This is a genomic window from Litorisediminicola beolgyonensis (genome assembly GCF_042679605.1).
Classification (GTDB): domain Bacteria; phylum Pseudomonadota; class Alphaproteobacteria; order Rhodobacterales; family Rhodobacteraceae; genus Litorisediminicola; species Litorisediminicola beolgyonensis.
On sequence record NZ_JBHTMU010000026.1, the window covers coordinates 1 to 55,440 of the forward strand.

54 protein-coding genes (1 of these 54 only partly in view) are annotated in these 55,440 nt (G+C 68.5%); 23 read left to right on the top strand and 31 right to left on the bottom strand.

Annotated elements, in window-relative coordinates:
- Positions 1–64 precede the first annotated feature (64 nt).
- The gene (locus ACFQ4E_RS13735) at positions 65–1,963 is read left to right on the top strand and encodes a lytic transglycosylase domain-containing protein (protein ID WP_386804603.1); all 1,899 of its coding nucleotides are present in this window, start codon (positions 65–67) and stop codon (positions 1,961–1,963) included.
- A 4-nt stretch (positions 1,964–1,967) separates the two neighbouring features.
- On the opposite strand, the gene ACFQ4E_RS13740 is transcribed toward ACFQ4E_RS13735, so the two are convergent.
- The gene (locus ACFQ4E_RS13740) at positions 1,968–2,849 is read right to left on the bottom strand and encodes a DMT family transporter (protein WP_386804498.1); all 882 of its coding nucleotides are present in this window, start codon (positions 2,847–2,849) and stop codon (positions 1,968–1,970) included.
- On the bottom strand, positions 2,846–3,517 hold the full coding sequence (mnmD, locus tag ACFQ4E_RS13745) for a tRNA (5-methylaminomethyl-2-thiouridine)(34)-methyltransferase MnmD (RefSeq protein ID WP_386804499.1): 672 nt from the start codon (positions 3,515–3,517) through the stop codon (positions 2,846–2,848). Before mnmD ends, ACFQ4E_RS13740 begins: the two co-directional genes overlap by 4 nt.
- Positions 3,518–3,571: 54 nt before the next feature.
- Between mnmD and ACFQ4E_RS13750 the strand changes: the two genes are divergently transcribed.
- The gene (locus ACFQ4E_RS13750; protein ID WP_386804501.1) at positions 3,572–4,606 is read left to right on the top strand and encodes an NAD(P)/FAD-dependent oxidoreductase; all 1,035 of its coding nucleotides are present in this window, start codon (positions 3,572–3,574) and stop codon (positions 4,604–4,606) included.
- A gap of 21 nt (positions 4,607–4,627) precedes the next feature.
- Here ACFQ4E_RS13750 and ACFQ4E_RS13755 read toward each other — a convergent pair whose 3' ends face one another.
- Positions 4,628–6,322 (bottom strand): capsule biosynthesis protein, encoded by a 1,695-nt coding sequence (locus tag ACFQ4E_RS13755; protein WP_386804503.1) that lies wholly within the window; start codon positions 6,320–6,322, stop codon positions 4,628–4,630.
- Complete coding sequence (locus ACFQ4E_RS13760) at positions 6,300–6,959, bottom strand: ABC transporter ATP-binding protein (protein ID WP_386804504.1); 660 nt, start codon at positions 6,957–6,959, stop codon at positions 6,300–6,302. Before ACFQ4E_RS13760 ends, ACFQ4E_RS13755 begins: the two co-directional genes overlap by 23 nt.
- Before the next feature lie 243 nt (positions 6,960–7,202).
- On the opposite strand from ACFQ4E_RS13760, the gene ACFQ4E_RS13765 reads away from it, so the two are divergent.
- Positions 7,203–7,988: an MBL fold metallo-hydrolase gene (locus tag ACFQ4E_RS13765; RefSeq protein WP_386804506.1), complete on the top strand. Its 786-nt coding sequence runs from the start codon at positions 7,203–7,205 to the stop codon at positions 7,986–7,988.
- Between the two features lie 39 nt (positions 7,989–8,027).
- On the opposite strand, the gene ACFQ4E_RS13770 is transcribed toward ACFQ4E_RS13765, so the two are convergent.
- Complete coding sequence (locus tag ACFQ4E_RS13770) at positions 8,028–8,903, bottom strand: FAD:protein FMN transferase (protein WP_386804507.1); 876 nt, start codon at positions 8,901–8,903, stop codon at positions 8,028–8,030.
- 154 nt (positions 8,904–9,057) lie between these two features.
- Here ACFQ4E_RS13770 and gpmI point away from each other — a divergent pair, with 154 nt between their 5' ends.
- The 4 genes from gpmI (at position 9,058) to ACFQ4E_RS13790 (ending at position 13,702) form a co-directional block, all read left to right on the top strand.
- Positions 9,058–10,575 carry a 2,3-bisphosphoglycerate-independent phosphoglycerate mutase gene (gpmI, locus tag ACFQ4E_RS13775; protein WP_386804509.1) on the top strand — a complete coding sequence of 506 codons (1,518 nt, stop codon included), beginning with the start codon at positions 9,058–9,060 and terminating at the stop codon, positions 10,573–10,575.
- A complete protein-coding gene (locus ACFQ4E_RS13780) occupies positions 10,572–11,684 on the top strand; it encodes a murein hydrolase activator EnvC family protein (RefSeq protein ID WP_386804511.1) in 1,113 nt (370 codons plus the stop codon). Before gpmI ends, ACFQ4E_RS13780 begins: the two co-directional genes overlap by 4 nt.
- A gap of 8 nt (positions 11,685–11,692) precedes the next feature.
- Complete coding sequence (locus tag ACFQ4E_RS13785) at positions 11,693–13,096, top strand: S41 family peptidase (RefSeq protein WP_386804513.1); 1,404 nt, start codon at positions 11,693–11,695, stop codon at positions 13,094–13,096.
- 123 nt (positions 13,097–13,219) lie between these two features.
- Positions 13,220–13,702, top strand: a complete 483-nt coding sequence (locus ACFQ4E_RS13790) for an RNA pyrophosphohydrolase (RefSeq protein WP_386804515.1) — start codon at positions 13,220–13,222, stop codon at positions 13,700–13,702.
- Between the two features lie 4 nt (positions 13,703–13,706).
- On the opposite strand, the gene ACFQ4E_RS13795 is transcribed toward ACFQ4E_RS13790, so the two are convergent.
- The 4 genes from ACFQ4E_RS13795 to ACFQ4E_RS13810 all read right to left on the bottom strand — a co-directional run bounded on the left by ACFQ4E_RS13795 (position 13,707) and on the right by ACFQ4E_RS13810 (position 16,558).
- The gene (locus ACFQ4E_RS13795) at positions 13,707–14,165 is read right to left on the bottom strand and encodes a hypothetical protein (RefSeq protein WP_386804517.1); all 459 of its coding nucleotides are present in this window, start codon (positions 14,163–14,165) and stop codon (positions 13,707–13,709) included.
- Between the two features lie 132 nt (positions 14,166–14,297).
- Complete coding sequence (locus ACFQ4E_RS13800; protein ID WP_386804519.1) at positions 14,298–14,744, bottom strand: MarR family winged helix-turn-helix transcriptional regulator; 447 nt, start codon at positions 14,742–14,744, stop codon at positions 14,298–14,300.
- A gap of 121 nt (positions 14,745–14,865) precedes the next feature.
- The gene (locus ACFQ4E_RS13805) at positions 14,866–16,068 is read right to left on the bottom strand and encodes an aminopeptidase P family protein (RefSeq protein WP_386804521.1); all 1,203 of its coding nucleotides are present in this window, start codon (positions 16,066–16,068) and stop codon (positions 14,866–14,868) included.
- Positions 16,069–16,264: 196 nt separating this feature from the next.
- Entirely contained in the window at positions 16,265–16,558 is a 294-nt protein-coding gene (locus tag ACFQ4E_RS13810) for a YggT family protein (RefSeq protein WP_386804522.1), read from the bottom strand.
- Between the two features lie 196 nt (positions 16,559–16,754).
- On the opposite strand from ACFQ4E_RS13810, the gene ACFQ4E_RS13815 reads away from it, so the two are divergent.
- The 6 genes from ACFQ4E_RS13815 (at position 16,755) to arfB (ending at position 21,944) form a co-directional block, all read left to right on the top strand.
- A complete protein-coding gene (locus ACFQ4E_RS13815) occupies positions 16,755–17,288 on the top strand; it encodes an acyl-CoA thioesterase (RefSeq protein ID WP_386804524.1) in 534 nt (177 codons plus the stop codon).
- A 127-nt stretch (positions 17,289–17,415) separates the two neighbouring features.
- Entirely contained in the window at positions 17,416–18,753 is a 1,338-nt protein-coding gene (locus ACFQ4E_RS13820; protein ID WP_386804526.1) for an MFS transporter, read from the top strand.
- On the top strand, positions 18,750–19,670 hold the full coding sequence (gene mepA / locus ACFQ4E_RS13825; RefSeq protein ID WP_386804528.1) for a penicillin-insensitive murein endopeptidase: 921 nt from the start codon (positions 18,750–18,752) through the stop codon (positions 19,668–19,670). Before ACFQ4E_RS13820 ends, mepA begins: the two co-directional genes overlap by 4 nt.
- Positions 19,643–20,518 (top strand): esterase-like activity of phytase family protein, encoded by an 876-nt coding sequence (locus tag ACFQ4E_RS13830; RefSeq protein ID WP_386804530.1) that lies wholly within the window; start codon positions 19,643–19,645, stop codon positions 20,516–20,518. Before mepA ends, ACFQ4E_RS13830 begins: the two co-directional genes overlap by 28 nt.
- A 95-nt stretch (positions 20,519–20,613) precedes the next feature.
- Positions 20,614–21,243, top strand: coding sequence for a queuosine precursor transporter (locus ACFQ4E_RS13835; protein WP_386804532.1), 630 nt, complete (start codon positions 20,614–20,616; stop codon positions 21,241–21,243).
- Between the two features lie 284 nt (positions 21,244–21,527).
- The gene (arfB, locus tag ACFQ4E_RS13840) at positions 21,528–21,944 is read left to right on the top strand and encodes an alternative ribosome rescue aminoacyl-tRNA hydrolase ArfB (protein WP_386804534.1); all 417 of its coding nucleotides are present in this window, start codon (positions 21,528–21,530) and stop codon (positions 21,942–21,944) included.
- A 6-nt stretch (positions 21,945–21,950) separates the two neighbouring features.
- On the opposite strand, the gene ACFQ4E_RS13845 is transcribed toward arfB, so the two are convergent.
- The 12 genes from ACFQ4E_RS13845 to argH all read right to left on the bottom strand — a co-directional run bounded on the left by ACFQ4E_RS13845 (position 21,951) and on the right by argH (position 34,039).
- Positions 21,951–22,823 carry an amidohydrolase family protein gene (locus ACFQ4E_RS13845; protein ID WP_386804536.1) on the bottom strand — a complete coding sequence of 291 codons (873 nt, stop codon included), beginning with the start codon at positions 22,821–22,823 and terminating at the stop codon, positions 21,951–21,953.
- 16 nt (positions 22,824–22,839) lie between these two features.
- Positions 22,840–23,310 carry a MarR family winged helix-turn-helix transcriptional regulator gene (locus ACFQ4E_RS13850; RefSeq protein WP_386804538.1) on the bottom strand — a complete coding sequence of 157 codons (471 nt, stop codon included), beginning with the start codon at positions 23,308–23,310 and terminating at the stop codon, positions 22,840–22,842.
- A complete protein-coding gene (locus ACFQ4E_RS13855) occupies positions 23,307–24,074 on the bottom strand; it encodes a crotonase/enoyl-CoA hydratase family protein (protein WP_386804540.1) in 768 nt (255 codons plus the stop codon). The genes ACFQ4E_RS13850 and ACFQ4E_RS13855 overlap by 4 nt, the downstream gene beginning before the upstream one ends.
- Positions 24,075–24,084: 10 nt before the next feature.
- Positions 24,085–24,849: an SDR family NAD(P)-dependent oxidoreductase gene (locus tag ACFQ4E_RS13860; RefSeq protein ID WP_386804542.1), complete on the bottom strand. Its 765-nt coding sequence runs from the start codon at positions 24,847–24,849 to the stop codon at positions 24,085–24,087.
- 73 nt (positions 24,850–24,922) lie between these two features.
- Positions 24,923–26,236 (bottom strand): TRAP transporter large permease, encoded by a 1,314-nt coding sequence (locus ACFQ4E_RS13865; RefSeq protein WP_386804544.1) that lies wholly within the window; start codon positions 26,234–26,236, stop codon positions 24,923–24,925.
- Positions 26,233–26,817 carry a TRAP transporter small permease gene (locus tag ACFQ4E_RS13870; RefSeq protein ID WP_386804546.1) on the bottom strand — a complete coding sequence of 195 codons (585 nt, stop codon included), beginning with the start codon at positions 26,815–26,817 and terminating at the stop codon, positions 26,233–26,235. The genes ACFQ4E_RS13865 and ACFQ4E_RS13870 overlap by 4 nt, the downstream gene beginning before the upstream one ends.
- Positions 26,818–26,879: 62 nt before the next feature.
- A complete protein-coding gene (locus ACFQ4E_RS13875) occupies positions 26,880–27,914 on the bottom strand; it encodes a TRAP transporter substrate-binding protein (RefSeq protein ID WP_386804548.1) in 1,035 nt (344 codons plus the stop codon).
- A gap of 183 nt (positions 27,915–28,097) precedes the next feature.
- Positions 28,098–30,659, bottom strand: coding sequence for a TIGR02302 family protein (locus tag ACFQ4E_RS13880; RefSeq protein ID WP_386804549.1), 2,562 nt, complete (start codon positions 30,657–30,659; stop codon positions 28,098–28,100).
- Between the two features lie 51 nt (positions 30,660–30,710).
- Entirely contained in the window at positions 30,711–31,976 is a 1,266-nt protein-coding gene (lysA, locus tag ACFQ4E_RS13885) for a diaminopimelate decarboxylase (protein WP_386804551.1), read from the bottom strand.
- Positions 31,977–32,163: 187 nt separating this feature from the next.
- Entirely contained in the window at positions 32,164–32,487 is a 324-nt protein-coding gene (locus ACFQ4E_RS13890; RefSeq protein WP_386804553.1) for a DUF2834 domain-containing protein, read from the bottom strand.
- Complete coding sequence (locus ACFQ4E_RS13895; RefSeq protein ID WP_386804555.1) at positions 32,484–32,669, bottom strand: hypothetical protein; 186 nt, start codon at positions 32,667–32,669, stop codon at positions 32,484–32,486. The genes ACFQ4E_RS13890 and ACFQ4E_RS13895 overlap by 4 nt, the downstream gene beginning before the upstream one ends.
- Positions 32,648–34,039 (bottom strand): argininosuccinate lyase, encoded by a 1,392-nt coding sequence (gene argH / locus ACFQ4E_RS13900; protein WP_386804557.1) that lies wholly within the window; start codon positions 34,037–34,039, stop codon positions 32,648–32,650. Before argH ends, ACFQ4E_RS13895 begins: the two co-directional genes overlap by 22 nt.
- 21 nt (positions 34,040–34,060) lie before the next feature.
- On the opposite strand from argH, the gene ACFQ4E_RS13905 reads away from it, so the two are divergent.
- Complete coding sequence (locus ACFQ4E_RS13905; protein ID WP_386804559.1) at positions 34,061–34,633, top strand: TlpA disulfide reductase family protein; 573 nt, start codon at positions 34,061–34,063, stop codon at positions 34,631–34,633.
- A gap of 62 nt (positions 34,634–34,695) precedes the next feature.
- Positions 34,696–35,496 (top strand): pyrroline-5-carboxylate reductase family protein, encoded by an 801-nt coding sequence (locus ACFQ4E_RS13910; protein WP_386804561.1) that lies wholly within the window; start codon positions 34,696–34,698, stop codon positions 35,494–35,496.
- An 8-nt stretch (positions 35,497–35,504) separates the two neighbouring features.
- Here the strand turns inward: ACFQ4E_RS13910 and ACFQ4E_RS13915 are convergent, their stop codons facing one another.
- The 3 genes from ACFQ4E_RS13915 to hisC are packed head-to-tail and all read right to left on the bottom strand — an operon-like array spanning position 35,505 to position 38,406.
- Positions 35,505–36,401 carry an extensin family protein gene (locus ACFQ4E_RS13915; protein WP_386804562.1) on the bottom strand — a complete coding sequence of 299 codons (897 nt, stop codon included), beginning with the start codon at positions 36,399–36,401 and terminating at the stop codon, positions 35,505–35,507.
- Positions 36,398–37,324 (bottom strand): prephenate/arogenate dehydrogenase family protein, encoded by a 927-nt coding sequence (locus tag ACFQ4E_RS13920; protein ID WP_386804564.1) that lies wholly within the window; start codon positions 37,322–37,324, stop codon positions 36,398–36,400. Before ACFQ4E_RS13920 ends, ACFQ4E_RS13915 begins: the two co-directional genes overlap by 4 nt.
- Complete coding sequence (gene hisC, locus ACFQ4E_RS13925; RefSeq protein ID WP_386804566.1) at positions 37,321–38,406, bottom strand: histidinol-phosphate transaminase; 1,086 nt, start codon at positions 38,404–38,406, stop codon at positions 37,321–37,323. The genes ACFQ4E_RS13920 and hisC overlap by 4 nt, the downstream gene beginning before the upstream one ends.
- Positions 38,407–38,546: 140 nt before the next feature.
- On the opposite strand from hisC, the gene ACFQ4E_RS13930 reads away from it, so the two are divergent.
- The gene (locus tag ACFQ4E_RS13930; RefSeq protein WP_386804568.1) at positions 38,547–39,548 is read left to right on the top strand and encodes an NAD-dependent epimerase/dehydratase family protein; all 1,002 of its coding nucleotides are present in this window, start codon (positions 38,547–38,549) and stop codon (positions 39,546–39,548) included.
- Positions 39,549–39,621: 73 nt separating this feature from the next.
- Here ACFQ4E_RS13930 and pncB read toward each other — a convergent pair whose 3' ends face one another.
- From pncB to pncA, 3 genes are all read right to left on the bottom strand, one after another.
- Positions 39,622–40,911, bottom strand: coding sequence for a nicotinate phosphoribosyltransferase (gene pncB / locus ACFQ4E_RS13935; RefSeq protein ID WP_386804569.1), 1,290 nt, complete (start codon positions 40,909–40,911; stop codon positions 39,622–39,624).
- 59 nt (positions 40,912–40,970) lie between these two features.
- Positions 40,971–43,211, bottom strand: coding sequence for a hybrid sensor histidine kinase/response regulator (locus ACFQ4E_RS13940; protein WP_386804571.1), 2,241 nt, complete (start codon positions 43,209–43,211; stop codon positions 40,971–40,973).
- A 69-nt stretch (positions 43,212–43,280) separates the two neighbouring features.
- Positions 43,281–43,877 carry a bifunctional nicotinamidase/pyrazinamidase gene (gene pncA / locus ACFQ4E_RS13945; protein WP_386804573.1) on the bottom strand — a complete coding sequence of 199 codons (597 nt, stop codon included), beginning with the start codon at positions 43,875–43,877 and terminating at the stop codon, positions 43,281–43,283.
- Between the two features lie 108 nt (positions 43,878–43,985).
- On the opposite strand from pncA, the gene trhO reads away from it, so the two are divergent.
- A complete protein-coding gene (gene trhO / locus ACFQ4E_RS13950; RefSeq protein WP_386804575.1) occupies positions 43,986–44,891 on the top strand; it encodes an oxygen-dependent tRNA uridine(34) hydroxylase TrhO in 906 nt (301 codons plus the stop codon).
- Here trhO and ACFQ4E_RS13955 read toward each other — a convergent pair.
- Entirely contained in the window at positions 44,888–46,066 is a 1,179-nt protein-coding gene (locus ACFQ4E_RS13955) for an MFS transporter (RefSeq protein ID WP_386804577.1), read from the bottom strand. The two genes, trhO and ACFQ4E_RS13955, sit on opposite strands and share 4 nt — an antisense overlap.
- A 158-nt stretch (positions 46,067–46,224) precedes the next feature.
- Between ACFQ4E_RS13955 and ACFQ4E_RS13960 the strand changes: the two genes are divergently transcribed.
- From ACFQ4E_RS13960 to ACFQ4E_RS13985, 6 genes are all read left to right on the top strand, one after another.
- Positions 46,225–47,166 carry an aldose epimerase family protein gene (locus ACFQ4E_RS13960; protein WP_386804579.1) on the top strand — a complete coding sequence of 314 codons (942 nt, stop codon included), beginning with the start codon at positions 46,225–46,227 and terminating at the stop codon, positions 47,164–47,166.
- Positions 47,167–47,209: 43 nt separating this feature from the next.
- Positions 47,210–48,214, top strand: coding sequence for a hydroxyectoine utilization dehydratase EutB (gene eutB / locus ACFQ4E_RS13965; protein WP_386804581.1), 1,005 nt, complete (start codon positions 47,210–47,212; stop codon positions 48,212–48,214).
- Positions 48,204–49,184, top strand: a complete 981-nt coding sequence (locus ACFQ4E_RS13970; RefSeq protein WP_386804583.1) for a cyclodeaminase — start codon at positions 48,204–48,206, stop codon at positions 49,182–49,184. The genes eutB and ACFQ4E_RS13970 overlap by 11 nt, the downstream gene beginning before the upstream one ends.
- The gene (locus ACFQ4E_RS13975) at positions 49,181–49,657 is read left to right on the top strand and encodes an Lrp/AsnC family transcriptional regulator (RefSeq protein ID WP_386804585.1); all 477 of its coding nucleotides are present in this window, start codon (positions 49,181–49,183) and stop codon (positions 49,655–49,657) included. Before ACFQ4E_RS13970 ends, ACFQ4E_RS13975 begins: the two co-directional genes overlap by 4 nt.
- Positions 49,658–49,797: 140 nt before the next feature.
- Complete coding sequence (locus tag ACFQ4E_RS13980) at positions 49,798–51,282, top strand: NAD-dependent succinate-semialdehyde dehydrogenase (protein WP_386804587.1); 1,485 nt, start codon at positions 49,798–49,800, stop codon at positions 51,280–51,282.
- Positions 51,283–51,354: 72 nt separating this feature from the next.
- Positions 51,355–52,725 (top strand): aspartate aminotransferase family protein, encoded by a 1,371-nt coding sequence (locus tag ACFQ4E_RS13985; RefSeq protein ID WP_386804589.1) that lies wholly within the window; start codon positions 51,355–51,357, stop codon positions 52,723–52,725.
- Between the two features lie 87 nt (positions 52,726–52,812).
- On the opposite strand, the gene ACFQ4E_RS13990 is transcribed toward ACFQ4E_RS13985, so the two are convergent.
- The 3 genes in view from ACFQ4E_RS13990 to glpD are tightly spaced (at most 42 nt apart) and all read right to left on the bottom strand, a layout consistent with a single transcriptional unit that may run on beyond the window.
- Positions 52,813–53,781, bottom strand: coding sequence for a class 1 fructose-bisphosphatase (locus ACFQ4E_RS13990; protein WP_386804591.1), 969 nt, complete (start codon positions 53,779–53,781; stop codon positions 52,813–52,815).
- Positions 53,781–55,265: a glycerol kinase GlpK gene (gene glpK, locus ACFQ4E_RS13995; RefSeq protein ID WP_386804593.1), complete on the bottom strand. Its 1,485-nt coding sequence runs from the start codon at positions 55,263–55,265 to the stop codon at positions 53,781–53,783. The genes ACFQ4E_RS13990 and glpK overlap by 1 nt, the downstream gene beginning before the upstream one ends.
- A gap of 42 nt (positions 55,266–55,307) precedes the next feature.
- A protein-coding gene (glpD, locus tag ACFQ4E_RS14000; protein ID WP_386804595.1) for a glycerol-3-phosphate dehydrogenase crosses the window boundary here: on the bottom strand, positions 55,308–55,440 show its 3' portion. Its footprint extends 1,472 nt past the window's final position; 133 of the gene's 1,605 nt are visible here — the last part of the coding sequence; the start codon falls outside the window, past its right edge; its stop codon occupies positions 55,308–55,310.

Genomic DNA, 55,440 nt, shown 5'->3' on the forward strand with positions numbered 1-55,440 from the left:
CGAACCCACCGGCTCGCGGCTTTCGACGATCAGCCAGCCGCAGCGCCGGACGGCGGCGGTCCGCCTGCCCAGCACGACCGACGACCCCGCGCCGCTGCGCCGCGCGATGGCCGACATGCGCGACGCCAACTGGGCCTCCGCGATGATCGAGGCGCGCGGCTCCGGTCAGGCCGGTCTCGACGTGATTCTCTGGCACTGGCTCCGGGCGGGCAATGGCGACGCGCGGCAGGTGCAGGATTTCCTCGCCCGCAATCCCGACTGGCCCGGTCTCGATTACCTGCGCGAGAAAAGCGAGCAGGCGATCTCGGAGGCGACGCATGACGAGGTGCGCGCCTTCTTCGGCAACGAGGCCCCGCAGACCGGCACCGGCGCGCTGTCTCTGGCCCGCGCCGAACGCGCCGCGGGCGAAGAGGACGCTGCCAAGGCCACGATCATCCTCGCCTGGAAGACGCTGGCGCTCTCCTCCGAAGAACACGCGGCATTTCTCGCCGATCACGGCGCGCTCCTGAAGCCCTACCATGACGACCGGCTCGCCATGGCGCTCTGGAAGGGCTGGCGGGCGAACGCCTCGGCGATGCTGCCCCTGGTCTCCGACGGCCAGCGCGCGCTGGCCGAGGCGCGGATCGCGCTCCAGGACCAGGCCGCGGGCGTCGATGGCGCGATCGAGCGGGTGCCCGCCGCGCTCGCCGATGACGCGGGGCTGGCGCATGACCGCTTCGCTTGGCGCGTCAAGAAGCGCCGCACCGACGATGCCATCGAGCTTCTGCTTGAGCGATCCGCCAAGACGGGCGGTCTGGGCGAACCCTGGGCCTGGGCGGATCGCCGCCTCGACCTCGCGCGCGCCACGATGCTCGAGGGCAAGGGCGCGCTCGCCTACGACATCGCCTCGTCGCACCAGCTGACCTCCGGCTCGGATTTCGCGTCTCTCGAATGGCTCTCGGGCTATATTGCGCTCACCTATCTCAAGAAGCCCGAGATCGCCGCCGACCATTTCGACCGCTTCGCCACCGCGGTCGACACGCCGATCTCGCTCGGCCGCGCCGGCTACTGGCAGGGCCGCGCCCGCGAGGCGATGGGCGATGCCGAGGGCGCCGCCCGCGGCTACGCCTTCGGTGCGAAATACCAGACCTCGTTCTACGGCCTTCTCGCCGCCGAACGCGGCAAGCTCGCGCCCGACACCACCCTCGCAGGCACCGAAACCTTCCCAGACTGGAAAGAGGCTGCCTTCACCAAGAAGAGCGTCTTCCAGGCCGCCATGCTTCTGATGGCCGGGGGCGAGGATCAGCTGGCGGAACGCTTCCTCACCCACCTGGCCGAAAGCCTCGATCGCAACGAGATCGGCAGCCTCGGCAACATGCTCGCCGATCTTGGCAAGCCGCATATCCAGATCATGCTGGGCAAGCGCGCTGCGCAGGCCGGGATCGAAGTGCCCGGCCCCTATTACGCGCTCCACCCGCTGCTCGACCGCGAGTTTCCGATCCCGACCGAGATGGTGCTCTCCATCGCCCGGCGCGAATCCGAGTTTGACCCCGTCGTGGTCTCCCATGCCGGGGCGCGCGGCCTGATGCAGCTCATGCCGCGCACCGCGAGCGAGGTCTCGGGCTGGATCGGCGAGACCTTCCTTTTGGCCAAGCTCACCTCCGACCCGGCCTATAACGCGCGTCTCGGTTCGGCCTATCTCGCCGATCTTTCCGAGCGCTTCGACGGCAATGTCGTGATGATGGCAGCGGGCTACAATGCCGGTCCCGGCCGTCCGATCCGCTGGATGAAGGAGCGCGGCGATCCCCGTCGCGGCGGTGCCGATATCGTCGACTGGATCGAGCACATCCCCTTCGACGAGACCCGCAACTATGTGATGCGCGTCGCCGAAAGCGTGCCGATCTACCGCGCGCGGCTCGGCAAGACGATGCACCCGGTGCCGTTTTCCAAGGAACTGACCGGCTCGACCCTCCCCCGGCAATAAGCGCCTAGCGCGCCAGTGCGCGCGCGCGCATCCGCTCGCGCCAGAAGGTGAAGAGCCCCGCGGCGACGATGATCGCCGCGCCGATGGCGACGTTCACGCGCAGGGTCTCGCCGAAGACCGTGAGCCCGATCGCCGAGGCGAAGACGAGCTGGAAATAGGCGAAGGGCTGGATCGCGCTGGCCTCGGCCTGCTCATAGGCCTTGATCAGCGTGTAATGGCCCGCCGCGCCGGTCACGCACAAAAGCGCCATCCACGCCCAGTCGGGGCCGCGCATCGGCTCCCAGAACCAGATGCCGATGGCGGTGGTGACCACCGCGCCGACGGTTCCGGTCCAGAAAAAGCTCGTGGCCGCCGTGTCCTGCCGCGCGACATAGCGATTCAGAAGCCCGTAAAGCGCGAACATGAACGCCGCGAGCAGCGGGATCGCCGCGTAGGGCGAAAAGACCCCGCCCGAGGGCTGGAGGATGATGATCACCCCCACGAAACCCGCCGCGATGGCCAACCAGCGCCGCCAGCCGACATGCTCGCCCAGCACGGGCCCCGACAGCGCTCCGATCAGCAGCGGGTAGCAGGCGAAGACCGCGTGGCTCTCGACCAGGCCGAGGAACACGAAGCCCTGGATCATCACGATGATCTCGAGCGCCAGGATCGCACCGCGCGCCGCCTGCACCCAGGGCTGGCGTGTCGCCGCCGCCCTGCGGATCGAGCCCGCCTGCCGCCCCGCGATGGCGCAGACGAAGGCCGCGAAGAACCAGTAGCGGATCATCACGATCATGTAGGTGTTGTATTCGCCCGCAAGGTGGCGCGAGATCGCGTCCTGGCTCGCGAAGATCAGCGTGGTGACGAGCATGAGGATCACGCCGCGGCGCGTGTCGTTCGATGTCATCTGGGGTCCTTCCGGGCGACGGTCATGTGCCGTTTTCGCCCGTATCCCGGGACGCGCGCGACGTCGAGACCTGCCGATGCAAGACCGCGTCTGACGTGGCCTGCCGCGGAATAGCTCGCCGCCGTGCCGCCCTCGGCCAGCCGATCCGCGACGGCCTGAAGAAGCGCGGGCTCCCAGAGCTCGGGGTTCTTGGCCGGGGCGAACCCGTCGAGATACCAGGCATCGACCGGGGTCGTCGCGGCGGGAACGGTCTGCCGCGCATCGCCCTCGACCAGCCGGAACTGCAGGTCGCCGAGCACGATCTCCCGCGCACCGGAGCGCCAATAGGGCATCAGCTCGGCGGCGATCTCCGCGACCTCCGGGAAGGCCGCCTGCGCCTGGATCATGTCCTCCGCGGCCAAGGGGAACAGCTCGTAGCTGGTATAGTGGAGCCGCCCGACCACGCCCGCGCCTCGCCACGCCTGCACCGTTGCCAGAAGGTTCAGCCCCGTGCCGAAGCCCAGCTCTGCGACGTGAAACCCGTCGCGAAACCGCTCCGGCAGGCCGTTGCCCCGCAGGAACACATGCCGCGTTTCCGCCAGCCCGTCCTCGAGCGAGTAATAGGGGTCGTCGAACCGGGTCGAGACCGGCACGCCGTCCCGCCAGTCGAGCCGCGTCTGGTCGTCCATCGCCCGATGCCTTAGGTGATCCGAGACGCGAGACACTGCACCGGGGGCCGGGCGATGGCAAGGATCGACGTGACCGTGCGTGGCGCCGGGATTTTCGGCCTCGCCTGCGCGTGGGAGATGACCCGCCGCGGCGCGAGGGTCCGGGTGATCGATCCGGGCGGGCCGGGCGCGGGCACCTCGGGCGGCATCGTCGGCGCGCTGGCGCCGCATGTGCCGGAAAACTGGAACGCCAAGAAGGCCTTCCAGCTGGACAGCCTGCTGATGGCCGAGGCGTTCTGGTCGGAGGTCTCCGAGACGGGCGGCGGCGCGCCGGGCTATGCCCGGACCGGGCGACTCCAGCCCTTGGCCGATGCCGACGCGGTGGCGCTGGCGCGCGGGCGGGCGGACAGCGCGGCCACGCTCTGGCAGGGTCATGCGCGGTGGGAGGTGACGGAGGCCCCGGGCCCCCTCGCGCCCCCGTCTCCGACGGGCCTTTGGGTCTTCGATACCCTCAGCGCGCGGGTGCATCCGCGCAAAGCCTGCGACGCGCTGGCCGCCGCGCTCGCCGCGCGGGGCGCCGAGATCGTGACGGAGGGCGCAGAAGAGGGCGCGGTTCTCCACGCGACGGGCTGGGCGGGGCTCGACGCGCTGTCCTCAGCCGTCGGACGCACCGTGGGCACCGGCATCAAGGGTCAGGCCCTGCTACTGGGCTTTGCCGCCCCGGACGCACCGCAGCTTTTCGTGGACGGGCTGCATATCGTGCTCCATGCCGATGGCACCTGCGCCGTGGGCTCAACAACCGAGCGCGACTTCGCAAGCCCGACAGAAACGGACGCTCAGGCCGACGCGCTTCTCGACCGCGCAGTGGCAGCGCTGCCGGAGCTCGCCTCGGCCCCCGTCCTGTCACGCTGGGCCGGGGTGCGCCCCCGCGCCCGCAGCCGCGCGCCGATGCTGGGGCCCTGGCCGGACCGGCCCGGTCACTTCATCGCCAATGGAGGCTTCAAGATCGGCTTCGGCATGGCCCCGAACGTGGCGCAGGTAATGGCCGATCTGATGCTCGAGGGCCGCGACGCGGTGCCCGAAGGCTTTCGCGTCGCGGACAATCTCTGACGCGCCCGCGCGGGCGCCGGGTCAGCTCGAGACTTGCTCGCGCAGGATCGACGCGGTCAGCGAGATCATCAGGTAGACGCCCGAGAAGATCAGGAACGCCAGGAGCGTGTTCTCGAACCCGCGCGGATAGCTCGGGTCCTGCGAGGCGACCGGCACGACCGAGGTCGTCAGGTAGCGCGCCTGGCTGTCGGCATCGCGCCGCGCGGTCTCGAGCCGTTCGAGCGCCGATTGCAGCATCATGTCCCGCGTCGCGAGGTCGGCCTCGGCGAGCTGCACCTGAACCGCGATCTCGGCCAGCGAATCCTCTCCGGTTGTCGCGGTCAGCATGTCGGAATTGAGCTGGTTCAGCAGCGCGTCGAGACGGCGGATATCGCCCTCGACGCCCTCAACCCGGCTCTGGTTCGGCCGCGGGTTGTCGAGCAGCGCCTGGAGCTGCAGCCGCTTTTCCTGAAGCTGCATCTCGTAGGTGTTGATCTGGTTCTGCATCGCCGCGATCCGCCCCTGCGGGTCGATCACCGCGCTCTCCTGCTTCAGACGCACCAGCCGTTCCTGCGCGTCGAGACGATCCTGCTCGGCCTCGGCCAGCGCCTCGTCGGCATCGAGCACCGCGTTCGACCGCTTGCGCTGCGACAGCTGGTCGACGCGTTCCTCGGCATAGCCGATCAGCGCGCGGCTGAACTCGGCCGCGACCTCGGGATCGGCGGCCATGACCTCCATCCGGATCACGCCCTCGGTCGGGTCGTAGCCGATCTCGACATAGCGCTGGTAGAGCGAATACGCCTTCTCGTTCGAGGCATCGGTATCCAGCCGCTGCAGCGGGTCGATCCAGGCCTGTTCGAAATGCGCCTTGAAGCCCTCGTCCTCGTCGAGGCGCAGCATCGCATCCTTTGACGCGAGATAGGATTGCACCGCGATGGCGTCCTGGTTGGTCGCAAACTGCGTGCCGGACAGGAGCCCGCCCATGCCGCCGCTGCCGCCGGCGGAATCGTTCTTGAGGATCAGGAACTCGGATTTGGTGGCGTAGATCGGCGTCGCGACGGCGAAGAAGTAGTAGCCCGCAAGCACCGTCGGCAGGATCACGAAGAACGACAGGCGCGTCATCAAGAGCACGAAGCGGCGACGACGGCGCTGGCCCAGTTCCTTCTGGATCTTGGCCAGTTCGATCGCCCGACGTTCTGCCGGGCTCATGGTTTCGACCGAGGGCAACTGCGTGCGCCCGGCGGTGCCGCCGGCACGGATGGTCTGCGGCAGCTTGTCCGGCTCGCCCGGACGCGGCGCGTCGTCGCCCGAGGGCACAAGCTCGAGCATGTTCGAGCGCTGGAACGGGTCGATGCCCCGCTTGCGGAGCATCCGGACCGCGTCGAAATCCGAGGTCGGCTCGAGCCCGTGGCGCTGCGCGACGCGGCGCGCCATGCGCAGCTGTCGTCCGGTCAGCCCCTCGGCGCGGATCGCCTCGATATCGGTTTCGGCCGCGACCTGCCGGGCCGAGGAGACCTCGCCCGAGCGCGGAACGGGTCCGCCCATCGTGCCCGTCGCCCGCGGCGCGGGCCGTTCGGAGAACGGCTCGGCCTCGGGTCTTTCGGCGGGCGCGGCGCTGGTTCTCGCGGAGGTCAAGGACGGCGTGACGGCGCCCGTGACCTGCTGCGTCGGTTCGGCCCCGTCGGGCGGCGTCGCCCGGCGGATGCGGAATTTCTTAGCCTTGGGTTTCGTAGTCATACAGACGCTTCGCCTCTTCCAAGGTGTCGAACATGTGCAGCGTGCCGTCCATCAGGACCGCCGCCTTCTTCGCAAACTTCTCGAGAATTTCCGGCTGGTGCGAGACGATGATGATCGTCGTCGTCCGGAGGCGTTCTGCCAGGATGTCGCCTGCCTTCTTGTTGAACTCCACATCGGTGGAGTTCGGCATGCCTTCGTCGATCAGGTAGATGTCGAAATCGAGCGCCAGCATCAGCGAGAAGGTGAAGCGGGATTTCATGCCCGACGAATAGGTGCCGAGCGGTTGTTCGAAATATTCGCCGAGATTGCAGACGTAACGGCAGAAGCTTTCGACGTAATCGGGGTCGAGCCCGTAGAGCCGGGCGATGAAACGGGCGTTTTCGCGCGCCGAGATGCGGCTGACGACGCCGCCCATGAAGCCCAGCGGGAAGGACACGCGGCAGCCACGGCGAATTTCGCCCTCGTCGGGCTTCTCGAGCCCGGCCATCATCTTGATCAGCGTGGTCTTCCCGGTGCCGTTCGGAGCGAGGATGCCGAGGCTTTCGCCCAGTTCGACGCGGAACGACGCCTGGTTCAGGATCACCTTGTAATGGGATCCGGTCCAGAAGGACTTGCTGACATTGTCGAATTCCAGCATCGGCGCGGCCTGCTCTGCCTTTGTGGCGTCTGCTCGTTCTATCGGAGCATGGTTGACGGAGTGTTATCCCTGCAATTTGGTCAGAGTATGTCCGCTTTGGGATAGGTTTGCCAGTTCCCCGACATATCGCCGCCCAAGGACCGCGCCGCTCACGCGGTTGCGAACGGGCCTTGGTGGAAAGCCCGACGCGCGCCGCTAGCTCGTGCAAGGACCACGTGTCCTGATAACCGGAGCCCTTACGCCATGTCCCAGACCCGACGCACGTTTCTCGTCAGCGCCGCCGCCGCGGCTGGCGGCACCATGATCCTGCCCTATGCCGCGCTCGCCGAGGCCCATGCCGGCAACATGTTCTCCACCGATGCGGGCGACATCACAGTGCATCCGCTCGATCACGCGAGCTTTGTCATGGAGACCCCCAAGGGCACGATCTATGTCGATCCGGTCGGCGACCCCGCCCGCTACGCCGAGTTCCCGCCCGCCGACCTGATCCTCATCACCCATGAGCATGGCGATCACTACAACGCCGAGACGCTCACCGCGCTGATGGGCGAGAACACGAGCCTGATCACCAACCCCGCCGTGCACGACATGCTGCCCGCGGATCTCGCCTCCGGCGCCATGACGCTCGCCAATGGCGAAAGCCATGACTGGGACGGGCTCGGCATCGACGCGATCGCCGCTCACAACACCACCGAGGACCGGATGAACTTCCATCCCGAGGGCCGCGACAACGGCTATGTCCTGAGCTTCGAGGGCTTCCGCGTCTACATCTCCGGCGACACCGAGCCGACCGAGGACATGCTGGCGCTCGAGAATATCGACGTGGCCTTCCTCTGCATGAACCTGCCCTTCACCCAGACCGCCGAGCAGGCGGCCGAGGCGGTCAAGACGTTCAAGCCGGCCTATGTCTATCCCTACCACTACCGCGGCCGCGACGGCGGCACCCAGGACCCCGAGGAGTTCGCCTCGCTCGTGGGCGATGCCGCCGAGGTCAAGCTGGTGGACTGGTATCCGAACGAAGAGGTCTGATCCTCGCATCCCGCGCGTCCGGCCACAGCCGGGCGCGCGTCACAGGCCGTGGACCTGCCCATCGGGTCCGACCAGCGTGATCCGGCCCAGCCGCGCCACGGCCATCAGCTCTTGCAGCTCCGAAAATCCCAAGAAGACCGCCACGGTCGAGATCGCATCCGCCATGGTCGCGCTCTCGGCCTCGATGCTGACGCTCGACCAGATCGGCGGGCTCCCGTCCGGCGCAAGGATATGGCCCTGCCCCTCGTCGAGAAGCAGCGCGGCAGGCGCCGAGGTCGCGACCGCGCTGTCGCGCAGGCTGCGCCAACCGACCGTCCCGGCTGCCGGGTCCTCGATCGGCAGGCGGTAGGGCCCGCCCAGCGCGGCCTGCTCGCCCAGGGAAATCAGCGCCCGCTCCGCGCCAAGCTCGCGCAGCGCGCCCCAGACCAGATCGGTGGCATAGCCCAGCACGATCCCGTTGAGCGTCAGCGCCTGACCCGCATCAAGCACGATCCCCGCGCCGGTCTCCACCCGGTCCCAGCCGATCAGCGGACGCGCGGCATCGGGATCGCCCGAGAAGGCCAGCGCCCGCCAGAGCGGCTGCACCGTCGGATCGAAGAGCCCGCCGGTGATCTCGTGCACCCGGTCGACCTGCGCGATCACGTCCCACATCATCGCCGAAGGCGCGTCGAGCCTGCCGCTGGCGTTCAGCCGCGACAGCTCGCTCTCGGGCAGGTAAAGGCTGAAGGTCCGCTCGACCTCCGCCAGAAGCTGCGGCACCCGCGCGAGCCCCTCGCGCACCGTGGCCTCCGGTCCGTCGAGACTGACCGACACATCCGCCCCGAGCGCGGTGCCGGTCCAGCGCTCCGCCGCGCGCGACACGCGCGGCGCGCAGGCAAAGCCCGCCGCCAGCGTCAGTGCCCGTCTGCGCGTCATCGCCGCCACTGCCGACCTCCCCGAACGTCCTCGCAAGAGCCTAGCCCCTCGCCGCCCCCCGCAACAGTCCCGTCAGCGCGCCTTGCCTCTCCACATTCGCGCCAGCCTCTGCTAGGCCCTGCCTGTCCGCATCACCGCCTCCGGGAGCGCTGCCATGACCACCCCGAAACCCGTTGTTCTCGCCATTCTCGACGGCTGGGGCCTCTCGCCCTCGCCCGAGGCCAACGCGCCCCACCAGGCCGCGACGCCGGTCATGGACCGGCTGATGCAGGACTGCCCGAACGCCACGCTCGTCACCCACGGCCCCGATGTCGGCCTGCCCACCGGACAGATGGGCAATTCCGAGGTCGGCCACACCAATATCGGCGCGGGCCGCGTCGTCGCGATGGATCTCGGCCAGATCGACCTCGCCATCGAGGACGGGTCGTTCCAGGAAAACGAACGCCTGCAGGACTTCATCGCCACGCTCAAGGAGAGCGGCGGAACTGCGCATCTGATGGGCGTCGTGTCGGACGGCGGCGTGCACGGCCACCTGACCCATATTCTCGCCGCGGCGCGCACGATCGCGCATGCGGATGTCACGGTGAAGGTCCATGCCATCACCGATGGCCGCGACGTCGCCCCGAAAAGCGCCGAAGGGTTTCTGAAGACCCTCCACCAGGGTCTGCCGCGCGGCGCAGAGATCGCCACCGTCACCGGGCGCTACTGGGCGATGGACCGCGACAACCGCTGGGAGCGGGTCAAGAAGGCCTATGACGTCTTCGTCTACGGCACCGGCGGCGCCTGCGACAGCGCCGAAGAGGCGGTCCGCCAGAGCTACGACGACGGCAAGACTGACGAGTTCATCGAACCGGTCGCGATCAACGGCTATGACGGGATCGGCGAAGATGACGGCTTCTTCTGCCTGAACTTCCGCGCCGACCGCGCCCGCGAGATCCTCGCCGCCCTCGGCAAGCCCGAGTTTGACGGCTTCGAGCGCGGCGATCCGCCGTTCCGCACGCTGCTCGGCATGGTCGAGTATTCCGAGGGCCACAACGCCTATATGTCGACGGTCTTCCCGCCGCGCGATCTGCCGAACACGCTGGGCGCCTGGGTCGCGCGCCACGGCCTGCGCCAGTTCCGCCTGGCCGAGACCGAGAAATACCCGCATGTCACCTTCTTCCTCAATGGCGGGCGGGAAGAGCCTGAAGAGGGTGAAGACCGGTTCATGCCGAAAAGCCCGGACGTGGCGACCTATGACCTGAAGCCCGAGATGAGCGCGCCCGAAGTCACCGCCAAGCTGGTCGAGGCGATCGGCGACGGTTACGACCTGATCGTGGTGAACTACGCCAATCCCGACATGGTCGGCCATACCGGCGATCTCCAGGCCGCGATGAAGGCCTGCGAGGCGGTCGATGACGGGCTCGGGCAGGCGCTCGAGGCACTGGAGGCCGCGGGCGGCGCGATGCTTGTGATCGCCGATCACGGCAATTGCGACGTCATGGTCGATCCCGACACCGGCAACCCGCACACCGCCCACACGCTGAACCCGGTGCCGGTGATCCTCTGCGGCGGCCCCGAGGGCGCGACCGTCGCCGCCGGGCGTCTGGCCGATGTGGCGCCGACGCTCCTCGAGCTCATGGGCCTCGACCAACCCGCCGAGATGACCGGGCAGAGCCTCATCCGGAGATGATCCGGGCGCTTCTTCTCTCCTGCGCGCTTGCGCTCCCGGCTGCCGCGCAGGCCCCGGGCGACAGCGCGCGCCAGGCCGCCACCGCGCTCGAAGCCGCGCAGATCGCGCTCGATCAGGCCGAGGGCGCGCGCGACCGCGTCGCCGCCCTGACCGCCACCGTCCGCGCCTTCGAGGACGGTCTCGCAGCGCTCCGCGAAGGCCTGCGCGAAGCCTCGATCCGCGAAACCCGCCTCCGCCGCGATCTTGCCGCGCGCGAAGGCGAGGTGGCGGCCCTTCTGGGCGCGCTGCAGTCGATCTCGTCCCAGGGCACCGCCGAACAGATGCTCCACCCCGCGGGCCCCGTGGGTGCGGCGCGCGCGGGCATGCTCGTCGCCTCGGTCACGCCGGGACTGGCGGGCGAGGCGCTGGCGCTGCGCGACCAGCTCGAAGAGGTCGAGGCGCTCCGGGCGCTGCAAGAGGACGCCGCCGACACGCTCCGGCGCGGGCTCTCCGGGGTCCAGACCGCGCGCACCGCGCTGAGCCAGGCCATCGCCGAGCGCACCGAACTGCCCCGCCGCTTTACCGAGGATCCGATCAAGACCGCCATCCTGATCGCCGCGACCGAGACGCTCTCGGGCTTCGCAAGCGGTCTGTCCGAGATAGGTCAGGGCGAGATCCCCGACGCGCCCGAAGACATCAGCGCCCGCACGGGCGCGCTGCCGCTGCCGGTCGCCGGACAGGTCCTGCGCCGCTCGGGCGAGGCCGATGCCGCGGGCGTCGCGCGCCCGGGTCTCGTGCTCGCCACACGGCCAGGCGCGCTGGTGACGACGCCGGTTCCGGCGACGATCCGCTACCGCGGGCCGCTTCTCGATTACGGGCTGGTCACGATCCTCGAGCCCCAGGCCGATCTTCTCTTCGTGCTCGCGGGCCTCGACACCGCCTTCGGAGAGATCGGCGAGGTTCTGGACAGCGGCGCGCCCGTGGGTCTCATGGGCGGCGCGGCGGACACGGACGCGTTACAAACCACCTCCGGGTCTGGCAACCCGCGCCCGGAAACGCTTTACATTGAGGTCAGGCAGAACAACGCACCGGTCGACCCGTTGACGTGGTTCGCAACCGACAAGGGATGAATACGAGCATGAAGAAATTCGTCATGGCCGCCGCAGGCGGCACGCTGGCGGGCATCGTCGCGACCACGCAATTCGTGGGTCCGCTGCTCGCCCAGGAAAGCGAAGGCTCGGTGAACGTCTACGAGCAGCTCGACCTGTTCGGCGACATCTTCGAACGGATCCGCGCGCAATATGTGGAGGAGGTCAACGAGAAGGACCTGATCGAGGCCGCGATCAACGGCATGCTGACCTCGCTCGACCCACATTCGAGCTACCTCTCGCCCGACGACGCCGCGAACATGCGGGTCCAGACTCGCGGCGAGTTCGGCGGTCTCGGCATCGAGGTCACGCAGGAGGACGGCTTCGTCAAGGTGGTCTCGCCCATCGACGACACGCCCGCCGCCGAGGCCGGCATCCAGGCCGGCGATTTCATCACCCATGTCGACGGCGACTCGGTTCTGGGCCTCGGCCTCGACGAGGCGGTGGACCTGATGCGCGGCCCGGTGGGCTCGGAGATCGTGATCACCGTGGTGCGCGACGGCGAGCCCGAACCCTTCGACGTCAGCCTGATCCGCGACACGATCACCCTGACCGCCGTGCGCGCCCGCACCGAGGGTCAGAGCGTGGTCCTGCGCGTCACCACCTTCAACGACCAGACCTATCCCAACCTCGAAGAGGGGCTCGCCGAGCAGATCGAAGCGGCGGGCGGGATCGACAGCGTCAACGGCGTGATCCTCGACCTGCGCAACAACCCCGGCGGTCTCCTGACCCAGGCGATCAAGGTCGCCGACGCGTTCCTCGAGAAGGGCGAGATCGTTTCGACCCGGGGCCGCGATCCGCAGGATGGCGAGCGTTACTATGCCGAGCCGGGCGATCTGTCCGACGGCAAGCCGCTCGTGGTGCTGATCAATGGCGGCTCGGCCTCGGCCTCCGAGATCGTCGCCGGGGCGCTCAAGGATCACCGCCGCGCGGTGGTCGTCGGCACCAAGAGCTTCGGCAAGGGCTCGGTGCAGACGGTGATGCCGCTCAGGGGCGAAGGCGCGATGCGCCTGACCACGGCGCGCTACTACACGCCCTCGGGCCGCTCGATCCAGGCGCTCGGCGTGTCGCCCGACATCGTCGTCGCCCAGCCGCAGCGCCCGCCCAATGCCGAGGAGATGGAGGAAGAAGCCACCGGCCGTCCGACCCGCTCCGAGGCGGACCTGCGCGGCGCACTCGACAATGACAGCCTGAGCGAAGACGAGATCCGCCAGATCGAGGAAGACCGCGCCCGGGCAGAAGCCTCGGCCGCGCTCCGCGAAGAGGATTACCAGCTGGCCTACGCGATCGACATCCTCAAGGGTCTCTCGGCGCTCGGTCCGAACGTCGTCTCTCCCTTGGCGCCCGGCGTGACGGACGAGGACTCCGCCGAGGCGGACGGCACCGACAACTGAGCTTCGGCTCCTCCGCGCGTCATCCGGTCCGGGCCGAAATCCGGTCCGGATTTCGCGCGGATTTCGTCTCGAAATCCGGGTCGCCGAAGGCTAGGTCTGGCTGAGACCCAGCCGGAGTGCGCCATGACCCCCGAAGAGATCGCCGCCCTGCCCTATCGCCCCTGCGTCGGCGTGATGCTGGTCAATCGCGACGGCCATATCTTCACCGGGCAGCGCATCGATACCGACCACCCGGCCTGGCAGATGCCCCAGGGCGGCATCGACACGGGCGAAAGCCCGCGCGACGCGGCACTTCGGGAGCTTCAGGAAGAGATCGGTGTCACCCCGGACCTCGTCACCGTCGAGGCCGAGACCGAGGATTGGGTCACCTACGACCTGCCCCATGACATCGTTCCGCGGATCTGGAAGGGCCGCTACCGCGGCCAGCAGCAGAAGTGGTTCCTGCTGCGCTTCGAAGGCACCGACGACCAGATCGACATCGACCAGCCGCACCGGGAGTTCTCGTCCTGGCGCTGGCTGCCGCTCGACGACATGCTGGCCGCCATCGTGCCGTTCAAGCGCGCCGTCTATGACGAGGTCGCCGCCACCTTCCGCGCGCGGCTCTGAGACCTCAGATCATGCCCTGGGCGTCCGAGGCGGGCAGGAAGCTGACCGCGTTGGGGCCGATATCCTCGGGGCAGACGCCCGGCAGGTAGCAGACCAGCCGCGTCCCGCTTTCCGAGGTGACCCGCACCTCGGTCTCGTCATACTCGCTGTCATAGGTCAGCGTCAGGTCGTCGAAATCCGGTTCCGGCTCGTCATCGGGATAGAGCACGACCAGCTGATCGGTGCCGGGCTGAAATTCGGGAAAATAGGGCTCCGGCCCATCGAGCGTCGGCATCACCAGCTCGCTTGCGGCCCCGGCGGGCAGCGCATCCGCCCCCGCATCCAACTGGGACAGCTCCGGCTCGGAAAAGATGCTCTCCTCTTCCGCGCCATGCGCGTGGGAGCCGTCCTCCAGCTCTCCGAAGATCCCGTTCAGGATCGTTCCCGCCAGCGCCATGCACAGCGCCATCAACAAACCCAGCATGCCCGGTTTCTCCACAACACGACCGTATCGGGGCCCTCTCTTCGGAGGTGCTCCCGGTCGGGACGCTAGGCGGGGATTCCGGTGAGAATGCGGCGGCAATGGCCAAATGCCGTGGCCGGACCCTGGTCGGGATCAGTCCTGGCTGGCCGCGATGTTGCGGCAGATCCGCCGCAGCGTGTCCTGCAGCTCGGCGATGTCCTCGACGGTCAGCCCGGCCGCGTCGGCGACGCAGCGCGGCACGTCATGCGCGCGTTCGGCAAGCTTGCTGCCCTCCCGCGTCAACCGGACGATCACGCGGCGCTCGTCGACCCCATCGCGGGACCGGGTCAGAAGACCCGAGGCCTCCAGCCGCTTCAGGAGCGGCGTCAGCGTGTTCGATTCGAGACCCAGCTTGCGCCCGATCTCGCCGACGCTCAGCCCGTCCTCGGTCCAGAGCGACACCATCACCAGATACTGGGGATAGGTCAGCCCAAGCGGATCGAGCAACGGCTTGTAGAGCCGGCCGAACGCGTGGTTCGCTGAATAGAGGTCGAAGCAGAGCATCTGCTCGAGCGCGATGGGGGAATGAGCAGCAGTCATCTCACGCGAGATAAGCACGCCTCCGGAAACCCACAACCCCGGATTTGCCATTCTGCCGATTGCAGGCCGCGCCCGGCAAGGAGCCGCCACCGATGCAGGCACCGCATCGGTGGCGGCGCGTTCAGATCACGTTATGCGCCGGGCCGTAGGGGAAACCGGTGATGTTCTCGTTCCCGTCCTCGGTGATGATGAGGATATCGTGCTCCCGGTATCCGCCCGCGCCCGGCTGGCCCTCGGCCAGGGTCAGCATCGGCTCCATCGAGATCACCATGCCGGGCTCCAGCACCGTGTCGATATCCTCGCGCAGCTCCAGCCCGGCCTCGCGCCCGTAGTAATGCGAGAGCACGCCGAAACTGTGCCCGTAGCCAAAGGTCCGGTATTGCAGGAGATCGCGCTCCTCGAGGAAGGCATTGACCCCGGCGGTGACCTCGGCACAGGAGACGCCCGGCTTCAGGAGCGACATCCCGTATTCATGCGTCGCCACATTGGCCTCCCAGATCGCGAGGCTCGCGGGATCCACCTCGCCCACGAAGAGCGTCCGTTCCAAAGCGGTGTAATAGCCCGAGATCATCGGAAAGGTGTTCAGGCTCAGGATATCGCCGCGCTCCAGCTTGCGCGCCGTCACCGGGTTGTGGGCGCCGTCGGTGTTGATCCCCGACTGGAACCAGACCCAGGTGTCGCGATACTCGGCCTCGGGGAAGGCGCGGGCGATCTCGGCCTCCATCGCGTCGCGCCCGGCCATGGCCACGTCGATCTCGCGCGTGCCCTCGCAGATGGCGTCGCGAATGGCGTAGCCGCCGACATCGGCGATCCGCGCGCCCTCGCGGATGAGCGCGATCTCCGCGGCGCTCTTGTGCATGCGCTGGCGCATGGTGCGGACGTGGATCGCGACCGAGCGCGACGGCGCGAGGAACGCGTCGAGCTTGGCCTTGCCGTCGAGCGTCAGGTGATCGCCCTCGTAGCCGATGGCCCGCCCCTCGCCCGCCACGCTCGCCGCCGCGCGCCAGAAATTGTCGCGCTCCCAGTCGGTATAGGTGAGATTGTCGCCGTGGCAGCGCCGCCACGGCTGACCGGCATCGATCCCGGCCGAGAGCGTCACGCTGTCGGTCGCGGTCACCACCAGCCCATAGGGACGGCCGAAGCTGCAATAGAGAAAGCCCGAATAATAGGCGATCGAATGCATCGAGGTCAGGAGACAGGCGTCGAGCCCCTCCTCGTCGAGGATGCGGCGCAGCCCGGCGAGGCGGGCCTCGTATTCCGCGGCCTCGAACGGCAGCGCGGCCTTTTCGCCATTGTGGAAACGGTAGGTCTGGGGACGGCTCATGGAGCACCTCCTGAAAACGCCACGGGCGGGGCCTCCCCTCGCACGATGGCAAAGACAGGTCCCGGCGTTCAGGACGGGGATCGGATTGCGGCGGTCGTCACTCGCCCGGGGCGACGCCATCGCCCCTCTCCGCGCATGAAATACTGCCGCTCCGGCCGGTCAGGCAAGAGCTTTCATCGCGTCCCCGAGCGACGGCTCAGTAGCTGTAGAAGAAGCCCGCATTGTTCGCGAGGATGATGCGGATCGCATAGAGCGCGATCAGCGCCACCAGCGGCGCGAGGTCGAGCCCGCCCATCGGCGGCAGGATGCGGCGAATGCGCGAATAGACCGGCTCGAGGATGCGGTTCAGGCCGTCCCAGATCTGCGCGACCAGCGGCTGGCGCAGGTTCAGCACCTGGAACTGGATCAGCCAGGACATGATCACATGGGCGAGGATGAAGAACCACGCCACGTCCAGAAGCAGCATGAGGATCTGGTAGAGCGATTGCATCGGGCGCGGGTCCTTCCTGTTGTTCGGGCCTGTTGATCGGGCCCGCTCTTTGAGCGTGTCCTGCGGGCCTCCACGGGGCGCTCAAGACCTAAGCGCCTGTGCGCGCAAGAACAAGAGTGCCGCGAGGTCCCGCCTTGACCTTGGGTCGCCCCGGGCGGAGGGAAGGGCCAACGCCCCCAGCCCCGAGGTCCGCCCGATGTATCCCCTGATCCGCTTCGCCAAGGAACTGGTGAAATTCCGCAACGCGCCGCTTCAGCCCTTCGACACGCATGTCTCCCAGCATCTCTGCTGGCCGGTCGACATCGACCCTTGGCGCGAGCTGAACAACGGGCGCACGCTGACGATCTATGACCTGGGGCGCATTCCGCTGGCGCAACGCACCGGTCTCGTGGACATCCTGCGCCGTCGTCGCTGGGGCCTGACCGTGGCCGGGTCGTCGCTGCGCTACCGCCGCCGGGTGCGGATGTTCGACCGGATCGAGATGCGCTCGCGCCTGGTCGGCTGGGACAACCGCTTCGTCTATATCGAGCAGAGCATGTGGAAGCGCGACGGCGAATGCGCCAGCCACGCACTGTTCCGGACCGCCGTCACCGACGCCTCCGGCATCGTGGACCCCTCCGAGGTCGCCCGCGAGCTGGGTCTCGACCCGGTCTCGCCGCCCCTGCCCGACTGGATCACCGCCTGGATCGACGCCGAGACCGCCCGCAGCTGGCCCCCCTCGCGGGACTGACCGCCTCCGCCCGCCCGAGACATTCGCGCCAGCCCGACGCCTCTCCGCCCCTGCCCCACGGCTTGCCGCTTGCGCCCGTCGCGCCCGCGCGGTTTGATCGCGCTCGGACAGGCAAGGGGCATCCGGCATGAGTGTGAGCGCGCGCAAGCGAATCTGGGGCTGGTTCTTCTTCGACTGGGCCAGCCAGCCCTACAACACGCTCCTTCTGACCTTCATCTTCGCGCCCTACGTCAAGGAGCTCCTGGGCGACGGCACCGCCGCGCAGACCGCCTGGGCCACCGGCATCGCCATCGCCGGGGTGATCATCGCGATCCTCGCGCCGGTCCTCGGCGCCATCGCCGATACCGGCGGCAGCCGGATCCGCTGGATCTGGGTGTTCTCGGCGCTCTACGTGATCGGCGCCGCGATGCTCTGGGGCGCCGCGCCGGGCGATTTCGACCTCGTGCGGACGCTCTTCTTCTTCGCCATCGGCCTCATCGGCATGGAGTTCGCGACGATTTTCACCAATGCCATGCTCCCAGATCTCGGCCCGCGCGACGAGATCGGACGCATCTCCGGCAACGGCTGGGCCTTCGGCTATGTCGGCGGCCTGATCGCGCTGGTGATCATGCTGGTCTTCTTCGCCGAAAGCGCCGCGACGGGCCGGACCTTCGTCGGGCTCTCGCCGCTCTTCGGGCTCGACCCCGAGATGCGCGAAGGCACCCGCATGGTCGGACCGCTGACCGCGATCTGGTACGCGGTCTTCATGGTGCCGTTCTTCCTCTGGGTCCGCGATCCCCGCGCCACCAAGGCGCCGAAAGGCGCGGTCAAGCGCGCGCTCGGCGATCTGGCCCTGACGCTCAAAGGCCTGCCCGGTCGCAAGTCGCTCTTCGCCTATCTCGCCTCGTCGATGTTCTACCGCGACGCGCTGAACGGCATGTATTCCTTCGGAGGCATCTACGCGGCGGGCGTGCTCGGCTGGACCGTGGTCGATGTCGGCACCTTCGGCATCCTCGCCATCGTTGCGGGCGCGCTCTTCGCCTGGCTCGGCGGCAAGGCCGACAGCCGGTTCGGCCCGAAACCGGTCATCGCCGCGGCGATCCTGGTGCTGACCGGCGTCGCGATCGGCATCGTGCTCGTCAGCCGCGACAGCGTTTTCGGCATCCCCGTCGCCGAAGGCTCCAGCCTGCCCGACATCGCCTTCTATCTCCTCGGGGCCCTGATCGGCGCGGCCGGAGGCATCCTGCAATCGGCCAGCCGGACGATGATGGTCCGCCAGGCAGATGCCGCGCGCATGACCGAGGCCTTCGGGCTTTACGCGCTGGCCGGAAAAGCCACCTCGTTCCTTGCGCCTGCGCTCATCGCGCTGGCAACCTGGGCCAGCGGGAGCCAACAAGTCGGCGTGTCCCCCCTCATTCTCCTTTTCGTTCTCGGGCTGTGTCTGCTAGTCTGGGTTAAACCCGACGGAGATCGAGCAGAGCCATGACACGACCATTTTTCGCGCTTCTTCTGGCGCTGGGTCTCGCCGCCTGCGGCGACGACGCGCCTGCCCCGAAAGCCACGCCCACACCGGCGGCCCAGACCCTGTCGCCGGTGATCTCGTCGAAGAGCGCCAAGCAGGCCTTCGGCGCCGAACGCACCGGATCGAACCAGGCGCCCGCGCCCTACGGATCCTATTCGCGCGGCTGCGCCGCCGGGAACGTGCAACTGGCCGAAACCGGGCCGACCTGGCAGGCGATGCGGCTTTCCCGCAACCGCAACTGGGGCCAGCCCGAGACCATCGACTTCATCGAGGACCTGTCGCGCTTCGCCGCCACCCAGCCCGGCTGGAACGGCCTCTATATCGGCGATATCAGCCAGCCGCGCGGCGGGCCGATGCTGACCGGCCATGCGAGCCACCAGGTCGGGCTCGACGCCGATGTCTGGCTGCGCCCCACCGACCGCATGAACCTCTCGGTCACCGAGCGCGAGAACATCTCGTCGACCTCCATGCAGCGCGCCAAGGGCGCCTATACCAACTCCGGCTGGACCCGCGCGCATCACGAGATCCTCAAGCGCGCGGCCTCGGACCCGCGGGTGGCGCGGATCTTCATCTTCCCCGGCGCCAAGGTGCAGATGTGCAAGGACGCGACCGGCGACCGGTCTTGGCTGCGCAAGATCCGTCCGTGGTACGGGCATCACTACCATTTCCACGTCCGTCTCTCCTGCCCGAAAGGCGCCAGCGGCTGCGTCAACCAGGATCCGCCGCCCGCGGGCGACGGCTGCGCCGATGCGCAGGCCTGGGTGAACAACATCCTGAACCCGCCGCCGCCCAACCCGAACGCGCCGAAACCCAAGCCCAAGCGTGAACTGACGCTCGGAGATCTGCCGGCCCAATGCGCCTCGGTCCTCTCCGCGCTCTGAGGGCGGCCCTCCTTCTCGGCCTCGCCGCGTGCATCGCCGGTCCAACGCAGGGGCCGGCGGTCTTTCTGTCGGCGGTCACGCTTGAAACCGACGACACCCGGGTCGGCGGTCTCTCGGGGCTTGTCCTGTCGCCCGACGGCACCGGCTTCACGGCGCTCTCGGATCGCGGGCTCCTGGTGCGCGGCACGCTCGAGCGTCGCAGGGGACGGCTCACCGGCGTGAGCCTCACCGAGGTCGCGCCGCTCGCTCTCACCCGCCGCGACCGCCCCATCAAGCAGCCCGACGCCGAGGGGCTGGCCGCCGCGCCCGACGGCACGCTCTACCTGACGCTCGAAGGCGCGGTGCCGATGCTCTGGGTGCTGCCGCCGGACGGCCCACCCCATCCCGAGCGGCTCTTCGAGGGCGCGCGGGCGCTCCAGACCAATTCCGGCCTCGAGGCGCTGGCCCGTGGACCCGACGGCGCGCTCTACACGCTGCCGGAACGCTCCGGCGAGCTGACCCGCCCCTTCCCCGTCTGGCGGCTGACGCCCGGCCGGTGGGAGCAGGTCTTCGAGATCCCCCGCTCCGAAGGCTTCCTGCCCGTCGGCGCCGATATCGGGCCGGACGGGCGCTTCTATCTCCTGGAGCGCGCCTTCGACGGGATCGGCTTCCGCAGCCGCGTCCGCCGCTTCGCCACCGACGGCTCCGGCGAGGAGACGCTGCTGACGACCCGCCTGCGCCGTCACGACAACCTCGAAGGCATCGCGGTCTGGCGCGATGCCGACGGCGCGATGCGGCTGACCATGGTGTCGGACGACAATTTCAAAGCCTTTCAGCGCACCGAGTTCGTCGAGTACCGGCTCGACTGAGCTCTTGCGCAACCGCGCGGGCTGGGCTATCCGCCGCCCGTTCCGGCGCCTGGCCGGGACCAAGTCCCCGCAACCTTGCAAAAACGGGAGCATCCATGACCCGCGCCCATCTTCCCGGCATCCTTGCCATGGCGGCCATCGTCGTCGCCTCGAACATTCTCGTGCAGTTCCTCTTCGGCCAATGGCTGACCTGGGGCGCCTTCACCTATCCGCTGGCCTTCCTGGTCACCGACGTGATGAACCGCGTCTACGGCGCGCCCGCCGCCCGCAAGGTGGTGATCGCAGGCTTCGTGACCGGCGTGATCTGCTCGCTCATCGGCACCCAGATCGTGGGCGAGTTCGGCCCGCTCGTCACGCTCCGGATCGCCCTCGGCTCCGGCCTCGCCTTCCTGACCGCGCAGCTTCTCGACGTGGCGATCTTCGACCGCCTGCGTCAGGGCCGCTGGTGGCGCGCGCCGCTCGTCTCGACGCTGGTCGGCAGCTCGGTCGATACCGCGATCTTCTTCACCGTCGCCTTCTCCGGCGCGCTCTCGTTCATCGAGCCCGCCAATGACGTCAGCTGGGCCGGCGAGGCGCTTCCGCTCCTCGGTGTCGGCCCCGTCGTGCCGCTCTGGGTGTCGCTCGCCGTGGCCGACTGGCTGGTGAAACTGAGCCTCGCGTTGATCGCTCTTGTCCCGTTCCGGATGATCGTTTCCTGGGCAGGAACACAACGATCCCTCGCCTGAGCGAAAAAAACATTTTGCGGATCGACCGGGTCGTGCCACCATCATGTTGTGTTCAACAACTGAAAGGAGGTGATCCAGTGTCGAGAGAAGCATTGGAGAGAGGTGTCGGAACAGTCCGGAGGACCCGCCCCTAGGGCAGCCCCTATTGGGCGGATGATCGTCCGGATTGGTGTGCGCCTAACCGGCCCCACCTCCTGAATTCTCGAAAGGGCCGCGCGGTGATCCGGGCGGCCCTTTTTGATGCGCCCTCGCCGCGCGCCGCGCGCTGCGCTATGTGAGACGCCATGCTGAGGATCACCGACCGCATCCAGATCGAGGACTGGGAGATCACCGAACAGTTCATCCGGTCCTCGGGACCGGGCGGGCAGAACGTGAACAAGGTCTCGACCGCCGTCGAGCTGCGCTTCGAGGCCGAGCGCTCGCCGAACCTGCCGCCGCCGGTGAAGTCGCGTCTCAAGCGGCTTGCCGGACGGCGCTGGACCAAGGAGGGCGCGGTCGTCATCCAGGTCGACGAGACCCGCTCGCAGGCCCGCAACCGCGAGATCGCCCGCGACCGGCTGGCCGAGCTGGTTCAGAAGGCGACCGAGAAGCCCAAGCGCCGGATTCCCACGAAACCGACGCTCGGCTCCAAGCGCAGGCGGCTCGAGGCCAAGAAGCAGCGCGGCGAGATCAAGGCGCTGCGCGGCAAGGTCGATCCCTGAGCCCGCTCAGATCAGCCCCAGAAGCCGCGCCGCGTTGTTCTTGAGGATGTCCTCGCGCAGCTCGTCGCGGATCGCGATCTTCTCGAAATCGTTGAGCCAGCGCTCCGGCGTGATCATCGGCCAGTCCGACCCGAAGAGCACTTTCTTCTTCAGGATCGAGTTGCAGTAGCGCACGAGGATCTCCGGGAAGTACTTGGGCGACCAGCCCGAGAGATCGATATAGACGTTGGGCTTGTGCTGCGCGACGGCCAGCGCCTCTTCCTGCCAGGGGAAAGAGGGGTGCGCGGCGATGATCTTGAGATCGGGGAAATCCACCGCGACATCGTCGAGATACATCGGGTTCGAGAACTTGAGCCGCATCCCGTTGCCGCCCGGCATGCCCGATCCGACACCGGTCTGCCCGGTGTGGAAGAGCGCCACGCACCCGGCCTCTTCCAGCACCTCGTAAAGCGGGTAGCAGAACCGTTCGTTCGGGTAGAAACCCTGGAACGTCGGATGGAACTTGAACCCCTTGATCCCGTATTCGGCGATCAGCCGCTTGGCCTCGCGCACGCCCATCTTGCCCTTGTGCGGATCGATCGAGGCGAAGGGGATCAGGATGTCCGAGTTCTGCGCGACCTGCTCGGCCACCTCGTCGTTCGAGTAGCGCCGATAGCCGGTCTCGCGCTCGGCATCGACGGGAAAGATCACCGCCGCGATGTTCTGCTCGCGGAAATGCGCCGCGGTCTCGGGGATCGTCGGCGGATGGTCCCAGGGCGCGCCGAAATACTTGGCCATGGTCGATTGCAGATCGTCGTAGCCATCGTCCGCATGGCACCCGCACGGCTCTTCCGCATGGGTGTGGATGTCGATGGCGCGCACCTTGCTCACGTCGATCATGGACTGTCTCTCCCGTCTATCCTTCCGACGCCGCCGCCCGCACCTTGGCGAGCATCTCGATCAGCGTCCGTCGTTCCGTTTCATCGAGCGGCGACATCAGCCGCTCCTCATGCTCTTCGACCGCGTCATGGGCCTGGCGCACCAGCGCCTCGCCCTCGGCGGTCGTCTTCAGCACATAGACCCGCCGGTCGCTCTCGAGCCGCTCGCGCAGGATCAGCCCGCGCCCTTCCAGCTCTTCGAGGATCGCAACGAGGTTCGGCTTCTCCACCGCCAGCACGCTCGCCAGCCGGGATTGCCGGATGCCCGGCGCGCCGCTGATCGTCGCGAGCGTTGAAAAGGTGATCATCCTGAGCCCGAGCGGTTTCAGGACCTGCGCGACATCGGACAGGAAAAGCCGGGTGGTGCGCCGCAGGTGGTAGCCCGCATAGCGCGCCAGCGGCGCGTCGAGCGCCGCCTGCTTCCGGCTCTTTCCGCTGGCCTCGCTCACCGGAAGCTCGGCGCCCGTTTCTCGAGGAAGGCCGCAAGACCCTCCTGCGCATCCGGGCTGGTCTGGGTCAGCGCCGCGCAGAGGCTCTCGGTGAAAAGCCCGTCCTGCTTCGACATGTCCTCGATCCGGCTGAGGGCCTGGATCATCACGTAATTCGACAGCTGGGCGTTCCGGGCGATCTTGCCTGCAAGCTCCATCGCCAGGTCGAACGCCTCGCCCTCGCCGACGGAGTAATGCGCAAGCCCGAGCGCCAGCCCCTCGTCGGCGCTGTATTTGCGCCCGGTGAGCATCATCTCGATCATCCGGTCGGCGCCGAGGATGCGGCCCACCCGCACGCTGGCGCCGCCACCCACGAAGATGCCGCGCCGCCCCTCGGGCAGCTGGAAGATCGTCGACGGCTCGGCGATGCGCACATGCGTCGCCGCGGCCAGCTCCAGGCCCCCGCCGATCACCGCGCCGAACATCGCCGACACCACCGGCAGGCCGCCGAACTGCACCCGCTCCATGACCTCGTGCCAGCCGCGCGAATGGCGCATCGTGCCCTCGGCGTCGCGCGCGGTGTGCTCGGCCAGATCGAGCCCCGAGCAGTAATGCCCCGCCGTCCCGGTCAGCACGACCACCTTCACGCCCTCCGGCGGCGCGCGGAAGAACCCGTCGATCTCGTTGAGAAGCGCGTCGCACATCGCGTTGCGCTTGTCGGGGCGGTTCATGGTCAGGACCGCGATGGGGGCCTCGACCTCGATTTTCAGCATCGTCTCGCTCATCTCTGTCCCTTTACTTGATCGGCAGCCGCGTCGCGCCGTCGAGCCGGATGACCTCGCCATTGAGGTACGGGTTCTCGACGATCTGCCGGACCAGCAGCCCGTATTCCTCGGGCAGGCCGAGCCGTGCCGGAAACGGGATGTTCTTGGTGATCTCCGCGACGGTCTCGGGCGGCAGCCCTTCCATCATCGGCGTGTTGAAAAGCCCCGGCGCGATGGCGTTGACCCGGACCCCGGCACGCGCGAATTCGCGCGCCGCCGGCAGGGTCATCGCGGCGATCGCACCCTTCGAGGCCGAATAGGCCGATTGCCCGATCTGGCCGTCCTGATAGGCGACCGAGGCGGTGTTGACGACGACGCCGCGCTCTCCGGTCTCAAGAGGCTCCAGCGCCATCATCGCCTTCGCGGCGTGGCTCATCACGTGATAGGTGCCCGCGAGGTTCACCCGGATCGTGCGGTCGAAGAGATCGAAGCTCAGCTGGCCCTCGCGCCCGACGATCCGCGCCGCAAGCCCGATGCCCGCGCAATTGACCGCGATCCGGAGCTCCGCGCCCAAGGCGTCCTGAGCCTCCGCGACCGCCGCGCCGACCGCGTCGGCATCGCCCACATCCGCGGCGACGGCGATGCCGCCGATCTCGGCTGCGACCGCCTCGGCGGCCTCGCGGTTGTAATCCAGAACCGCGACCCTCGCGCCCGCTGCCGCAAGACCCCGCGCCGTTGCCGCGCCCAGTCCGCTGCCGCCACCCGAGACCAGCGCCCCGCATCCCTCGATCTTCATGCCATCCGCCTTTGCTTCGTCTTCCGTCTGTCGTCATGGGGCCGGGCGACACCGCCCGGCCAAAGCCTTTGTGTCAGTCGATCAGGAACAGGGTGATCGCCGGGAACAGCACCAAAAGGATCACCCGGAGAATGTCCGAGGTGACGAACCACATCACCGCCTTGTAGGTCTCGACCATCGGGGTCTGCCGATCCATCGAGTTGATGATGAAGAGGTTCATCCCCACCGGTGGCGTGATCAGACCGACCTCCACCACGATCAGCACCAGGATTCCGAACCAGATCGCCATGTGCTCGGCCGACATCCCGAAATCCAGAACCGAGATCACCGGGAAGAAGATCGGGATCGTCAGGAGGATCATCGACAGCGAATCCATCAGGCAGCCGAAGGCGAGGTAGAACACCAGGACCATCGCCAGCACCGTCCACGGGCTGAAGCCCTGGCTGACCACCCAGTTCGAGAGCTCCTGCGGCACCTGGCTCAGCGCCAGGAACGAGTTGTAGAGCCCCGCGCCCAGCACGATGAAGAAGATCATCGCGGTCGAGGTCGCCGTCGCGATGATGCTCTCCTTGAAGATCTGCCAGTTGAGATTGCCCGACAGCAGCGCCGCGATGCCGGTACCGGCCGCGCCGACGGCCGCGCCCTCGGTCGGGGTGAACCAGCCCAGGTAGATGCCGCCCACGACCAGCATGAAGACCAGGAGCACCGGCCAGACATCGAGAAGCGCGCGGATGCGCTCGCCATAGGGCATGGGCTCGCGCGTGCCGGCGCTGTCGGGGTTGAGGCGCACGTAGATCGAGATGGTGATCATGTAGCCGACCGCCGCCAGGACCCCCGGCACGAAGGCCGCGAGGAAGAGCTTGGCGATGTTCTGCTCGGTCAGGATCGCGTAGATCACCAGGATCACCGAGGGCGGGATCAGGATGCCGAGCGTTCCGCCCGCCGCGAGCGTCGCGGTCGAGAACCCGCCCGAATATCCGTAGCGGCGCAGCTCCGGCAGGGCGACCCGGCTCATCGTGGCCGCGGTCGCGAGCGACGATCCGCAGATCGCGCCGAAGCCCGCGCAGGCTCCGACCGCCGCCATCGCCACACCGCCCCTGCGGTGGCCAAGCCAGCTTTCCGCCGCCTTGAAGAGCGACGAGGACATGCCCGACAAGGTCGCGAATTGCCCCATCAGGAGGAACATCGGGATGATCGTCAGCGAATAGCTCGAGAACGTCGTGTAGGTCTCGGATTTCAGCTTCGACATGAACATGTTCGGCGTGCCGATCACCATCCACAGACCGCCGATCCCGCACAGGAGCATGGCGAGCCCGATGGGCGCGCGCAGGAAGATCATCAGCAGAAGGACGGGAAAGGACAGGTAGCCCAGCTCGAGATTGGTCAATGTACCGCTCCTTCGCCCGCAGGCATCAGCCGCTTGCCGGTCACGATCTCGATCCAGCGCGCCGCGGCGCAGTAGATCGCGACCAGCGACGCGATCACCGCCGCGAAGAGGCTCGCCGCGTAGCCCCACCAGACCGGGTATTGCAGCAGGAACGAGGTCTCGCCGTAGCGCATCTTGTCCTGCATGCCCTCGAAGAGCCGCCAGGTGATCAGCACGATCACCGCCGCCAGGACCACCTCCCAGAAGGCGATGATGACGCGGTTCGCGCGGGGCGACAGGAACGAGGTGAAGACGTCCACCGTCGCATGCGCGCCGTAATACTGGCAGGCCGGAAGGAAGGAGAAGATCGCGAAGGCGACGCCGGTCTCGACCAGCTCGAAATCGCCCGTGACCGGACCGACACCGGTGCCCAGAAGCGCGGCCGCCAGTCCCGGCGCGAGCCCTTCGAGGAACCCCGAATGTCCCAGCGTATTCAGACCCCGCCCGAGGACGCTGACACAGGTCAGCACCACGAGCGCCGTCAGGATGAGCCCGCCGAGGATCGCCATCGCTCGTGCGAGAAGTTCCACCAGCCGTTGCATCGGCTCTCCCCCCATGTTCGTGACGCCGGGGCGCGGTCATCCGCACCCCGGCAAGCGCCGGATCAGTTCTCGGCGAACTGGTCGATCAGCTCGAGAGCGCGGGCGCGCAGAGCGGCACCGTCCATGCCGGCCCCGGTCATCTCCTCGACCCAGGCGTCGCTGGTGGGCGCCGCGGCCTCGCGCCACTCGGCGACCTGCTCTTCGGTCAGCGTGGTCACGGTGTTGCCGAGTTCGAGCGCCTTGGCGCGCTCGGGCGCGTCGTCGGCCTGCATCTGCGCCCCGGCATTGCCCGAGAACTCGAGACCGGAATTGTTGTCGATCACCTTCTTCAGATCGTCCGGCAGCGCCTCGTAGCGGTCCTTGTTCATCGCCAGGACGAAGGTTGCGACATAGAGCGCGGGCAGCCCGAACTCGAGATGGTTGGTCACCAGCTCCGGCACCTTCAGCGCGCCGGTCACCTCCCACGGGATCACCGTGGCGTCGATCACGCCCTTCGACAGCCCCTCGGGCACCGCCGGAACCGGCATGCCGATCGGGGTCGCGCCGAGACGCTCGAACATCCCGTTGGTCACGCGGGTCGGGGCGCGCAGCTTGACGCCGTTCAGGTCGGAGACCGAAACGATCGGGTTCTTCGAGTGGATCAGGCCCGGGCCATGCACCCAGAGCCCCAGAACCTTGATGTCCTTGAAATCCTCATCGAACATCGTCTCTTCGCCCAGCGTCCAGTAGGCGCGGCTCGTCGCGCCGCTGTCGAGCGAGGTGAAGGGCAGCTCGAACACCTCGGTGCGCGGGAAGCGGCCCGGCGTGTAGCCCGGCAGCGTCCAGACGATATCGGCCACGCCGTCGATCACCTGGTCCATCAGCTGCGGCGGCGTGCCGCCAAGCTGCATGGCAGGATAGCGCTCGATCTTGATCCGACCCTCGCTCTCGGCCTCGATCTTGTCGGCCCAGGGATCGAGGATCTTGGCCGGCACGTTCGCCTGCGCGGGCAGGAACTGGTGCAGCCGGAGCGTCACCTCCTGCGCCAAGGCCGCGCTCGCGCCGAGCCCAAAGCCCAGAAGTGCGCCCGCGGCGCCGATCATCGTTCTGCGAAGCATGTGTGTCCTCCCATGTCGCGACCGGTCCCTCGGGACCGTCCTTGCGACAATCATTATACGGTATAATCATTTTTGTCCAGCGCGACCGAACGAGGCCGCCCATCGGCGGAGACTAGAAGCATGTCCCACCGGTGAGAAGCGGGAAGCATTAGATAATCCGGATCGGTTTGGCTCTGATTTCGCTCAGAAACGGTCGAGCAGACGCTCCAGGTACTCAAGCTCGACATCGGGCCGCTCGCCATCTCCGGTGCGGCGGCGAATCTCGTCCAGAAGCTCGCGCGCCCGGCGGTAGACATCCTCGCCCTGGAGCATGCCCTCGTCGGTGCCGATCTGCCCGTTCGAGCCCGTATCGCGCCCGAGCGGATCGCGCTGCTGGCCCGGTTCGGAGCCCTGCGCCTGGCCTTCCTGGCCGGGCTGACCCTGCTGGCCCTGCTCCTCGGCCAGCGCCTCGCCGAGATTGCGCAGACCTTCGCGGAGCGCCTCCATCGCCTCGGACTGGCGATCAATGGCCTCGGGCAGATCGCCCTCGCGCAAGGCCTGTTCGGCCCCCTCCATCGCGTCCTCGGCACCTTCCAAGGCCTCGCGCGCCGCACGACCAGACTCCGAGCCTTGACCCGGCAGGTTCTGGCGCTGGCGGTTCAGTTCCTGCCGGAGCGCGCGCTGACGGTTCTCAAGGCTCTCCTGCATCGACTGACCACCCTGGCCATCCTGACCCTGCTGATCGCCCTGCCCCTGGCCCTGCTGGCCCTGCTGACCCTGCCCCTGCTGGCCCTGCTGTCCCTGCTGCTGCTGGCCCTGCTGTCCGGGATTGAACTGCTCCTGCAGATCGCGGAACGCCTCGTCCGACAGCCCCTGCTGATCGCGCAGCGTCTCGGCCAGGTCGTCCATCGCCTGCTGGCCGGGCGATTGCTGCCCCTGCCCCTGGCCTTGGGTGACCTGCATGTTCTCCATCATCTGACGCAGCTCTTCGAGCGCCTGCTGCGCCTCGGCCATGCGGCCCTGCTCCATCAGCTCCTGGATGCGATCCATCATCGCCTGCAGATCAAGCTGCTGCATCTCCTGCTGCTCGCCCTGCTGGTTCTGGGCCATGCCGTTCTCGTTGCCTTCCTGCTGCTGCTGGCGCGCGAGCTGGCGCAGATACTCGTCCGTCGCCTCCCGCAGCTCCTGCATCAGCTCCGCGATCTCCTGCTCGGAGGCGCCGTTCTTCATCGCCTCGGCCAGCCGGTCCTGCGCCCGCTGCAGCCGCTCCAGCGCGTCCTGCAGATCGCCCTCTTCGAGCACCAGCGCCAGCTCCCACATCGCCTCGGCGATCTCGTCGCGGGTCGCCTCGTCCATGCCGGTCTCGGCCTCGATCCGGCGCAGGACCTCGCGCAGCTGCAGATACTGCCCCGGCTTGCGGAAGACATCGTCCGGCTGGTAGCTGATCGCGCGCAGGATCATCGCCACGTCCCGCGCGTTCTGGCGGTTCCACAGCAGCGACTGTCGCAGCTCGATCACCGCCGCCGCCATCGGATCGAAGAAGCGCCGCCCCGGCAGCACCCGCACCTCGGTCGCGATCTCGCTCTCCTGCCCGGCGGCATCGCTCACCCGCAGATCGACGGTCACCGGCAGGTTGGCCCAGGGATGCTTCGAGAAATTCTCGACCAGTTTCTCGGAAAACTCGGCCCGGCTTCCGGCGATCGGCATCGGCAGGGGCACCTCGATGACCTGCCGCGTCTCCGGCGCGATCACGCGCCCGAAGCGACGATCGACCTCGCCCAACGCCAGCTCGATCCGCGCCACACCGTCGACCACGCCGAAATCGTCCCTGGCGGCGAAGGGCAGCGAGGCCTCGCCCTCGTAGCTGGCCTCCCATTCGCCGTCGAACCCGACCTCGGGCCCGTCATCCGGCATCATCGCCAGGTCCCAGGCGCGCCCGCCCGGCCCGTCGATGGCCAGCCGACCCGACCGCGCGACCTCGAACTCCTGCGCCGTCGCCACATCGCCCTCTTCGGGCAGAGGCCGCCCCGAGACGCTCTCTGTCACGCTCAGCGCGCCCTCGGGGCCGTACATCCGAAGCGTGATCCGCGCGGCCTCGGGCACCTCGATCTCGGGGTCGGAGATATCGTTCAGGTAAACCGCCGGCAGCCGCGTGTAGCCCGGAGGCTCCATCCAGCCCTCCCAGGTCGGCCCCGCCGCGATCTCCGTCCCGCCCGGCCCCATGCCGGTCACCGAAGAGACCCGCATCACCGACCCGAAGAGGATCGCGACCGACAGCGCCAGAAGCGCCACATAGCGGAGCGCGAAGGGATCGGCCGAAGCGACCCGCAGATCGGGCTCCGGCGCCCGCGCGCTTTTCAGCCGCGTCCGCATCCGCGCCTGGTGCGCGCGCCACACGGCCTCGGAGGCCGCGTCGCCGCCGCCGATGGCCTGCGCGTCGAGCGAGGTCATGATCGGCCGCCCGGCCATCGTCGCGTCGAGCCGCATCACCGCCTGCTCGCGGCTCGGCAGCCGGAACCGCACGAGCCCGCGCCAGAGCGCCCAGACCGCCGCCACAACGACGACCACCCCTGCCGCCCAGACCGCTTCGACCGGCACCATGTCCTGAACGCCGAGCATCAGCGCCGCCAGCGCCACGAAGGCGACCGACCAGAGCGGCCAGAACGCGCGCACGACGCGTTCGGCGACCATCCCGGCGCGGGTCAGCGCCAGGGGCCGTCGGATCTCGTGCAGGATCGCAGAGGCGGTGGGGGTCGGTTCCGTCATGCGCTCTCTGGCTGGGCCTCCTTCCGGGTCCCGGCCATGAGACGCATCACCTCACAGCCATTCCGGAACAGTATCGCGCGAAATGATTTCGTCAAAGCTTGGCCGCGCCCGGATGACGGCATGGTGATCGTCTTTCACCAGGACCTCGGGCACAAGCGGACGCGTGTTGTACTCGCTCGACATCACCGCGCCATAGGCCCCCGCCGACCGGAAGGCGACGAGGTCGCCTGCCTTCAATTCGGGCATCTCGCGCGACTTCGCGAAGGTATCGCCCGATTCGCAGACCGGCCCGACGATGTCGTAAACCGTCCGCTCATGCCCCGGCTGCGGCTCGATCACCGGCACGATATCGTGCCAGGCGTCATACATGGCGGGCCGGATCAGGTCGTTCATCGCCGCGTCGAGGATCAGGAACCGGCGCCCCTCGCCCTCCTTCACGTAGATCACCCGCGACAGGAGGATCCCGGCGTTCCCGGCGATAAGCCGCCCCGGCTCGATCTCCACCTCGCAGCCGAGATCGCCCACGGTGCGCTTGATCAGCGCGCCGTATTCGGTCGGAAGCGGCGGCGCCTCGTTCGAGCGTGTATAGGGGATCCCCAAACCCCCGCCGAGATCGAGCCGCCGGATGTCATGCCCGTCGTTGCGCAGGGCGGCGGTCAGATCGGCGACCTTGCGATAGGCCGCCTCGAAGGGCGCCAGATCGGTCAGTTGCGACCCGATATGCACGTCGATCCCGATCACCTCGATCCCCGGCAGCGCCGCGGCCTCGGCATAGACCGCGCGCGCCTTTGCGATCGGGATGCCGAACTTGTTCTCGGACTTGCCCGTCGCGATCTTGGCATGGGTCTTGGCGTCCACGTCGGGATTGACCCGGAGCGTCACCGGCGCGCGCACGCCCATCGACGCCGCGATCCGGCTGATCGCCAGAAGCTCCGGCTCGCTCTCGACATTGAACTGACGGATTCCGCCCTCGAGCGCCGCGCGGATCTCCTCCTCGGTCTTGCCGACGCCGGAAAAGACGATCCGCTCGCCCGGCACACCCGCCGCCCGGGCCCGCGCATATTCGCCGCCCGAGACCACATCCATGCCCGCGCCGAGCGCCGCCAGCGTCTTCAGGATCGCCTGGTTCGAGGCCGCCTTCATCGCGTAGCAGACAAGATGCGGCATGCCCTCGAGCGCCTCGTCGAAGAGCCGGAAATGCCGCGTCAGCGTCGCGGTGGAATAGACATAGGCCGGGGTGCCGACCGAGGCCGCGATGTCCAGAAGCGAGACATCCTCGGCATGCAGCACACCGTCGCGATAGAGAAAATGATCCATGCACACCTCCGCCAGACCGCGCGCGCTCTAGCGCAGATGCGCCGCCGGAGGAACCCCGCCGGAAAAGATTCCCCCACCCGGGGACCGGCGCGCCCCCGCCCCTGCTTCTCTTTTTCCCAAATACCGCCGGGGGTGAATTGGCCGAAGGCCAAGAGGGGGCAGCGCCCCCTATAAACCCCGCCCCGCCTCAGCCCACCGGCTTCGAACGGAAGTAGAGATAGAGCGGCAGCCCGCAGCTCACCCCGATGCAGTAGATCGCCGGGATCGCCAGGAGCGCCTCCCAATTCCGCCGCACCGCGACCTCGGCGAGGATCCAGAGCGTCAGCGTGATCGCCGCGATGGTCAGGTCCCAGACGAGCCCGGTGGTCGAGGCGTTCACGTACCAGGCGTCGATCAGCGCCCCGAGCGACCAGCCGTTCCCCGCCATGTAGCTCAGGAAATACCACATCGGATGCACCGCGCCCCAAAGCGCCAGCGCCAGCCAGAGCGGTCTCAGCCCGTGGGCCGTCACAGCCCGAGCCCCACGCTCAGCGGACCCTTCCTGAGCCCGACCGAAGCGCCGGTCCGGACCCCGTCCGAGCCGACCGACACCGTCGCCCCGTAGGTGGGCCGCACCGGCTCGCCATCGGCGCCGCAGCCCGCCAGCACCGCAAGCGCCAAAAGCGCCGCCATCATCCCAGAAGCTCGGACCATCTCGCCACCTGTTCCTTCACCCGCAGCGGCGCGGTGCCGCCATAGCTCACCCGGCTCGCGACCGAGTTCTCCACGCCGAGCACCCCGAAGACCTCCTCGGTGATGCCCTCATGGACCTCGCGCATCTCCGCGAGCGTCAGCTCCGGCAGGTCGCAGCCCTTGGCCTCGGCCCGCGCCACCAGCGCGCCGGTGACGTGATGCGCTTCACGGAAAGGTAGGCCCAGAACCCGCACCAGCCAGTCCGCCAGGTCGGTCGCGGTCGAAAACCCGCTCGCCGCCGCGCGCTCCAGCGCCGGGCGGTTCGCGGTCATGTCGCGCACCATGCCCTCCATCGCCGCAAGCGCCAGCGCGAGGGTGTCGGCCGCGTCGAAGACCTGTTCCTTGTCCTCCTGCATGTCCTTGGAATAGGCCAAGGGCAGGCCTTTCATCACCATCATCAGCGCCACATTCGCCCCGAAGATGCGCCCCACCTTGGCGCGGATCAGCTCGGCCGCGTCGGGGTTCTTCTTCTGCGGCATGATCGACGACCCGGTCGAGAACCGGTCCGACAGCGTCACGAAGCGGAACTGCGCCGAGGACCAGATCACCAGCTCTTCGGCGAAGCGCGACAGGTGCATCGCCGCGATCGAGGCGACCGACAGGAACTCCAGCGCGAAATCCCGGTCCGACACCGCGTCGAGCGAATTGGCCGAAGGGCGGTCGAAGCCCAGCGCCTGCGCCGTCATCTCCCGGTCGATCGGGAACGAGGTCCCCGCCAGCGCCGCGGCGCCCAAGGGGCATTCGTTCATCCGCTCCCGCGCATCGCGCACCCGGCTGAGGTCGCGGCCGAACATCTCGACATAGGCCATCATGTGATGGCCCCAGGTCACCGGCTGCGCGGTCTGCAGATGCGTGAAGCCCGGCATCACCCACTCGGCCCCGGCCTCGGCCTGCGCCAGGAGCGCGCGCAGAAGCGCCAGGAGCTGCTCTTCGGTCTGGTCCAGCCGCTCGCGGACCCAGAGCCGGAAATCCGTCGCCACCTGGTCGTTGCGGGACCGCGCGGTGTGGAGCCGCCCGGCGGCGGGGCCCACGATCTCCTTCAGCCGCGCCTCCACGTTCATGTGGATGTCCTCGAGCGCGGGCGAAAAGGCGAACTCCCCGGCCTCGATCTCTGACATGACCGTGAGAAGCCCTTCCCGGATCGCCTCCACGTCGCTAGCTTCCACGATGCCCGTGGCGCCGAGCATGGCGGCATGGGCCCTCGAACCGGCAATATCCTGCGAGGCGAGCCGCTTGTCGAACCCGATCGACGCGTTGATCGCCTCCATGATCTCGTCGGGCCCGGCCGAGAAACGGCCGCCCCACATCTGGTTCGAGGTCTTGTCTGACATGGGCATGTCCCCGGAGGAAGAATGAAGAAACTGCTGCTGGCGCTCCTCTATACCGCGACCCTCGGCCTTGCAAATCCGGCGCTCGCGGGCGTCACCGAGGCCGAGGCCCTGCGCGCGGGCGACATGAAGAAGCTGAACTTCCATTCCGAGCCGAAAGACGCGGGCAGCGCGGGCTTCACCGATTTCGATGGCGCCGAGCTGTCGCTCGCCGAGTATGAAGGCAAATGGGTGCTCCTGAACTTCTGGGCGACCTGGTGCGCCCCCTGCCGCAAGGAGATGCCGCAGCTCGCCGAGTTGCAGGAGCGCCTTGGCGGCGACGATTTCGAGGTGCTGACCATCGCCACCGGCCGCAACCCGCCCCCGGCGATGAAGAGCTTCTTCGACGAGATCGGCGTCACCAACCTGCCGCTCCACCGCGATCCGAACTCGGCGCTGGCCCGCGAGATGGCGGTGCTGGGCCTGCCCGTCACGGTGATCCTGAACCCCGAGGGACAGGAGGTCGCCCGGCTTCAGGGCGATGCCGACTGGGCGTCCGAAGATGCCCTGGCGGTGCTCGACGCGCTGATGGAGACGGCTCCGGCGGACGGCAGCTGATCCTCGCCAAACCTGCGCCAGCTCCCTAGGGTCTTCTCAGGACCGGACGGGGGATAGGCATCATGGCGCTCGACAGCACCACCATCGGGATCGTCGGCGGCGCGGGCGCGCTCGGCAGCGCCATCGCGACCGCGCTCCTGAGCGCAGGCCACCCGCAAGCGCGCCTGATCGTCTCGGCCCGCTCCGGGCAGGCCCCTGCGCTCGCCGGTTGGCCCGGTGTCGCGGTCACCGCCGACAATGCCGAACTCGCCGCCCGCGCAGAGGTGATCCTGCTCTCGGTTCCGCCTGCCGCGATCCCTGACCTTAGCCTCGACGCCAGCGGCAAACTGGTGATTTCGGTCGTCGCGGGCCTGACGCTCGACCGCCTCGCCCGGATCACCCGCGCCCGCGCCACGATCCGCGCGATGTCGAGCCCCGCCGCCGCGCGCGGCCTTGCCTTCTCGCCGCTCGTTCCCGGCCCGTCCGCGACCGACATCGACCTTGCGCTGGCCGAGGCACTCTTCGCACCCTGCGGCCTCACTGCGCGACTGACGGACGAAGCGCAGATCGACCTCTTCACCGCCATGACCGGCCCGGTGCCGGGCTTTGTCGCGTTCTGGGCCGAATGTCTGTCAGGCTGGGCCGTGGCGCGGGGCATCCCCGAAGACGTGGCGCTTGCCGCCACCCGCCAGCTCTTCCTCTCCGCGGGCACGATTCTCTCCGAAGACCGGTCAAGCCCCGCCCAACAGGTCCAGGCGATGATCGACTATGCCGGAACCACCGCCGCCGGGATGGAGGTTCTCCGCGCGTCCGGAACCGCCAGGGACGTGGAGGCCGCGCTCGACGCCGCGACCGAGAAAGGCCGCACCATCGTGCCCGACTGACGCGGCGCTCAGCGCCCGCAATAGCTGCCCGAGCGGTAGCGGGCTGTGTCGAAATGAAAGTGATCCTGATGGTATCGGTCCGAATCGGGACCGAGCGTCGTGCCGAAGATCCCGCAAGCCGCCTTGTACATCCTCTGCAGGATCGGCCCCTGGTTCTGGGTCCGGTAGCCCCCCAGAACCGTCAGCATCGTCCCGTCCCTGAGCCGGATCGCCGAGATATCGACGGCGCGGCCCTTGCCGTGCTCCGAGATCTTCGCACCCGGCTGGTTGTTGCGCGTCCGGCAGGCGTAATGCGCGGCGATCCTGATCTGGCTGACCCCGCCGCCAGCATTGCCGACCGCGGGCTTCACCGCGCGTGCGACCCACTGGTTGAGCGCGCGGGCGGTCGTGCAGTCGATCAGCGCCTCCTGGCTGAGCGGAACGCCCGCGACCGAGCGCACCTTGACCGCATCCTGGATCCCGCAGGCCGAGAGCCGCCCCGGCACGTAGCCCACCGCCTCGCCCTGGATATCCGGGTCGCCGCAGATCGCGCCGCGCATCGTTTCGCGCCGCTTGGCCATCACCTTCTGCACCAGCGCCTCGCTGCGCTTCGTCGGGCGCAGGGTCAGGCGGACCGCCTGGGGCGTGGCATCGGCGAAGGCGCGGATATCGACATCGAAGCCTGGAAAGCTCTCGAGCGGCTCGTCCCGCGGCACCGGCTCGAGCCGCTGCATCCGCGCGACGATCTTGGCCGCGAGCGCCGCCTCGAAGATCTCCGGGCGCATCTCCGGCCGCCGCTCTCCGAGCCGCGAGCCGAGCGTCACATCGACCACGGCCGGGGTCGTATCGGGCCGCGCCACCGGGCGCAGGCTGGCCTCGGCCGGCCAGGCCGCAAGCAAGGCGAGAAGGAGGCCGAGCCGCCTCACCGCTCCACCTTGGCGCGGCCGAAATCCGGGGCGTCGATATCCTGACCCGCCTCGAGAATGCCCCGCCGGATCGCGCGCGTGCGGGTGAAATAGTCGAACAGCATGTCGCCATCGCCGGTGCGGATCGCCCGCTGGAGCGCGAACAGCTCCTCGGTGAACCGCCCGAGAATTTCGAGCGTCGCTTCCTTGTTGTTCAGGAAGACATCGCGCCACATCGTCGGATCGGAGGCGGCGATCCGGGTGAAATCCCGGAAGCCCGCGGCGGAATACTTGATGACCTCGCTGTCGGTCACGCGCCTGAGATCGTCGGCCACGCCCACCATCGTGTAGGCGATCAGGTGCGGCGTGTGCGATGTCACCGCGAGGACGAGATCGTGATGCTCCGCATCCATCTCCTCAACCCGCGCCCCGAGCCGCTCCCAGAAGGTCCGAAGCCGCGCGACGGCCTCGGGATCGGTGCCCTCGACCGGCACCAGCAGGGTGAACCGGTTGTCGAAGAGCGTCGAGAAGCCCGATTCCGGCCCCGAATGCTCGGTCCCGGCCAGCGGGTGACCGGCGATGAAATGCACCGTCTCGGGCAGGTGCGGCCCGACCTCGGTGATCACCGTGCGCTTGACCGAGCCCACGTCGGTGACCGTCGCGCCCGGCTTCAGATGCGGCGCGATCTCGGCCGCGACCGCGCCCATCGCGCCGACCGGCACCGCCAGCACGACGAGATCGGCGTCCGCCACCGCCTCGGCGATGCTGTCGCAGACCGTGTGGCAAAGCCCGATCCGCCGTGCGGTGTCGCGCGTGGCCTCGGAGCGGGCGTAGCCGCTGACGTGACCCGCGACACCTCCACGCTTCATCGCCCAGAACATCGACGAGGCAATCAGCCCCAGGCCGATCAGCGCGACCCGTTCGTAGACCGGCCCGTCGCTCATCGCTCGCCCGCCTTGAACCGCCCGATCACATGCGCCACCCGGCGGCAGGAGGGCTCGTCCCCGACGGTGATCCGCAGAGCGGCGGGCAGGTTGTAGCCCGCGACACGCCGCACGATCAGCCCCTCGGACTGCAGGAACGCGTCGCAGGCGGCGGCTTCCTCGGGCGAGCCGAAGCGCGCCAGCACGAAATTCGCGGTCGAGGCGTCCGACGGCACGCCATGCTCGGCCAGCGCCTCGGCCAGCCAGTTCCGCAGACGCGTGTTCTCGGACCGGCAGCGCTCGACATAGGCCGTGTCGCGGATCGCCGCCTCGGCCGCGGCCAGGGCCACGGTCGACAGGTTGAACGGCCCCCGGATGCGGTTCAGCACGTCGATGATCTCTTGCGAGCCGTAGCCCCAGCCGACCCGCATGCCGCCCAGCCCGTAGAGCTTCGAGAAGGTGCGGGTCATCACCACGTTGGACCGCGACCCCGCCAGAGCCGCGCCGCCATCATAGCCCTCGACATACTCGGCATAGGCGCCGTCGAGCACCAGAATCGCCTGCGGCGGCAGCCCCTCGGCCAGACGCTCGATCTCGGCGAGGCCGATCATCGTGCCGGTCGGGTTGTTGGGATTGGCGAGAAAGACCAGCTTCGTCTTCGGACCCGCCGCCGCGAGGATCGCATCGACATCGGTCACGCGCTCCTGCTCGGGCACCTCGACCGGGGTCGCCCCCGCCGCCAGCGCCGAGATGCGATACATCGCGAAGCCGTGCTCTGTGTGGATCACCTCGTCGCCGGGACCGGCATAGGCCTGACAGAGGAAATGGATGATCTCGTCCGATCCCACGCCGCAGATGATCTGCCGGGCGTCGAGCCCGTGAACCTCGGCGATGGCGGCGCGCAGCTCGGCATGATCGGTGGAGGGATAACGATGCATCTCGCGCGCGGCGCGGCGCACGGCTTCCTGCGCGGCCTCCGAGGGACCGAAGGGGTTCTCGTTCGAGCTGAGCTTGATCACGTTCGACACGCCCTCGACCGAGGCCTTGCCGCCCTGGTAAAGCGCGATCTCCATGATGCCCGGCTGCGGCGCGATCTGGTTCATTGTCTCCGTCCTTCTCCCCGCGCTCCCCTTTAGCTGCCGCCGCCCGCGCTGAAAAGCGCCAAACCGCCGCGCCGACAGCCCCCGTGGACAGCCGGGGGCGGGCTGGGGCAGAAGGGAGGCGAGGGAACGGGAGCTTGCCCATGCGTCGTGCGTTCATCACCGGCAGCGCCGGGTTCATCGGCTATCACCTGGCGCGCCTGCTGCTGGACGAGGGCTGGCAGGTGCACGGGCTCGACGGGATGACCGATTACTACGACGTGAGGCTCAAGCGGCGGCGCCACGAGATGCTCCTGCAATCGCCGGGCTTCACCGCGACCGAGACGATGCTCGAGGATGCTGAGGCGGTGATGGCGGCGGCCCGCGCCGCCGAGCCGAATGTCATCGTGCATCTCGCCGCGCAGGCCGGCGTGCGCTACTCGCTCGAAAACCCGCGCGCCTATGTCGACGCCAATCTCACCGGCACCTTCAACGTGATGGAGGCGGCGCGCGAGCTGGCCGTGGAGCATCTGCTGATGGCCTCGACCTCCTCGGTCTACGGCGCCAACACCGACCTGCCCTATGCCGAGACCGACCGCACCGACCACCCGCTGACGCTCTACGCCGCGACCAAGAAGGCCAACGAGGCGATGAGCCACGCCTATGCGCATCTCTGGGCGCTGCCCACGACGATGTTCCGCTTCTTCACCGTCTATGGCCCCTGGGGGCGGCCCGACATGGCGCTCTTCAAGTTCGTGCGCGCGATGCGGGCGGACGAACCGATCGACATCTACAATCATGGCGACATGTTCCGCGACTTCACCTATGTCGCCGATCTCGTCCGCGCGATCCGGCTTCTGATCGACGCGGTGCCCGATCTCGATGCGCCGCCCGTCGAGGGCGACACGCTCTCCCCCGCCGCGCCCTGGCGCGTGGTCAATATCGGCAATTCCACGAGCGTACGGCTTCTCGATTTCGTCGAGGAGATCGAGCGCGCCCTCGGCGTGACGGCCCGGCGCAACATGATGGAGATGCAGAAAGGCGACGTGCCCGCGACCTGGGCCGATGCGGAGCTTCTGCGCTCTCTCACCGGCTATGCCCCCGAGACCTCGGTGCGCGACGGCATCGCCGCGTTCGTCGACTGGTACAAAGGCTATTACGGCTGAGCCCGGAGGCGGATTTCGATGCGAAATCCGCGCGAAATCCGGTCCGGATTTCGGCGCCGGTGGGGACCCCCGCTCAGACCTCGACCGGCATCGCCACCTGCGGGCCCACGTCGAAGACCCGCTTGTAGCGCGCGATCTGATCCGCCGGACCCATCGCCTTGGCCGGGTTGTCCGACAGCTTCACCGTCGGACGTCCCTCGGCCGCGACCGCCTTGCAGACAAGGCTGAACGGCGCGAGCCGGTCGTCCTTGGTCAGGCCGCGAAAATCGTTGGTCAGGAGCGTGCCCCAGCCGAAGGACAGCCGTACCCGTCCCGAGAATTTCGCGTGCAGCGCCTCGATCTTGTCGACGTCGAGTCCGTCGGAGAAGATGATCAGCTTCTCGCGCGGATCCTCGCCGCGCTCCTTCCACCAGCGGATCGCCATCTCCGCCCCCGTTTCGGGATCGCCGGAATCGATGCGGATGCCGGTCCAGCCCGCCAGCCAATCCGGCGCGCGCGTCAGGAACCCGTCGGTTCCGTAGGTGTCGGGCAGGATGATCCGCAGATTGCCCGAATGCTCCTCGTGCCAATCGGCCAGAACCTCGTAGGGCGCTCGCGCCAGGCTCTCGTCGTCATCGGCCAGCGCCGCATAGACCATCGGCAGCTCATGCGCGTTGGTCCCTATCGCCTCCAGGTCGCGGCTCTTGGCGATCAGGCAGTTCGACGTGCCGACGAAGCGGTCGCCCAGCCCTTCGGTCATCGCCTGCACGCACCAGTCCTGCCAGAGGAAGCTGTGCCGCCGCCGGGTGCCGAAATCGGCGATCCGGAGATCCTCGATCTCGCGCAGCCGCCCGATCTTTTCCCAGAGCTTGGTCATCGCACGGGCATAGAGAACCTGCAATTCGAACTTGCCGAGCGTGTTCAGAACCGCTCGCCCGCGCAGCTCCATCAGCACCGCGAGCGCCGGGATCTCCCAGAGCATGACCTCGGGCCAGGCGCCCTCGAAGGTCAGCTCGTACTGATCGCCGACCCGCTCGAGATGGTAGGGCGGCAGCCGCAGCGCCTCGAACCATTCCATGAAATCGGGGCGGAACATCTGCCGCTGACCGTAGAAGGTGTTGCCCCGCAGCCAGGTCGATTCGCCGCGGCTGAGCGACAGGTGACGGATGTGATCGAGCTGTTCGCGCAGCTCGCCCTCGTCGATCAGCTTGGCGAGCGGCACATGGGCGCTGCGGTTGATCAGCGAGAAGGTGACCTGGGTGTCCGGCTTGTTGCGGAACACCGACTGGCACATCAGCAGCTTGTAGAAATCCGTGTCGATCAGCGAGCGGACGATCGGATCGATCTTCCACTTGTGATTCCAAACTCTTGTCGCAATATCCAACGGTCGCAGGCCTGTAAGCGGATCGGGCGCCCCCGGTCATACAGAGTTTCGCCCCCCAGTCAAAGCGCACATGCGACCCGCGCGGGCGGGGTAAGCCGCGAGAGCTCGCGCAGGAGCGCGTCGCGGCGGAGCGGTTTCGACAGGAACCCGTCCATCCCGGCGGCGCGGCAGGCGTCGCGATCCGCGGCAAAGGCATTGGCCGTGAGCGCCACGATCACCGGTTGCGGCCCCGGACCTGCCCGGATCGCGCGCGTCGCTTCGAGCCCGCCCATCACCGGCATGCTCATGTCCATCAGCACCACATCCGGGACCCGCGCGCGGATCAGCGCGAGCGCCCCGGCGCCGTCCTGCGCGAAGCGCAGATGCGCCACCCGGTCGTGCAGGTATTTCTCGACCAGAAGGCGGTTGGTCCGGTTGTCCTCGGCCACCAGCACGTCGAGCTGCGCGAGCCGGTCCTCCTCGATCTCGGGTTCCGCGCGCTCCGCACCCTCGTTGCCCCGCGCAGGCGTGAGAGGCAGGCTCAGGACGAACCGCGCGCCCGGTCCGTGGTGGAGATCGAGCTCGACATCGCCGCCCATCTTCCGCGCCAGAAGCCGCGAGATCGTCAGCCCGAGCCCGGTTCCGCCGAACTCCCGCGACACGCTCGGTCCCGCCTGGCCGAATTTCTCGAAGATCGCCTCGCGGCTCTCCCGCGCGATGCCGATCCCGGTATCCGTGACCGCGACCTCGAGCGTGGCGTCCTCCGCCTGCCCGCGCGCCGCAACTTCGATCCGGACCGAACCCCGGGAGGTGAACTTGATCGCGTTGCCGACGAGGTTGAAGAGGATCTGCCGTAGCCGCCCGTCGTCGCCCGAAACCGCGCCGGGCAGGTCCTGCGCCATCTCGACCTCGAACCGCAGCCCCTTGGAGCGCGCCTGCGGCTCCAGCAACAGCGCCACGTCCTCGATCACGGCGCGCAGATCGAAATCCACCTCGGCGATGCTCATCTGATCGGCGTCGAGCTTGGAGAGATCGAGCACGTCGTTGATCACCCGCAAGAGCAGCTCGGCCGATTGATGGATGGTCTCGGCATAAAGCCCCAGATCGCCCGGCAGGTCCGCCTCGCAGAGAAGATCGGCCATCCCGACAACCCCGTTCATCGGCGTGCGGATCTCGTGGCTCATGGTCGCGAGAAACTCGGATTTCGACTGCGCGCTGCGTTCCGCCGCCTCGCGCGCGGCGGCAAGCTCCTCGGCGCGCCGCTGGTCCTCGGTCACGTCGCGCTCGACCGAGATCGTCCTGAGGACCCGCCCGTCCGCGTCGAGGATCGGGTTGGTCTGGACCTCCATCCAAAGCTCCCGCCCCGATCGGCTGGAATTCAGGATGCGCGTGCGCAGGGGCCGCCCTTCGCGCATCGCCTGCCCGATCGAGGCCGCGACCGCCAGGTCCGTTCCCTCGGCGTTCAGGACCTCGCCCGGGGGATGGCCGATGATCTCCTCGGCCGTGAACCCGGTTGTCGCGGTGAACGCCCGGTTTACCCAGCTCACCGTCCCCTCGGCGTCGCAGATGATCACCGTGTCGCGCATATGCTCGGCGACCTCGGACAAGAGCGTCAGCGCCGCCTGCCGCGCCTCGAGCTCGGCCCGGGCCGCGGCCATCGCCTCGCAGCCTTTGACGTAGGCCTCGCCCGCGCGCATGTTGACGCTTTCGCTGCGCCAGATGTTGCGCACGAAGATCGCCACCCAGTAGAGCAGGAGCGCCGTCGCGAGCGCCGTGCCCAACAGCACATCCCCCGAGATGTGACCGCTGGCGAAAGAGTGCAGGAAAAGGCCCAGGAGCGTCCCGCAGAGGATTGCCAGCCGACTGAGCGCCGGGAGCGGGCAATGGTTGACCGCGACGCCCGCGTTCAGGATCGCCCCGATCAGGAAGGCCACCGCCAGGAACGCCGCCGGTGGGGCCGGATCGCCGAACCAGAGGATCACCCCGCCCGCCGCGACAGACCCCGCCTGAAGCGCGCCGGAGAGGACCGTCTTCAGCCGCAGCCGCCCCAAAGGCTCCGATCTTGCGGCCAGCGCGCGGACCACCCGGCGCAGCACGAAGGCATCGAGGACCTCGCCCACCAGGATGACCGCCATCATAACAGCGCCCCAGACCGCCGAGTGCAGCAGCGCCTCAACGAGCGCGCAGCCGATCGTCACCACCGAGCGCGAGCGGATCGTCGCCAGCCGCCATTCGGCAAAGCGCGCCAGCCGCCCCGCCGGGCTGTGCCGCCGTCGAAACGACTCGGGCGACTCGTTGACTTTAAAAGAACTGAACGGCATCGGTCCCCGGCCAGAAGGGCAGCTGGCCGGAGATTAGGCGCGGAAAGCTTAAGAAATCGGCAAGATCGCTCAGCCCTCGAGGGTGACGCCCGCGTCCCGCATCTGCGCTTCGGCGGCGGCCAGCGACCCGTCGAGGTCGATCGCCCGGCAGAGATCGCGCCGCACCGTGACCCGGTAGCCCAGCCGGGCGGCATCGAGCGCCGAGAACCCGACGCAGAAATCGGTGGCGAGCCCGACAAGCGTCAGCGTGTCGATCCCGCGGCTCCTCAGGTAGCCGTCGAGCCCGGTGGGCGTCTCGTGGTCGTTCTCGAAAAACGCCGAGTAGCTGTCGATCCCGCGGCGGAAGCCCTTGCGGATGACCAGTTCCGCCCGGTCGACCTCAAGACCCGGATGGAACGCCGCCCCGTCGCTGCCGATCACGCAATGATCGGGCCAGAGCACCTGCGTGCCATAAGGCATCTCCACCGTCTCGAAGGGCGTCTTGTCGTCATGCTGCGACGCGAAGGACGAATGATCCCTCGGATGCCAGTCCTGCGTCAGGATCACCGCCTCGGCGCTCTGCATCAGCGCGTTCACCGGCGCCACGATCTCGTCCCCGCCTGCGACCGCAAGCGCGCCGCCGGGACAGAAATCCTTCTGGATGTCGATGACGAGCAGCGCCTGCATATGTCCCCCCGGACGGATGTCGACTGCCCCGGACCGTGACGGCTGGCGCGCCGGATGGCAAGGCCCGGCTCTTGATCGGCCACCAGAGGGGGCGTAGATGCGCGCATCATGTTCACCGTCGCCGCGCTCTACCGCTTCACGCCCTTCCCCGATCCCGCCGCCTTGAAGCCCGGGCTGGAAGAGGTCGCGCGCGCGGGCGGCGTCACCGGCACGCTCCTGCTGGCGCGCGAAGGCATCAACGGCACCGTCGCCGGATCTCAGCCCGGGATCGACGCGCTTCTCGCCCATATCCGCGCCCTTCCGGGCTGCGCCGATCTCGAGCCCAAGGTCTCGACCGCCGAAGAGCGCCCCTTCGCCCGCCTCAAGGTCCGGCTGAAGCGCGAGATCGTCACGATGGGCCAGCCGGGCGTCGATCCTCTTGCGGGGACCGGACATTACGTCAAACCCGCCGACTGGAACGCGCTGATCTCGGCCCCCGATGTCGCGGTGATCGACACGCGCAACGATTACGAGGTCGCCATCGGCAGCTTCGACGGCGCGGTGAACCCCGAAACCCAGAGCTTCCGCGACTTCCCCGCCTGGTGGGAGGCCAATCGCGAGCGCTTCCGCAACAAGCGCATCGCGATGTTCTGCACCGGCGGCATCCGCTGCGAGAAATCGACGAACTACCTGATGAGCCAGGGGGTCGAGGACGTCTATCACCTCGATGGCGGCATCCTGAAATATCTCGAAGAGGTGCCCGCCGAGGACAGCCTCTGGCACGGCTCCTGCTTCGTCTTCGACGGCCGCGTCTCGGTGGGGCACGGGCTGGAGGAAGGCCCGCATCTGCTCTGCCACGCCTGCCGCCGCCCGCTCCTGCCCGAGGATCGCGCCCGTCCCGAGTACGAGGAAGGCGTCGCCTGCCATCTCTGCGCCCACGAGACCAGCGATACCGACAAGGCGCGGTTCCGCGAGCGCCAGAAGCAGATCGCGCTGGCCCGCGCCCGGGGCGAGCGTCACCTCGCGGGGGATTAGGCCGGAAGCGGTCCGCCCGCGCGGCGCGACCGCGTCAGGATCGTCAGCATCACCGCGATGTTGAGCGCGTTGAAGGCGATCCCGTTCCAGAACGCCAGCGCGTAGCTCCCCGAGACATCGTAGATCCAGCCCGACATCCAGCCGCCCAGCGCCATGCCGAGGATGGTCATCATGATCACGAACCCGACCCGCCGCCCGGCCTCGCGCGCGGGCAGGTATTCGCGCACGATCACCGCGTAGGACGGGATGATCCCGCCCTGCGCCAGCCCGAAGACGAGGCTCACCAGATAGAGCGAGGTCAGCCCCTGCGCGGGCAGGTAGAGAAAGAGCGCCAGCATCTGCAGCACCGATCCCAGAAGCAGCGTCCGGAGCCCGCCCAGCACATCCGCGATCATCCCCGACAGGATGCGCGACACCACGCCGCCCAGAAGCATCACCGACAGCATCTCGGCACCCGCGACCGGCCCGTAGCCCAGGTCAACGCAGAGCGCGACGATATGGACCTGCGGCATCGACATCGCCACGCAGCAGCCGATCCCCGCGATCCCGAGAAGCCACATGAGCTGCCGCGGCGTGAACCCTGTCGAGCGCGCCCGCGCCGCCCGCGCTGTCTCGGCCGCCGCCAGCGCCTCGTCCGGCACCCGCGCGCGCAAGAGCGTCGAGAGCGGCACCACCACCAAGAGCGTGGCCACTCCGAGCGTGGCATAGTCCCAGCGCCAGGAGCTTTCGGGATTGAGATAGCCCAGCGCCACCGGCCAGATCGCACCGGCGAGGTAATTGCCGGATGCCGCGATCGCGACCGCGATGCCGCGCCGCCTCAAGAACCAGAGCGACAGGTCCGCCACCAGGGGACCGAAGCTCGCCGATGTCGCGAAGCCGATGACGAACTGCACCGCCGCCAGCGCCCAGATCGACCCGGCCTGGGCCGCGCCCCAATAGGCGAGCGAGAGCGTCGCGCCCGACAGCGCCAGCACCCGGCTGATGCCGAACCGGTCGACCCAGCCGCCGATCACCAGATTGCCCAGCGCGAAGCCCAGCATGGTCAGCGTGTAGGGCAGCGAGGCGAGCGACCGGCTGGCACCGAACTCCTGAGCGACCTCCGGCAGGACGGCGATCACCGACCACATGCCGACATTGCCCGTCACCGCGATGGCGAGCGTGACGGCCAGGCGCATCCAGGACAATCGCGAATCAAAGGGCTCCATGCGCCGGACGCTACGCCTGCCCGCCGTCCGGCAACAGCGCAGAGTTGCGCGCCTCTATCCCGGGCCCGCCGATCCGGCATTGACAGCGGACGCCGCCGCGCCACCCTGCCACCCGAAAGCGAGGCCCCATGTCCGACATTCCCCGCCACGTCCTCGAGGACGGCGACACACGCATCACCCTCCTCGCGCTCGGCGCCGCCGTTCAGGACTGGCGCCTGGGCGACCGCGCCTGCGTCCTGGGCTTCCGCGACCCCGAGAGCTACCGCCACAATCCCGGCTATCTCGGCACCATCGTCGGCCGCGTCGCCAACCGCATCGGCGGCGCGCGTTATACGCGCGGCGGCGAGACCGTCACCCTCACCCCCAACGAGGGCGCGAACATGCTGCATGGCGGGCCGGACGCGATCTCGCACCGGCTCTGGACGCTCGACCCGGACGGACCCCGCCGCGCGCGGCTCGGGATCGTGTCGGAGGACGGGGAGAACGGCTTTCCGGGCCGGGTCGAGATCGCCGTGACCCTCACCCTCGACGGCGGCAGGCTCACCTGGGACATGGAGGCCCGGCCTGACCGCGAGACCCCGATCAACCTCGCCCAGCATCTCTATTTCAACCTCGCCGGAGCAGGCGACATCCGCGCCCACCGCCTGCGCCTCCGCGCCAGCCGCTACACGCCCATCGACGCCGCCCAGATCCCCACGGGCGAGATCGCCCCGGTCGAGGGCACCCGCTTCGACTTCCGCAGCGCACGCCCGCTCGACGCGCCCGAGGGCTGGGACCACAATATCGCGCTCGACCCGGGCGACGGCCCGGCGGCGGAACTGACCGCCCCCGATGGCACCACGCTCCGGCTCCGGACCGACCAGCCGGGCCTGCAGGTCTATTCCTCCAATGGCCTCGGCCCGACCGGCACCCCGAACGACAGCGCGCCGCATCAGACCTTCGCCGGTCTCTGCCTCGAGGCACAGGGCTTCCCCGACGCGCCCAACCAGCCGAGCTTCCCGCCGGTCTTCCACACGCCCGACCGCCCCTATCGGCAGATCACCTCGGTCGAGATCGCCCCTCCGCGCTAGCCCCGGTTCCAATCCCGACGGTCCTGACCCTATAGTCGCGGCGATGCAGATCCGCTTCACCGATATCCTTGCCGCCCGCGCCCGGCTCGCGGGCACCGCGCTCGGCACGCCGATGGTCCCCTCGACCGCGCTTCAGGCGCGCCTCGGGCACCCGGTCTGGCACAAGCTCGAACTCTGCCAGCCGACCGGCGCCTTCAAGCTGCGCGGCGCGATGAACGCCATCTCCCGTCTCGGCCCCGACGCCCAGGGCGTCACCTGTGCCTCGACCGGCAATCACGGCCGCGCCGTCGCCTGGGCGGCGAAGGCCCGCGGTCTCCGCGCCGTGGTCTGCCTGTCGTCCCTCGTGCCCCGGGCCAAGGTCGAAGGCATCCGCGCGCTCGGCGCCGAGATCCGCACCATCGGTCGCAGCCAGGACGACGCCCAGGCCGAGGTCGACCGCCTCGTCGCCGAAGAGGGTCTCGCCGAGATCCCGCCCTTTGACCATCCCGACATCATCGCGGGCCAGGGCACGATCGGTCTCGAGATGCTCGAAGCGGTCCCCGACCTGACCACGCTCCTCGTGCCGCTCTCGGGCGGCGGTCTTGCCGCCGGGGTCGCGCTGGCGGCCAAGACGCTCGCCCCCGATATCCGCGTCATCGGCATCAGCATGGATCGCGGCGCGGCGATGGACGAGAGCCTCAGGGCCGGACACCCCGTCCCGGTCGAGGAGGTCGCGAGCCTCGCCGATAGCCTCGGCGGCGGCATCGGTGCCACGAACCGCCACAGCTTCGCGCTCTGCCGCGATCTTCTCGACGAGGTCGTGCTCCTGACCGAGGACGAGATCTACCGCGGCATCCAGTCCGCCTTCCACGACGAACGCCTCGTCGCCGAGGGCGGCGCCGCTGTCGGCATCGCCGCCCTTCTCGCGGGCAAGGTCGCGCTCGATGGCCCCGCCGCCACGATCCTGACCGGGCGCAACGCCGATATGGACCAGATCGCCCGGATCGTGGCAGGGCAGAGCGTGACGGTCGGCGACCGATCCATCGACGGAGGCCCCTATGAGCCATGACATCCGCATCGTGACCGAGGCCGAGCTGCGCCGCGTGGTGACGCTCGACCTCGCCATCGTCGACGAGATCGAGGCCGCCTTCCGCGCGCTGGCGGGCGGCACCGTCGTGATGCCGCCGATCCTGTCGATGGCGCTGGAAGAGGCGCATGGCGAGGTCGACGTGAAGACCGCCTACATCCCCGGCCTCGACGGCTTCGCGATCAAGGTCTCGCCCGGCTTCTTCGACAATCCCAAGCTCGGCCTGACGTCGCTGAACGGGCTGATGATCCTCTTCTCCGCCAAGACCGGCCTCGTCGAGTGCGTGTTCCTCGACAACGGCTATCTCACCGACCTGCGCACCGCCGCCGCGGGCGCGGTCGCGGCCCGCTGGCTCGCGCCCGAGACCGTCACCACCGCGGGCGTCATCGGCACCGGCGTTCAGGCCCGGCTCCAGATTGAGGCCGCGCGGCTCGTGCGCCCCTTCGAGCGCGTGCTCGTCTGGGGCCGCGATCTGGAAAAGGCCGCCGCCTGTGCCTCCGACATCGCCGAGGCCACCGGCGTCGAGGCCGAGCTCTGCACCGACCGCGAAACCCTCGTCGCCCGCTCGCAGCTCGTCGTGACCACCACGCCGTCGCGCACGCCCCTGATCGAGCCCGGCTGGCTGCATCCCGAGCTGCACATCACCGCGATGGGCTCGGACCAGGAGGGCAAGTGCGAACTGGCGCCCGGCTGCCTCTCTGCCGCCGATCTCTATGTCGCCGACCGCGTCTCGCAATGCGCGGCCTTGGGCGAGTTGCGCGCCGCGCTCGACGGTCGCATCGCCCCCGAGGCCCCGGTCGAGCTCGGCCAGATCATCGCCGGTGCCCCGGGACGCCGCTCGCCCGCCGACACCACCATCTGCGACCTGACCGGCACCGGCGCGCAGGACACCGCCATCGCCAGCTTCGTCGCGGGGCGGCTGGGCGATACCGGCACCGTAGTGCGCACGTGAGGCTCGACGCGCGCGATCTCCAGATCCTCTCGGTCCTCTCGGCCGAGGGCCGGATCACCAAGACCGAGCTCGCGGAGCGCGTGGGCCTCTCGCCCACCCCCGCCTGGGAGCGCCTGAAGAAGCTCGAACAGGGCGGCGTCATCGAAGGCTACGGCGCGCGCATCGGGCTCAAGGCCTTTGGCCCGCATGTAACCGTCTTCGTCGCCGTCGAGCTCGGCAGCCACAAATCCGGCGATTTCCAGATCTTCGAGCGCGCCGTGCAGCGCTATGACGAGATCACCTGGGTCTGGGCGCTGGGCGGCGGGTTCGACTACCTGATGCAGGTCGTGACCCGCGACATCGACGCCTACCAGCGCCTGATCGACGCGCTTCTCGACGCCAAGATCGGGCTCGCGCGCTATTACACCTACATCGTCACGAAGCCGGTGAAATCCTCCTTCGGCCTGCCGCTCGGCCTTCTCGAAGAGCACTGAGAGGCCCGCCAGAGGATTCCTCTGGCCGGACACGCGCAGACAGCAGGATTCTCTCTGCCAGGGCAGAGCTTTGGTCTCTTTCACCGCCCGGGCCGGCCTAGAGTGCGGATATCCACCCCACTCAATCGAGGTTTGCGCCCATGACCGTGCACCGCAGCTTTCCGAAGTCCCCGCTGGCCGAGCTTGCCGATCCGCGGCTCGCACGCAGCTTTTCCTATATCGACGGCAAATGGACCTCCGCCGCCTCCGGCCGCGCCATCGCCGTCACCGATCCCGCCGACGGCACCTGGCTGGGCGAGGTCGCCGCGCTCTCGGGCGACGAGGCCCGGAGCGCCGTCGATGCCGCCCAGGCCGCCTTCACCGGCTGGGCCGCGACCCTGCCGCAGGAGCGCGCCGCGCTTCTGCGCCGCTGGCACGCGCTGATGCTCGAGCACCGCGAGGACCTCGCGCGGCTCATGGTTCACGAGCAGGGCAAGCCGATCTCGGAAGCGCGCGGAGAGATCTCCTATGCCGCCGATTTCGTCGAGTTCTACGCCGAGGAAACCCGCCGCCCGAACATCGAGGGCGTCACTTCGCATCTCCCCGATGCCGAGGTCGAGCTCTGGCGCGAGCCGGTGGGCGTCGCCGCGCTGATCACGCCCTGGAACTTCCCCTGCGCCATGCTGACCCGCAAGGCCGCCGCGGCGCTGGCCGCGGGCTGCACCATCGTCGCGCATCCCTCGAAGGAGACGCCGTTCTCGGCGCTCGCGCTCGCCGAGTTGGCCGACCGCGCGGGCTTCCCGAAGGGCGTCTTCAACGTCGTCACCGGAGAGGCGCCCGAGATCGTCGCCCCCTGGACCGACGACGCGCGCGTCCGCGTCCTGTCCTTCACCGGCTCGACCGAGGTCGGCAAGCTGCTCTACCGGCAGTCGGCGGGCACCGTGAAGCGGCTGGTCATGGAGCTCGGCGGTCACGCGCCGGTCATCGTCTTCGGCGAGGCCGATCTCGACCGCGCCGTGGCCGAGACCATCAAGGCCAAGTTCGCGACCTCCGGGCAGGACTGCCTCGGCGCGAATCGGATCTTCGTCGAGCGCCCGGTCTACGACGCCTTCGTCGCCAAATTCACCGAAGCGACCCGCGCGCTGAGCTTGGGCACCGGCATGGACGATCCCGATATCGGCCCGCTGATGAACGAAAAGGCCGTCGCCAAGCAGGAAGAGCACGTCGCCGACGCGCTGGCCAAGGGCGCACGCCTCCTCACCGGCGGCAAGCGCCACGCGCTCGGGCCGCTCTTCTACGAGCCGACCGTGCTGGCCGACGTGCCCGCCGACGCGCTGATCCTCGGCGAGGAAACCTTCGGGCCGGTCGCCGCGATCCTGCCCTTCGACAGCGAGGACGAGGTCGTGGCCCGCGCCAACGACACCGAGTATGGCCTCGTCGCCTATCTCCACAGCCAGGACCCGCGCCGCATCTACCGGCTGAGCCGCGCGCTGCAGTTCGGCATGGTGGCGGTGAACCGCACCAAGGTGACCGGCGCGCCGATCCCCTTCGGCGGGATGAAGCAATCGGGCCTGGGACGCGAAGGCGCCCGCCAGGGGCTCGAAGCCTTCACCGAGATCAAGTACGTCTGCCGCGACTGGGGCTGACAAGAGAGACCGGCGCCCCCGCCCGCAGATCGCGGCGGGGCGCGCCTTGCAAGACCAAGAAAGGACGACACGATGCTGAAGAACGACATGCTCGAAACCTGGGACCGGGAGAACTTCTTCCACCCCTCGACCCATCTCGCCGAGTTCGCCCGCGGCAACCTCCCCAACCGCGTCGTCACCGGCGGCTCCGGCTGTCACATCGAGGACCGCGAAGGCAACCGCCTGCTCGACGCTTTCGCCGGGCTTTACTGCGTGAACGTGGGCTACGGCCGCCAGGAGATCGCCGAAGCCATCGCCAAGCAGGCCAAGGAGCTGGCCTATTACCACTCCTATGTCGGTCACGGCACCGAGGCCTCGATCACGCTCGCGAAGATGATCCTCGACCGCGCGCCCGAGCACATGTCCAAGGTCTATTTCGGCCTCTCGGGGTCGGATGCGAACGAGACCAACATCAAGCTCGTCTGGTACTACAACAACATCCTCGGCCGTCCCGAGAAGAAGAAGATCATCTCGCGCTGGCGCGGCTATCACGGCTCTGGCCTGATGACCGGGTCGCTGACCGGGCTCGAGCTCTTCCACAAGAAGTTCGACCTGCCGCTGAGCCAGGTGATCCATACCGAGGCGCCCTACTACTACCGCCGCCCCGACCTGTCGATGAGCGAGGCAGATTTCACCGCCCATTGCGCCGCCGAACTGGAAGCGCTGATCGAGGAAGAGGGCGCCGACACCATCGCCGCCTTCATCGGTGAGCCCGCGCTCGGGACCGGAGGCCTCGTGCCGCCGCCCGCGGGCTACTGGGAGGCGATCCAGAAGGTGCTCGACAAGCACGACATCCTGCTCATCGCCGACGAGGTGGTGACCGGCTTCGGACGGCTCGGTACCATGTTCGGCTCCGAGCATTACGGCCTGAAGCCCGACCTCATCACCATCGCCAAGGGCCTGACCTCGGCCTACGCGCCGCTTTCGGGCTCGATCGTGTCCGAAAAGATGTGGACCGTCCTGGAGCAGGGCACCGACGAGAACGGCCCGATCGGCCATGGCTGGACCTATTCGGCGCACCCGATCGGGGCGGCGGCGGGCGTCGCCAACCTGAAGCTGATCGACGATCTCGGGATGGTCGCCAATGCCGGCAAGGTCGGCGGCTACCTCAAGCGCGCGCTCGAGGACGCGGTGGGCGGCCACGCCCATGTCGGCGAGGTGCGCGGCGAGGGGCTGCTCTGCGCGGTCGAGATGGTCAAGGACCGCGACACCCGCACCTTCTTCGACGCCTCCGAAAAGGTCGGCCCCTCGGTCGCCGCGGCGCTCCTGAAGGAAGGCGTGATCGCGCGCGCCATGCCGCAGGGCGACATCATCGGCTTCGCCCCGCCCTTCTGCCTGACCGAGGCCGAGGCCGACGAGGTCGCGGGCAAGATGGCCAAGGCGGTCGCTGCCGTCCTGGGCTGAGCGCCCCCGGGCAAGCGTGGCTTGCGTATTTGGAAAAAGAAGAAACGCTAAGAGAGGCGCGCCGGGGACACCGGCGCGCCTTTGTCGTCAGCGATGGAGGGCGGCGATGTGGTCGACCTCGGATTTCGAGCCGAGCACGGTCGCGATGCGCTGATGCGGCTCGGTCGGCACCAGATCGAGGATCCGCTCGGTGCCGGTGGTGGCGCCGCCGCCCGCCGCCTCGACGATCATCGCCATCGGCGCGACCTCGTAGAGGAGCCGGAGCCGTCCGCCCTTGTCGCGGTTGCGGTCGTCGAGCGGGTAGAGGAACACGCCGCCGCGCATCAGGATGCGGTGCATCTCGGCGACCATCGAGGCCACCCAGCGCATGTTAAAATCGCGCCCGCGCGGGCCGTCGCGCCCGGCGGTGACCTCGTCGTAATAGCGCTTGATCGGCGCGTCCCAGTGACGGTGGCGCGAGGCGTTGATCGCGAACTCCGAGGTCTCCTCGGGGATGGTCATCCGCGGCTGGGTCAGCCGGAAGATGCCCGAGCCCTGGTGCAGCGTGAAGCCCTGCACCCCCTGCCCCGCCGCCAGGACCAGCATCGTCGCGGGCCCGTAGAGCGCGTAGCCCGCGACAACCTGCTCGCGCCCGGGCTTTAAAACCGTGCGGTCTCCATCCTCGGCCACTTTCATGATCGAGAAGATCGTGCCGACCGAGAGATTGGTGTCGAGATTGGACGAGCCGTCGAGCGGGTCGAAGAACAGGAGGTAATCGCCCTCTTTCGGCTCTTTCAGCCAGACCACCTCTTCGATCTCTTCGGAGACCAGCGCCGCGAGCCGGGGCGAGTTGGTGCAGGTCGCCACGAAGATGTCGTTGGCGATGATGTCGAGCGGTTTCTGATCCTCGCCCTGCACGTTCTCGGAGCCCGCAAGCCCGAGATTGCCCTTCAGGGGGCCGTTGCGGACCTCGTAGGCCACCGCGCGGCAGGCCGAGGCGATGTCCTCGAGCAGGAAGATCAGGTCCGAGGGCTGGCCCGCGTCGGTCAGGACGCGCCGGAGTGTCGGGCCGGACATCAGAAGGCCTGCGCGGCTTTGACGGCGCGGCCCCAGGCGGCGTATTTCACCGCGCGGGTCTCCTCGTCCATCGCCGGCTCGAAGGTGCGGTCGACCTTCCACATCTCGGCAAACCCCTCCATGTCCGGGTAAACCCCGGCCTTCATGCCCGCGAGCCAGGCCGCGCCCATCGCCGTCGTCTCGAGGACCGCGGGCCGGTCCACCGGGGCGCCGATGATGTCCGAGAGGAACTGCATCGCCCAGTCCGAGGCGCTCATGCCGCCATCGACCCGGAGCGTGCCGCCGCCATCGTCGGACCAGTCGTCGCGCATCGCTTCCAGAAGATCGCGGGTCTGGTAGCCGACCGACTGGAGCGCGGCACGCGCGAACTCCTCGGGCCCCGAGCCGCGGGTCAGGCCGAAGATCGCGCCGCGGCATTCGGCGTTCCAATAAGGCGCGCCGAGCCCCACGAAGGCCGGGACCAGCACCACGTTCTGGTTGTCGTCGGCGGCCTCGGCCAAGGGCTGGGTCTCCTTGGCGTCGCGGATGATCTTGAGACCGTCGCGCAGCCATTGCACCACCGCGCCCGCGATGAAGATCGAGCCTTCGAGCGCATAGGTCGGCGTGCCGTCGAGCTGGTAGGCGATGGTCGTCAGAAGCCGGTTCTTCGACGCGACCGGCTGCTCGCCGGTGTTCAGAAGCGCGAAACAGCCGGTGCCGTAGGTCGATTTCAGCATGCCCGGCTTGAAGCAGGCCTGCCCAATCGTGGCCGCCTGCTGGTCGCCCGCGACGCCGAGGATCGGGAGCTCGCGGCCGAAGAGATCGGGCCGGGTCACGCCGAACTCGGTGGCGCAGTCGCGCACCTCGGGCAGCATCTCGGGCGGAATGTCGAGAAGCTTGCAGATCGTCGTCGACCAGCGCCCCTTGCGGATGTCGTAAAGCAGCGTGCGCGCGGCGTTCGTGGCGTCGGTCACATGGCTCTTGCCGCCGGTGAGCTTCCAGATCAGAAAGCTGTCCACCGTGCCGAAAAGGATCTCCCCGGCCTTTGCGCGGCTCCGGTCGGGATCGACCTCGTCGAGGATCCATTTGAGCTTCGTGGCCGAGAAATACGGATCGAGCAGCAGCCCCGTGCGCTCGGTCACCATGTCCTCGTGCCCGGCCGCCTTGAGTTCCTGGCAGAGCGCCGAGGTCCGCCGGTCCTGCCAGACGATGGCGCGATGCACCGCCTGCCCGGTCTTGGCGTCCCAGACCACCACGGTTTCGCGCTGGTTGGTGATGCCGATGGCGGCAATGTCCTTGGCGTCGATGCCCGCGCGCTCGATCACCTGGCGGCAGGTGCCCGCGGTCGTGGACCACAGGTCACCCGCATCATGCTCGACCCAGCCGGAATCGGGATAATGCTGGGTGAACTCCTCTTGCGCGGTCGCGGTGATCCGGAGCGCCTCGTCGAACAGGATCGCACGGCTGGACGTGGTGCCCTGGTCGATGGCCAGAACGTGGGTCATCCTCTCCCCCCTTTTCGTCTTCTCGTTGGCCGCAGACTGGACCTACTGCGCGGCGGTGGCCAGAGCCTCTTTGCGCGCCTCGCCCATCCAGGTGTCGAGCGCCGCGATCTGCTCCTCGGTCATCCGGAGCCCGAGCTTGGTGCGGCGCCAGACCACGTCCTGCGACTCGCGGGCA

Bases quoted from the DNA above. Each gene is read 5' to 3' on its own strand.
- ACFQ4E_RS13740 (WP_386804498.1), bottom strand. From the start codon at position 2,849: ATGACATCGAACGACACGCGCCGCGGCGTGATCCTCATGCTCGTCACC.
- mnmD (WP_386804499.1), bottom strand. From the start codon at position 3,517: ATGGACGACCAGACGCGGCTCGACTGGCGGGACGGCGTGCCGGTCTCG.
- ACFQ4E_RS13750 (WP_386804501.1), top strand. From the start codon at position 3,572: ATGGCAAGGATCGACGTGACCGTGCGTGGCGCCGGGATTTTCGGCCTC.
- ACFQ4E_RS13755 (WP_386804503.1), bottom strand. From the start codon at position 6,322: ATGACTACGAAACCCAAGGCTAAGAAATTCCGCATCCGCCGGGCGACG.
- ACFQ4E_RS13760 (WP_386804504.1), bottom strand. From the start codon at position 6,959: ATGCTGGAATTCGACAATGTCAGCAAGTCCTTCTGGACCGGATCCCAT.
- ACFQ4E_RS13765 (WP_386804506.1), top strand. From the start codon at position 7,203: ATGTCCCAGACCCGACGCACGTTTCTCGTCAGCGCCGCCGCCGCGGCT.
- ACFQ4E_RS13770 (WP_386804507.1), bottom strand. From the start codon at position 8,903: ATGACGCGCAGACGGGCACTGACGCTGGCGGCGGGCTTTGCCTGCGCG.
- gpmI (WP_386804509.1), top strand. From the start codon at position 9,058: ATGACCACCCCGAAACCCGTTGTTCTCGCCATTCTCGACGGCTGGGGC.
- ACFQ4E_RS13780 (WP_386804511.1), top strand. From the start codon at position 10,572: ATGATCCGGGCGCTTCTTCTCTCCTGCGCGCTTGCGCTCCCGGCTGCC.
- ACFQ4E_RS13785 (WP_386804513.1), top strand. From the start codon at position 11,693: ATGAAGAAATTCGTCATGGCCGCCGCAGGCGGCACGCTGGCGGGCATC.
- ACFQ4E_RS13790 (WP_386804515.1), top strand. From the start codon at position 13,220: ATGACCCCCGAAGAGATCGCCGCCCTGCCCTATCGCCCCTGCGTCGGC.
- ACFQ4E_RS13795 (WP_386804517.1), bottom strand. From the start codon at position 14,165: ATGCTGGGTTTGTTGATGGCGCTGTGCATGGCGCTGGCGGGAACGATC.
- ACFQ4E_RS13800 (WP_386804519.1), bottom strand. From the start codon at position 14,744: ATGACTGCTGCTCATTCCCCCATCGCGCTCGAGCAGATGCTCTGCTTC.
- ACFQ4E_RS13805 (WP_386804521.1), bottom strand. From the start codon at position 16,068: ATGAGCCGTCCCCAGACCTACCGTTTCCACAATGGCGAAAAGGCCGCG.
- ACFQ4E_RS13810 (WP_386804522.1), bottom strand. From the start codon at position 16,558: ATGCAATCGCTCTACCAGATCCTCATGCTGCTTCTGGACGTGGCGTGG.
- ACFQ4E_RS13815 (WP_386804524.1), top strand. From the start codon at position 16,755: ATGTATCCCCTGATCCGCTTCGCCAAGGAACTGGTGAAATTCCGCAAC.
- ACFQ4E_RS13820 (WP_386804526.1), top strand. From the start codon at position 17,416: ATGAGTGTGAGCGCGCGCAAGCGAATCTGGGGCTGGTTCTTCTTCGAC.
- mepA (WP_386804528.1), top strand. From the start codon at position 18,750: ATGACACGACCATTTTTCGCGCTTCTTCTGGCGCTGGGTCTCGCCGCC.
- ACFQ4E_RS13830 (WP_386804530.1), top strand. From the start codon at position 19,643: ATGCGCCTCGGTCCTCTCCGCGCTCTGAGGGCGGCCCTCCTTCTCGGC.
- ACFQ4E_RS13835 (WP_386804532.1), top strand. From the start codon at position 20,614: ATGACCCGCGCCCATCTTCCCGGCATCCTTGCCATGGCGGCCATCGTC.
- arfB (WP_386804534.1), top strand. From the start codon at position 21,528: ATGCTGAGGATCACCGACCGCATCCAGATCGAGGACTGGGAGATCACC.
- ACFQ4E_RS13845 (WP_386804536.1), bottom strand. From the start codon at position 22,823: ATGATCGACGTGAGCAAGGTGCGCGCCATCGACATCCACACCCATGCG.
- ACFQ4E_RS13855 (WP_386804540.1), bottom strand. From the start codon at position 24,074: ATGAGCGAGACGATGCTGAAAATCGAGGTCGAGGCCCCCATCGCGGTC.
- ACFQ4E_RS13860 (WP_386804542.1), bottom strand. From the start codon at position 24,849: ATGAAGATCGAGGGATGCGGGGCGCTGGTCTCGGGTGGCGGCAGCGGA.
- ACFQ4E_RS13870 (WP_386804546.1), bottom strand. From the start codon at position 26,817: ATGCAACGGCTGGTGGAACTTCTCGCACGAGCGATGGCGATCCTCGGC.
- ACFQ4E_RS13875 (WP_386804548.1), bottom strand. From the start codon at position 27,914: ATGCTTCGCAGAACGATGATCGGCGCCGCGGGCGCACTTCTGGGCTTT.
- ACFQ4E_RS13880 (WP_386804549.1), bottom strand. From the start codon at position 30,659: ATGACGGAACCGACCCCCACCGCCTCTGCGATCCTGCACGAGATCCGA.
- lysA (WP_386804551.1), bottom strand. From the start codon at position 31,976: ATGGATCATTTTCTCTATCGCGACGGTGTGCTGCATGCCGAGGATGTC.
- ACFQ4E_RS13895 (WP_386804555.1), bottom strand. From the start codon at position 32,669: ATGGTCCGAGCTTCTGGGATGATGGCGGCGCTTTTGGCGCTTGCGGTG.
- argH (WP_386804557.1), bottom strand. From the start codon at position 34,039: ATGTCAGACAAGACCTCGAACCAGATGTGGGGCGGCCGTTTCTCGGCC.
- ACFQ4E_RS13905 (WP_386804559.1), top strand. From the start codon at position 34,061: ATGAAGAAACTGCTGCTGGCGCTCCTCTATACCGCGACCCTCGGCCTT.
- ACFQ4E_RS13910 (WP_386804561.1), top strand. From the start codon at position 34,696: ATGGCGCTCGACAGCACCACCATCGGGATCGTCGGCGGCGCGGGCGCG.
- ACFQ4E_RS13920 (WP_386804564.1), bottom strand. From the start codon at position 37,324: ATGAGCGACGGGCCGGTCTACGAACGGGTCGCGCTGATCGGCCTGGGG.
- hisC (WP_386804566.1), bottom strand. From the start codon at position 38,406: ATGAACCAGATCGCGCCGCAGCCGGGCATCATGGAGATCGCGCTTTAC.
- ACFQ4E_RS13930 (WP_386804568.1), top strand. From the start codon at position 38,547: ATGCGTCGTGCGTTCATCACCGGCAGCGCCGGGTTCATCGGCTATCAC.
- ACFQ4E_RS13940 (WP_386804571.1), bottom strand. From the start codon at position 43,211: ATGCCGTTCAGTTCTTTTAAAGTCAACGAGTCGCCCGAGTCGTTTCGA.
- pncA (WP_386804573.1), bottom strand. From the start codon at position 43,877: ATGCAGGCGCTGCTCGTCATCGACATCCAGAAGGATTTCTGTCCCGGC.
- trhO (WP_386804575.1), top strand. From the start codon at position 43,986: ATGTTCACCGTCGCCGCGCTCTACCGCTTCACGCCCTTCCCCGATCCC.
- ACFQ4E_RS13955 (WP_386804577.1), bottom strand. From the start codon at position 46,066: ATGCGCCTGGCCGTCACGCTCGCCATCGCGGTGACGGGCAATGTCGGC.
- ACFQ4E_RS13960 (WP_386804579.1), top strand. From the start codon at position 46,225: ATGTCCGACATTCCCCGCCACGTCCTCGAGGACGGCGACACACGCATC.
- eutB (WP_386804581.1), top strand. From the start codon at position 47,210: ATGCAGATCCGCTTCACCGATATCCTTGCCGCCCGCGCCCGGCTCGCG.
- ACFQ4E_RS13970 (WP_386804583.1), top strand. From the start codon at position 48,204: ATGAGCCATGACATCCGCATCGTGACCGAGGCCGAGCTGCGCCGCGTG.
- ACFQ4E_RS13980 (WP_386804587.1), top strand. From the start codon at position 49,798: ATGACCGTGCACCGCAGCTTTCCGAAGTCCCCGCTGGCCGAGCTTGCC.
- ACFQ4E_RS13985 (WP_386804589.1), top strand. From the start codon at position 51,355: ATGCTGAAGAACGACATGCTCGAAACCTGGGACCGGGAGAACTTCTTC.
- ACFQ4E_RS13990 (WP_386804591.1), bottom strand. From the start codon at position 53,781: ATGTCCGGCCCGACACTCCGGCGCGTCCTGACCGACGCGGGCCAGCCC.
- glpK (WP_386804593.1), bottom strand. From the start codon at position 55,265: ATGACCCACGTTCTGGCCATCGACCAGGGCACCACGTCCAGCCGTGCG.